Genomic DNA, 56,300 nt, shown 5'->3' with positions numbered 1-56,300 from the left:
AAGCTCAACGAAGTCGAGATCGCGACCAAGCTGAACGTGTCGCGCGGCCCCGTGCGCGAGGCATTCCGCGCGCTCGAGCAGGCCGGCCTGCTGCGCAACGAGAAGAACCGCGGCGTGACGGTGCGCGTCGTGCCGTTGCGCGAAGCCGAGGAGATCTACGAAGTGCGCGCGATGCTCGACGAGTCGGTCGCGCGCGCGCTCGCGAAGCGCATCTCGCCCGACACGCTGAAGGTGCTGAAGGGCATCATCCAGTCGATGAAGGATGCCGCGAAGACGCACGACGTCACGCGCTATACCGAGCTGAACGTGCAGTTCCACGACGCGATGGTCGTCGGCGTGGGCAATACGCATCTCACCGATACCTACCGCCGGCTCGTGCGCCAGCTCGGCCTGCTGCGCCAGGCGGCGATCGAGGCCGAGGAGGATGCGATCGCCGTGTCCGCGGCCGAGCACGACAAGATCGTGCAGGCGCTCGCGAGCGGCGACGAGGAGCAGGCCGTGGCGCTCGTGCGCGAGCACTTGTCGCACGGCCTCGAGCGCATGCGCCGCACGCATGAGCAGGGGCTGCCCTCGACCGGCAAGTCGGCGCGGGAGAAGCCCGTGCGCGCGTAAGTGCGCGGCAACGCCTGCGCGGGTTGCCGCGAAATGGTTGCCGCACGACAGCAAAGGGACGCTTCGCAGCGTCCCTTTTTCATTGCGGCTTCGGGTCATTCAAGCCACGCAAGTCAACGCATCGTCACGCCTTGTCGGCTTTCCCGGCCGCGCTCGCGAATTTCGCGAGCCACGTGTCGACAACTGCCGGCGGCCGGCTCTCGTCTTCCGCGCGCTCCTTGCGGCGGATCGCATTGCGCACGACGTGCGCGCCGACATAGCGGATCGGCTCCGGCGGGAAATGACCCAGCGGGCCGCGCACGATCGGGCTGCGCGTCCATGCGTTGTCGAGGCCGAGCACGAGCGACGACAGGATCTGCCCGCCCATGTAGGTCGGCCCCACGCCGTTGCCCGAATAGCCGAAGCCGTAGAACACGTTCGGCGCGTCGTCGAGGCGGCCGAAGAACGGGAAGCCGGTGACGGAGCGATCCGACGGCCCGTTCCAGCTCGCGGTGACCGGCACGCCGGCAAGCGACGGAAAGAATTCGCGCAGGCTCTGCGTGAGTTGCGCCTCGTACGGCGAGCGCCGGTCGAACACGGGCGCGATGCGGCTGCGCCACGAGAACGTGTTGCCGCCCTTGCCGAGCATCAGCCGCCCGTCGGCGGTGGTGCGGTAGTAGTAGACGAAGATCCGCGAATCGAGCACCGACACGCCGTCCACGAGCCCGGTCTTTTCGAGCAGCTCGGGGCATTTCTCGGTGATGACCATGTCGCTCGACACGACCGCGATCGTCCGTTCGAACTGCGGGAAGCGGCTCGCCATCCACGCGTTGATCGCGAACACGAGCTTGCCCGCACGCACGCTGCCGACCGGCGTGCGCACGACGGCCGGCTGCCCGGGCGTGAAGTCGAGCATCGGCGTGCGCTCGTAGATCCGGATGCCCATCGCGAGCGCGACGCGGCGCAGCCCGCGCACGAGCTTGCCGGGATGCACGGTCGCGGCGATCGGCGAGTAGACGCCGTCGAGATTGCGGGCGGACCCCGAGCGGCGCGCGACTTCGGCGGGCGGCAGCGGTTCGTAGCTGTGGATGCCGCACGCGGCGAGCGCGTCGAGCACCGGCGCGAGCGTGCCGACCTGCGCACGCGACGTCGCGGTGTACAGCGTGCCGTCGAGCCGCAGCTCGGCATCGATGGCGTGCGCGCGGCAGAAATCGGCGATGTGCTGCACGGCCGCTTCGGAGGCCTTCACGAGCCGGATCGCCTCGGCTTCGCCGAACAGCCGCCGCAGCGTCAGGAACTTCGCGGACCACGTGAGCAGGCAGCCGCCGTTGCGGCCGCTCGCGCCGGCGCCGCACAGGTCGGCCTCGACGATCGCGATGTCGAGCGCGGGGTTCTGCTGCTTCGCCTGGATCGCGGTCCAGAGCCCGGTGAAGCCGCCGCCGACGATGCACACGTCGGCCTGCGTCGCACCTTGCAGCGCGGGGGCGAGATCGCCGTCGTTGAACAGCGCTTGTTCGATCCAGAAGGGTCGCATGGGAGGGTTCGTGGAAAAGGGGCCGTGCCGCGCACTGCCAAACAATCGGCCGCCGCATGCGAACGTGCATGCGGCGGGGACCATCACGTCACGTCGTCATGCGTCGCGTCAGGCGGCGGCTTCCGCCGACACGCGGCGCACGCCCATTGCCCGCAGCGTGTCGGCGATCGCGGCGACGGCGCCCGGGATGCCGGCTTCGCCGAAGTGGCCGATGCAGCCGACCCGGAACGTCTCGACCTCGGTCAGCTTGCCCGGATACAGGATGTAGCCGCGCTGCTTGACCTCCTGGTAGAAGCGCTTGAAGTCGTAGTTCGGATCGTCCGGTGCATGGAACGTGACGATGATCGGCGCCTGGATCGCCGGATCGAGGAACGGCCGGAAGCCGAGCGCGAGCATCCCGTCGATCAGCGCGCGATAGTTGCGCTGGTAGCGGCCGCCGCGCGCCGCGAGCCCGCCTTCGTCGACGTATTGCGCGACGGCCGCGTCGAGTGCCGCGACCACGTGCGTCGGCGGCGTGAAGCGCCACTGCGTCGTGCGTTGCATGTAGACCCACTGGTCGTACAGGTCCATCGCGAGCGAGTGGCTGTTGCCTTCGCAGCGTTCGAGCGCGCTGCGCTTCGCGATCACGAAGCCGAGCCCCGGCACGCCTTCGAGGCATTTGCCGGATGCGGCGATCACCGCGTCGAACGGCGTCGTACGCGCATCGATGTCGATCGCGCCGAACGAGCTCATTGCATCGACGATCAGTGCGCGGCCGTGCTTCGCGACGACCTGCGCGATGTCGTGCAGCGGGTTCAGCACGCCGGCGCCCGTTTCGCAGTGCACGAGCGCGACGTGCGTGATGGTCGGATCGGCGGCGAGCGCACGCTCGACGTCGGCCGGATCGACGCGGCGATCCTCGCTGTAGTCGATCGTCGTCAGCTGGCGGCCGAGCACGCGGCAGATCTTCGCGATGCGCTGGCAGTACGCGCCGTTGTTCGGCACGAGCACGTGGCCGTCGCGCGGCACGAGCGTGCCGAGGGCCGCTTCGACCGAGAACGTGCCGCTGCCTTGCAGCGGCACGCATTCGTGCGTGCCTTCGCCGTGCACGATCTGCAGCAGGCGTTCGCGCAAGCGCGCGGTGATCGCGTTGAAGTCGCTGTCCCACGATCCCCAGTCGCGCAGCATTGCGTCGCGCGTGGTGTCGGAGGTCGTCAGGGGGCCGGGGGTGAGCAGGATGGGCTGGGCGGCGAGCGTCATGGTGTCTCCTTGATGAAGTCGGGACGTCACGTGAATACGGTCAAAGAATCAACGGCGATGCGGATTGCGCCACGCCTGCGTACGGCGCAACAGTCGATGCGAGATGCACGCGAACAGCACGCACGCGAACGACGAGGTCGCGAGCACGAGCGTGGCCATCGCGGCGGCCGGGCCCATCTGGCCCGCGTCGTCGAGGTTCAGGATCGCGACCGACGCGGGTTGCGTGTCGGGCGAGTAGAGGAACGCGACGGCCGAGACCGTCGTCATCCCGTTGACGAACAGGTAGCGCGCGATCAGCAGGATCGCCGGCAGGCACACGGGTACGGTCACGCGCACGAAGGTCTTGTAGAACGGCACCTTCAGCGACGCGGACACGGCCTCGAACTCGCTGTCGATCTGCCGGAGCGCGGTGACGGCGGTCAGGTGGCTCGACGCGTAGTAGTGCACCACCGTGACGATCGCGAGCAGCCACAGCGACCCGTACAGCCCGTTCAGAGGATTGCCGGGCGCGTTGAACAGGAAGATGTAGCTGATGCCGAGCACGAGCCCCGGCACGCCCATCGGCAGGATCGCGCACAGCGCGATGAAGCCGCGCAGCCAGCGTGCGCCGCGGGTCTTCTCGATCAGGTAGGCGCCACCGAACACGACGATCGTGCCGCCGAGCGCCACCGTCGCGGCCATCCGCAGGCTGTTCTTGTACGCGTCGAAGATGCCCGCGCCGATCAGCCCCATCTCGTAGTGCTGCAGCCCGAGCGTCATCTGGTACGGCCAGAACTTCACGAACGACGCGAACACCGAGATGCCGACCACCGCGATGAAGAACGCGCACACGATGCCGCAGTACGCGAGCATCGCGGCGTCGAAGCCGCGCGACGGCTTCGGCTGGTACGGCGTCGAACGTGCGCCGAGCTGCGACTGCTGGCGGCGGCGGATGAAGAAGTCGACGCCGAACGCGACGAGGGCCGGACACAGCAGCATCAGGCTCACGACCGCGCTACGGTTGAAATCCTGCAGGCCGATGATCAGCTTGTAGATGTCGGTCGACAGTACGTTGTACGAACCGCCGATCACCACCGGCACGCCGAAGTCGTTGATGCACATCGTGAACGCCACCATCGTCGCGCTGATCAAGCCGTACTTCGCGCCCGGCAGCGTGATCGTGAAGAACTTGCGGATGCGGCTCGTGCCCATCGCGTCGGCGGCCTCGTAGAGCCGGCCGTCGGCCAGCGACAGCGCGGTGACGAGGATCATCAGCACGTGCGGGAACGACGCATACACCATGCTCAGCACGATGCCCGGCAGCCCGTAGATCGAATGGCCGTGCAGCAGCGGCTTGAGCAGCCCCGCGTTGCCGAACCAGTAGATGAACGACACCGCGGACAGCAGCGTCGGCGCGAGCAGCGGCAGCAGCGCGATCGTGCGCGCCGCGTTCTTCAGCGGCATGCACGAGCGGGTCAGCGCGTAAGCGAACGTGAACGCCATCGGCACGACGATCGACGTGACGAGCGCGCCGACCGTCAGCGAATGCAGCATCGAGCGCAGTACGCCGCTGTCCTCGAGATACTCGACGAAGTTGTGTGCGCCGACGAAGCGCCCGTCCGCATCGACGAAGCATTTCTGCACGACGAGCGCGAGCGGCAGCAGCAGGAACATCGACATCAGCGCGGCCATCGCGACGAGCGCGAGCTGCGCGATGCGGTCGTGCCAGTGCGTGATCTGCCGCACGTCGGCGGGGGCGGAGGCGCCGCGGCGGCGCTCGGTCAGGACGGTGCTCATTGCAGTCGCTCCTTCGCGCTCGGGAACACGCGGACATGCTCGCGATCGAGCGCGAGGTCGATGCGCGCGCCGGCCTGCACGCCGGTGCGGTCGACGTCGTGATACGACAGGTCGGCGACGATCTCCTGGCCGTCGAGCCCGTCGATCCGGAAGCTCACGCGGCAGAACGCGCCGAGGAATTCGAGCTTCTCGACGCGGCCGGCCAGCACGTTGTCGGCCGTCTCGCCCGGCACGCGGATGCGCAGGTCCTCGGGCCGCACGTAGACCGACACCGCCGCGCCTTGCGCCGGGCGGGCCGCACCGTGGCGGCAGTCGAGGCCGACCGTACCCGCGCGCAGCGAGCCGTCCTGCGTGACTTCGGCGGGAATCGTGTTGACGCGGCCGATGAAGTCCGCGACGAACGGCGACGCGGGCTGCCGGTAGATTTCGAGCGGCGTGCCGATCTGCTCGATCACGCCGTGGTTCATCACGACGATGCGGTCGGCCATCGACAGCGCTTCTTCCTGGTCGTGCGTGACCATGATCGTCGTCACGCCGAGCCGCTGCTGCAGCGCGCGGATCTCCTGGCGCAGCCGCACGCGCACCCGCGCGTCGAGCGCCGACAGCGGTTCGTCGAGCAGCAGCAGGCCGGGGGAGGTGGCGAGCGCGCGTGCCAGCGCGATGCGCTGCTGCTGGCCGCCGGACAGCTGGCCCGGATGCTTGCGATGGCTGTCGGGCAGGCCGACCAGCGCGAGCAGCGTGTGCACGCGCTCGTGGATCGCGTCGCGCTTCATCTTGCGGTTCACGAGCCCGTACGCGACGTTGTCGTACACGGTGAGGTTGGGGAACAGCGCGTACGACTGGAACACGATCCCGTAGTCGCGCAGTTGCGGCGGCAGCCGCGAGATGTCGCGGCCGTCCTGCATGATGTGGCCGGCGTTCTGCGTCTCGAGCCCCGCGATGATCCGCAGCAGCGTGGTCTTCCCACAGCCGGACGGCCCCAGGAAGCAGATCATTTCGCCCTTCATCACGCTCAGGTTGATGTCGGTGAGGACCTGCGTGTCGTTGTACCGCTTCTCGATGCGTTCTACGCTCAGATAAGGTGCCATGCGCGCCTCCATGCTGGGGCGGCCCGGGGGCCGGATTCGACGATGGAAAGGGTGGCGCGGGGCGGCGCGCGGCGCGGCCCCGCGGCGGGTCGCGACGTTACTGCTGCGCTTTCGCGCCGTAGCGCTTCTGCCACGTATCGAGAATCGACTGGCGGTTCTTCGCCGACCATACGAAGTCGTTCTTCACGAGCAGGTCCGAGTAGTTGTCGGGGATGCCGGCGAGCTTGCGCGCGACCCCCGGGTACGCGACGATCGCCCACCAGCGCGCGGTGATCTGGTTCGCCTCCTTGCTCGCCATGAAGTCGGCGAGCTTCTTCGCGGCGTCGGGCTGCTTCGTCGTCTTCATGATCGCGGTGCCTTCCATGTCCCAGCCGAGCCCTTCCTTCGGGAACACGAGATCGATCGGCGCGCCCTGCGACTGCAGTTCGTGGCCGCGGAACTCGAACGAGATGCCGATCGGGAATTCGCCGGTGCCGGCGAGCGTGCACGGCTTCGAGCCCGAGTGCACGTATTGCGCGACGTTCTTGTCGAGCGCGTCCATGAACTTCCAGCCTTTGTCGTCGCCGAAGGTCTGCAGCCACGCGGTCACGTCGAGGTAGCCGGTGCCGGACGAAACCGGGCTCGGCATCACGATCGCGCCTTTATAGACGGGCTTCGTCAGGTCTTCCCACGACGTCGGCTTCGGGATGCCCTTCGCCTGCGCGGCGACGCGGTTGTAGCAGATCGTCGCGCCCCACACGTCCATGCCGACCCAGTGCGGCGGCGTGTTCGCGTCGCTGTACTTGCGCGTGAGCTGGTCGAAGTCCTTCGGTGTGTAGGGCATCAGCATGCCCTGCAGGTCGAGCAGCGTGAGGCTCGACGCGGCGAGGCCGAGCACGACGTCCGCGCGCGGGTTGTTCTTCTCCGCGAGCAGCTTCGCGGTGACCGAGCCGGTCGAGTCGCGCACCCAGCGGATCTCGATATCGGGGTTCGCTTTCTCGAACGCATCCTTGTAGGGCTTCATCGCCTCGTCTTCCAGCGCGGTATAGACGAGCAGCGACGTCTTCGCGTGCGCCGCCTGCACCGCGCCGAGCGCGACCGCCGCGGCCAGTGCGAAGCGGGCCGCGCCCGCCGCCCATGCGTTCAAACGCTTGTTTACCGGCACTTCGTTCATCTTCAGACCCCTTGACTGTGGCGCCGCGGCACGCGGCGGATGAGTGGAGACCAGCCCTCTTGCTGCACCGTTGTTTTGCTTTCTGTTCTCTGCATGTTGTTGACAATCTACAAATCATCAATTTTAATGTCAAGCATGGAAAACACCTCCCTTCGGCGCGGCGCGGGCGCCGACGGCTCACCCCTTCGACCTGAAAGGAATGAACGTCATGAATGAAACGCCTGTATCCGTGGAAGTGAACGGCCGCCGCTACAACTGGATGAGCCGGCCCGTGGTGGTCGTGTGCGTCGATGGCTGCGCGTACGAATATCTGGAAGAAGCGGCCGAGGCCGGCGTCGCGCCGTTCCTGCGCACGCTGCTGAAGCCGGGCACGGCGCTCAAGGGCGAGTGCGTGGTGCCGAGCTTCACGAACCCGAACAATCTGTCGATCGTGACAGGCGTGCCGCCGGCGGTGCATGGGATAAGCGGCAACTACTTCTACGATCGCGACACCGGCGCCGAAGTGCTGATGAACGATCCGAAGTACCTGGTCGCACCGACCGTGCTCGCGACCTTCGCGGAGCAAGGGGCGAAAGTCGCGGTCGTCACCGCGAAGGACAAGCTGCGCCGCCTGCTCGGCAAGGGGCTGAAGGGCATCTGCTTCTCGTCGGAAAAGGCCGACGAGGCGAGCGTCGAGGAAAACGGCATCGCCAACGTGCTCGAGCTGGTCGGCAAGCCGGTGCCGAGCGTGTATAGCGCGGACCTGTCGGAATTCGTGTTCGCGGCCGGCGTGCGCCTGCTCGAGACGCGCCCGATCGACCTGATGTACCTGTCGACCACCGACTACGTGCAGCACAAGTGCGCGCCCGGCACGGAAGGCGCGAACGCGTTCTACGCGATGATGGACACCTACCTGCAGCGCCTCGACGCGCTCGGTGCGATCGTCGCGATCACGGCCGATCATGGAATGAACGCGAAGCACGACGATGAAACCGGCGAGCCGAACGTGATCTACCTGCAGGAGCTGTTCGACGAGTGGCTCGGCGAGGACGCGGCGCGCGTGATCCTGCCGATCACCGATCCGTACGTCGTGCACCACGGCGCGCTCGGCTCGTTCGCGACCGTCTACGTGCCGGCGTCGGCCGATACCGAAGCGCTGCGCGCACGGCTCGCCGCGGTCGACGGCATCGAGGTCGTGCTGACGGGCGCCGAGGGTTGCGCGCGCTTCGAGCTGCCGCCGGCGCGGATGGGCGACCTGATCGTGATCTCGAAGCAGGACGTCGTGCTCGGCACGCGCCGCATCAAGCATGACCTGTCGGGCCTCGACGTGCCGCTGCGCTCGCACGGCGGGATCTCCGAGCAGATCGTGCCGCTGATCTTCAGCAAGCCGGTCGCCGGCGACGTCTCGGGCCGCGCGCGCCTGCGCAACTTCGACATCATCGACATCGCGCTCAACCATCTGCAGTGATGCGCACGCATCCGTAAGGGGACACACTCATGAACGCCATTGCAGCATCGACGGACGTCCGCGAGCTTCGTCGCGAAGCACTGCGAATCGATGGGGAACGGATTCATCGGGACGCGGTAATCGAAGTGCGCAACCCGTACGACGGCGCGCTGGTCGGCACCGTGCCGAAGGCGACGCTGGACGACGTGCGGCGCGCGTTTGCCGCCGCACGTGCCTACCGGCCGACGCTCACGCGCCACGATCGCGCGGCGATCCTGCGCCGCGCGGCCGACATCGTGCGCTCGCGCACGGCCGAAATTGCAGCGCTGATCACGGCCGAGGCCGGCCTGTGCATCAAGGATTCGACGTACGAAGCGGGCCGCGTGGCCGACGTGCTGACGTTCGGTGCCGGTGAAGTGCTGAAGGACGACGGTCAGATCTTCTCGTGCGACCTGACCCCGCACGGCAAGAAGCGCCGCGTGTACACGCAGCGCGATCCGCTGCTCGGCGTGATCTCGGCGATCACGCCGTTCAATCACCCGATGAACCAGGTCGCGCACAAGATCGTGCCGTCGGTGGCCACCAACAACCGGATCGTCGTGAAGCCGTCGGAGAAGGTGCCGCTGTCGTGCTACCTGTTCGCGGACATCCTGTACGAAGCCGGCCTGCCGCCTCAGATGCTGCAGGTGCTCACCGGCGACCCGAAGGAGATTGCCGACGAGCTGATCACGAACCCGGCGATCGACCTGATCACGTTCACCGGCGGCGTATCGATCGGCAAGTCGATCGCGTCGCGCATGGGCTACCGCCGCGCGGTGCTCGAGCTCGGCGGCAACGATCCGATCATCGTGATGGAAGACGCCGACCTCGACGAAGCGAGCACGCTCGCGGTGTCGGGTTCGTACAAGAACTCGGGGCAGCGCTGCACCGCGATCAAGCGGATGCTCGTGCACGAGGCGGTGGCTGATCGCTTTACGGAGCTGGTGGTCGAGAAAACGCGTGCGTGGTCGTACGGCAATCCGTCCGATCCGTCGGTCGACATGGGCACGGTGATCGACGAGGCCGCCGCGAAATTCTGCGAGCAGCAGGTGAACGACGCGATCGCGCGCGGCGCGCGGCTGCTGGTCGGCAACGTCCGCGACGGCGCGCTGTATTCGCCGACGGTGATCGATCGCGTGACGCCCGACATGCCGCTGGTGAAGTACGAAACCTTCGGCCCCGTGTCGCCGATCATGCGCTTTCGCGACATCGACGAAGCGATCCGGATGTCGAACAGCACCGACTATGCACTGTCGTCGTCGGTCTGCACGAACCGCTTCGATCACATCACGCGCTTCATCACCGAGCTGGAAGTCGGCAGCGTGAACGTGCGCGAAGTGCCGGGCTACCGGCTCGAACTGACGCCGTTCGGCGGCGTGAAGGATTCGGGGCTCGGTTACAAGGAAGGCGTGCAGGAAGCGATGAAGAGCTTCACGAATACGAAGACGTATTCGCTGCCGTGGTAAGTGATGTGTAAGCCGCGCGCACCGGTTTCGCGGCCGGTGCGCGCGTTATTCGATCGGCTCATATCGATAGCCGATTTGCGTTTTTGCCGGGCCTCGACGCGTCGGTAGAATTCGCGGACCTCTCGAACGGCATGCGTGTGCCGCGGGAATATTTCGTCCAATCATTCGGGGTCCGCACCATGAAATTCCTTCGCTCCATCCTGGTCGTCGCCATGCTGCAGGCCGTTTCGGTCACGAGCGCACTGGCTGCCGACGACCTGTCGCAGATCAAGTCGTCCGGTGTGTTCCGGGTCGGCACCGAAGGCACCTACGCGCCGTTCACGTACCACGACGAAACCGGCAAGCTGACGGGCTTCGACGTCGATATCGCGACCGCGATCGCGCAGCGCCTCGGCGTGAAGCCGCAGTTCGTCGAAGGCAAGTGGGACGGGCTGATCGCGGGCCTCGACGTGAACCGCTACGACGCGGTCGTCAACGAAGTGTCGATCACCGACGCGCGCAAGGCGAAATACGATTTCTCGACGCCGTACATCACGTCCCGCGCGGTGCTGATCGTGCGCGCGGACAACACGACGATCCACTCGTTCGACGACCTCAAGGGCAAGAAATCCGCGAACACGCTGACCAGCAATTTCGGCAAGCTCGCGGCCGCGCACGGGGCGGACGTCGTGCCCGTGCAGGGCTTCAACGAATCGATCGATCTGCTGAGCTCGGGGCGCGTCGACGCGACGATCAACGATTCGCTGTCGTACCTCGATTTCCGCAAGCACAAGCCGGACGCGAAGCTGAAGATCGCGGCGACCGACACGGGCGGCGCGAGCGACGCATCGGGCGTGCTGCTGCGCAAGGGCAGCCCCGCGCTGGTGGCCGCGATCGACAAGGCGCTCGCGGACATCAAGGCCGACGGCACCTACGCGAAGATCTCGCAGAAGTATTTCGGCCGCGACGTGTCGCAACCGTGACGCGAGGCTGAACGATGCCGGCCTGGCTTCACCTGATGGCGGAATCGCTGCGGCCCCTGCTCGTCGCGGGGCTCGTGTTCACGGTACCGCTCACGCTCGCGTCGTTCGCGATCGGCCTGCTGCTCGCCTTCGGCGCGGCGCTCACGCGGCTGTTCGGGCCGCGCTGGGCGCAAGCCGCCGTCCGTTTCTACATCTGGCTGTTTCGCGGTTCGCCGCTGCTCGTGCAGCTGTTCGTGATCTTCTACGGTTTGCCGAGCGTCGGCATCGTGCTCGATCCGCTGACGGCCGCGGTGATCGGCTTCTCGCTGAACGTCGGTGCGTACAACGCCGAGGTGATCCGCGGCGTGATCGAATCGATTCCGAAAGGGCAGTGGGAAGCCGCGTACTCGATGGCGATGACGCGCCCGCAGGCGCTGCGTCGCGCGATCCTGCCGCAGGCCGCGCGCGTTGCGCTGCCCGCACTGTCGAATTCGTTCATTTCGCTCGTGAAGGACACGTCGCTCGCGGCCGTGCTGACCGTGCCGGAAATCTTCCAGGCCGCGCAGCGGATCGCGGCCGTGACCTACGAGCCGATGATTCTCTATACGGAAGCCGCGCTGGTCTATCTGCTGCTCAGCTCGGTGCTGTCCACGCTGCAGCGTCGCCTCGAAATCCGCTTCGGCCGTCATGCGCTGTTCCAGGCGGAACTGCGATGATCAGGCTCGAACGCATAGACAAGTCGTTCGGCACGCATCGCGTGCTGCAAGGGATCGACCTCGCGTTGCAACCCGGCAGCGTGACGGCGCTGATCGGGCCGTCCGGCAGCGGCAAGAGCACGCTGCTGCGTTGCGTGAACCTGCTCGAAGTGCCCGAGGCGGGTGCGCTGACGGTCGGCGACGCACGCATCGACTTCTCGCCGGCGCAGCGGCCGGCGCGCGACGCCGTGTTCGCGGTGCGCCGCCAGACCGGCATGGTGTTCCAGAACTTCCAGCTGTTTCCGCACCTGAGCGTCGTGCAGAACGTGATGGAAGGGCTCGTCACCGTGCAGCGCTGGCCGCGCGAGCGAGCCCGCGAACGCGCGCTCGCGCTGCTCGAGAAGGTCGGCATCGCGGACAAGGCCGACGCGTGGCCCGGCACGCTGTCGGGCGGCCAGCAGCAACGCGTCGCGATCGCGCGTGCGCTCGCGCCGTCGCCGCAGGTGCTGTTGTGCGACGAGCCGACGTCGGCGCTCGATCCGGAACTGTCCGTCGAAGTGGTCGAGGTGCTGCGCCAGCTCGCACGGGAAGGCACGACGATGCTGATGGCGACGCACGACCTGCGTCTGGCCGCGTCGATTGCACACGACGCGGTGTTTCTCGCGGAAGGCCGTATCGTCGAGGCCGGTGCGTCGCGCGACCTGTTCGGCGACCCGCGCGATCCGCGCACCGCAAAATTCATCTCGACGCTCGCGCAGGGCGTGCCGGTGTTCTGACGCGGCACGCGAAGAGCGACATGCGCGACAGCGGGCGTCAACCTTGCCCTGATGCGTCGAGCACTGCCGCGACGATCGCCTCCGGCGCATCTTCCTGCACCAGGTGGCCCGCACGCGGCACCCTGATCAGCCGGCCGTTCGCGATGCGATCGGCCAGCGCCTGCCCCTGTTCGAGCGGAATCCACGCGTCGTCCTCGCCCCACACGATGCGCACCGGAAAGTCCGGCGGCGCGTAACGCGCCTCGGCTTCCTCGATGTAGCGCTGGCGCATCTGCGCGATCTGGCGATAGAACCCGGCCTGCCCGTCGGGCGTGAGCCATGGCGCGCGGTAGATCGACAACGCGTCGTCGCTCAGCGGCCGCGCGACGGCATTGCCGAGATAGGCCGACACGAGCGCGTGATGCGCATACGCAGGCAATCCGGTGAATGCGGCTTCGTGCTGCGCGACATGACGCACGAACGGCGAACCCTGCGGCGCGATGGCGACCGGATTCACGAGCGTGAGATCCGCATAGGCGACGCCGTCGAGGAAGTGCGCGCGCAGCACGGTTGCGCCGCCATAGTCGTGAGCGAGTACGCGGGGGCGTGAGATGTTCCACTCGTCGAGCAGCGCGCCGAACAGCCTGTTCTGGCGGCCGAGCGACACGTCCGCGTCCGGCATGTCGGACTGACCGTAACCGAGCAGGTCGTAGAAGAACACGCGATGACGCCGCGCGAGCCACGGCGCGATCCGGCGCCACACCTGCGACGAAAACGGCGTGCCGTGCACGAGCACGAGCGGCGGCCCGTCGCCGAACGTTCCCCAGGCAATCCGGTGGCCTTCGAAAATGAAGCGGTTGGCGAGTTCGAGCATCGGCATCTCCATGCTAACCTGTTTTGGTTGTTAACAGGTTACGCCGGATTGTCCGGATGTGAAACCGATAGGCGAAAATAAATGGTTACTCGATACGAACCCGCGCAACCTGCGCACGCATGGGGCGCAGCCGATTTCGTCGGCGGCCATCCGGCGCTCGACTTCCTCAACACGGTGGCCGATACGGGCAAGACGCGCGCCGCCGACAAGCTCGTCGACTGGCCGGCCGTGCATGCGTGGGCGGAACGATCGGGGCTGCTGGCGCCGGCCGATCTGGCGCGGCTGCTGCGTCATGCGCGGCAGGACGACGCGGATGCGCTGGCGGCGCTGCTTCGCTTTCGCGAGGATGCCTACACGGCGATCTCGCACCTGACGGCCGGAGGCGGCGGCACGGCCGGCGCGCGTGCGGCGGACCGGCTCGCCGTCGCGATTCGCGACGCGATCGGGCGCAGCGCGTTCGAGGCGGTCGACGGCCGGTTCGCGTGGCGGCCCGACGCGCGCGCCGCGTCGCGCTGGGTCGACGCGGCCGCACTCGGCTTCGAGCAACTGCTGCGCAGCGACGATTTCGCGCGGGTGAGGCAGTGCGGCCGGTGCACGTGGTTCTTCGTCGATCGCGGCCGCGGCGTCGGACGCCGCTGGTGCGACATGCGTACGTGCGGGAACCGCGCGAAGGTGGAGGCGTTCAGGGAGCGATGACGCGCGCGCCGTACCGGTCGTCGCGCCGGGCGGTGCGCGACCGGCGCGCGAGCGTCATGGGGCGATTTCGTGCGGCCGATGCTCCGGCCACAGCGTCGCGGCGACGAACAGCCCGGCCGCGAGGAACGGCGCACCGATTGCGAGCAGGATGGCCGTGAGGCCCCAACGATCCCAGAAGCGGTCGACGACCGCGCGCTCGGGGGTGACGGGGTCGTACAGCACGTTGACCGCTTCGCCTTCCTGCAGGCCCGGATGCGACGCCGCCGCGCCCTGGGCGAACGTGATCTGGCGTCCGCTGTCGGTCGTGAACGCGACGATCGCCGAATACAGCGACGTGCGCGAGCGGGCTGACCGCGCACTTTTGGCGATCTCGACGACGTGGCCGGTTGAGCGCGCGTAGTGGTGGGCGATTTGCCACTGACGCAGGCCGGCCGCACCGGCGCCGGCAATGAAGCCCGTGCCGATCGTGATCGGAATCAGCACGATCGCGATATCCCAGCGGCGTCGCGCCTGCTTGCGCTCGGCGCGGGTGGGCGGCGCATCGGATTGCATGCGGTGGCGCTTGCCGGCGATCAGCAGAGCGCCGATCGCGAACGACGCGACGGCGAGTAGCGCCGCCACCGCCGCTGGAAACCAGCGTTGCGCGAAATCGTCGATCAGCGCGGGGCGCTCGGGATGGACGGGATCGAGCAGGACGTCGACGTTCTCGCCGATGTCGTAGGCGGGGATGGTCGACGCGGTATTGCCGGCGATCTCGCGGCGCTGGCCGTCGTTCGCGAGATACGCGACGATCGGCCGGTATGCGCGCATCGCGTCGCTGTCCTGCACGATACGGACGACCGTGCCCGGCGTGCGCACGAGGTGGCCGGACGCGTGGCCGGTCGTGACGGCGAGCACGCCTGCCAGTACGAGCAGCACGGCGCCGAGCGCCAGCGCGACGAGTGCGTCCTTACCCGGCATGACCGGATCCGGTTCGTGCGTCGCACTGCGGATGCCGGTGTGATCGTTGGAGTGGCGTGTCCCGACGGACCCGCCGATATCGGCGCAACCAGGCTCTCTGAATGGTCGCGTCTCGGTTACATGCTTCCATGACTGACGTCCCATGTTCTCTCAGTGCCGGCGGGCAAACGGCAGTGCCTGCGCCGGTCGTGTGATATTTGTCGGACGATTCTAGCGGAAACGATGCGGAGCGGGCGTGTGGTGGCGTACTGCGACAGGGCGCGCGCCGCGCGTGCGACGGCGGAAAAGGAAAAAGCCCGGTCAGCTTTCGCTAACCGGGCTTCGGAATTCCTGGTGGGGCGTGAGTGACTCGAACACTCGACCTACGGATTAAGAGTCCCTTGTGAAGGCGACAGTGGCCGACAGTGGTCGATACTTCCGTCGCTTTATGGCAACAGAGCGACAGTGGTCGACTGTATTCGACTGTGGCGTTGACACTTAGTTGACGCTGGCGCCACAGTCACGCGAATCACTCGATCTCGCCGTCGGTGTCGGTCAGTCAAGGCATTCAAACTTTGAAGGGCTTGATTCAAAAGGTGATTTTTGGAAATGAGCCGGAGAAGGCCGATATTTCACGCCGTACGATGTTCGAGACCCCATAATCGTTTGGCAAGGGGGAGCGGGCAGAAAGCGCTGCAGCTGTCGGACACGGTATCGAATATACCCGCTACTCGGTCCGGCGGGCCGCGCTGAGCCGCGCGATCACCCGTCGGACGCTGCAGAGACGCAGTCGCACTAGGCCGCGTCGATTACGTGCCGGACACTCCTCACGCTAGCCGCCCGAATCGTGCGCGGCCCTCAAGATCCAAGCGGCGGGCTTTCCCGACTCGGGAATCCAACAAAATCAACGGCTTGCTGAAAGAGTACAGGCATGGAACAACGAGTCCCTAATGGGGACTCGTTAAAAATCAATCACTTACAGATTTGGTAACACGTAGATTGGTAGAGTACTTGCGGAATGGTCATGCGCTGCACGTATTCCGTACGCAAACTCGATGTAAGGTATCCTCGCATTCAATCTGCCTCCCGGAGCGTTCAGCAATGCCGGTGCACGTTTATGTCGACACCGAATTCACGGATTTCCTCGACTGCGAGCTCATCAGCATTGGCCTCGTCGCTGATGACGGCCGTGAGTTTTATGGGGAGCGCTCGGATTTTGAGCAATCTTGACCTGCCCCCGGTTTTAGTCCGGACTGCAGTTAGAGTCCGAGGTTAAAAACTGTTGCTTTGCATCGTGCGCCCGGGCGAACTGCACGGGTGTCAGATAACCGAGCGAACTATGAGGCCGCTCGGTGTTGTACTCGATACGCCATTCCTCAATCAGCCGCTTGGCGTGGCGCATTGACACGAACCAGTGCTCGTTCAGGCATTCATCTCGGAACCGCCCGTTGAAGCTCTCGATATAGGCATTTTCCACCGGCTTGCCAGGCCGAATGAACGACAGCGTGACACCGGCTTCGTAGGCCCATGCATCCAGCACCTTACCAGCGAACTCCGGCCCGTTGTCGACCGTGATGGATGCGGGTAAGCCTCGCATCTCCTTGAGCCGCTCGAGCACTTGCTGCACTCGTAAGCCCGGCAGCGAAGTATCGACCTCGATGGCCAAGCACTCGCGCGTGTAGTCGTCGACCACGTTCAGGCATCGAAACCGCCGACCATAGGCCAGCCCGTCAGAAACGAAGTCCATCGACCAGCTCTGATTCGGGCCTGTTGGTAACGGCAGCGGCGTGCGCTCGACAGCCGCAATACGCTTGCGTCGCCGCTTGCGCACGCTCAGTCCCGCCTTGCTGTACAGGCGCCAGATGCGCTTGTGGTTGGCGAAGCAACCATCCCGCTGCAACAGCACGTGAATCCGGCGATAACCGTAGCGGCGCTTCTGCGCGGCGATGGCCATCATCCGGCCAGTCAGCGCTTCGTCGTCAACTCGGCGGCGTGATTCGTAGTGGAACAGCGAGCGCGAAATCCCTACCAGCCCGCAGGCCCGGGTAACCCCCATGGCGCGTTCGGTCATCAATATCCGGACCGCTTCGCGCTTGGCCTGCGGGCTTGCTACTTTCGAGCCAGCAGGTCCTTCAGCGCGGCGTTGTCGAGCATTGATTCGGCCAACAGGCGCTTGAGCTTGTTGTTCTCCTGCTCCAGTTCCTTCAGGCGCTGCGCATCGGAGACCGTCATCCCGCCGAACTTCGCTTTCCAGTTGTAGTAGGTCGCTTCCGAGATGCCGTACTTGCGGCACAACTCCGCCGGCTTCAAGCCAGCTTCGGCTTCCTTCAAGATGCCGATGATTTGTTCTTCAGTGAATCGCTTTTTCATTGCCGTTCCTCTCTGGAACGGACTCTACACCGTCACCGTACTAAACGCGGGGGGCAGGTCAATCTAGCTGCAGCGAGTTCGTCCACGCAGCGGTTCTTCCCCAGCTCGGACAATACCCGGACCGGGTGTTCACGCGCGATTCTTTACACACTGAGCTGAGCCACTGGCTCGATCAATACGTCAACGAGCGCGAGCGCCTGCTGTGTTTTGACTACGGTGGTGATTGGGAACTGCTATGTGACCTGATGGACGGTCCGCCTGCTGGTTGGCAAGCCTGCCGCATTGGGCTTGATCAGCAGCGCATGGAGGACTACTTTCGCCGGCACGCAGGACGGCACCACGCACTGATTGACGCTCGCGCAATGAAGTATGCGTCCGCGATTGAAGACTAAGCGCGCAACTGACGTCTAGTGGCATGTAGGACGGGGCGCCATATACTCGGAGGTCACGTCCCGCCAGTTCAACCATTCTCGATCGCTTAGCCACGTCTCCCAGACGACCGGCACCGAGACGCAGAAGGCGCACGTCCCCATCAACTCGTACACGGTTCCAGACTCGTCAGTTCCTCTGCGCGTCTCAGGATCGAAGCGCACGATCCGCATGCTCATGCTGTATCGCGAACGGTTCATTTGAGGTTTTCCCGCAAAGTAGCGGGCTCCGTCCGCATCAAACACGAACCATTCAAAAAATGCGATTACGGGATCCGAGGTGGCAATGTCAGGTTGCATAGGTGGGTTCTAAATATCGGTGAGGAAGGGGCAACCTTTCAGAAGCGCCTCGGCGACTGCGTCGACGAACATGTCCAATCGTTCGCCACGATTGCGAACACGCTGCGCCCATGTCTTCGCGACCTTTCGGTAGTAAATGCGTTGTTCTGTTTTCCACCCACCGTTCGGGTACACAAGGTCATGCATCCCTGTCAGATAGACGCGCTCGATATCGAGATCTGCGAACTTTTGATGGTGGTGAATCTGATTGCGTTCGCGAATTTCCTGATCGAACTCCTTGCCGAATTGCTTGATGAAAGGGCCGAACTGAATGCCATGTTTGGGCACCAAGCGATCGACAGCATCAACCAGTTGCTTGAGACGCTCTTTGAACTGGTAGATGCGGCTGAAGTACAACTCGCAAGCGTTACTTAGGTGCTCATGCCGAGTCACGGGTAAGCCGTTGAATGGGAAACGACGGAAGTAATACTCGCACGACCTTACAGAGAGCGCGACGTCGTATAGCTCGAGGTAACGGGTGACGACCGCATGCTGCAGCTCCACGTCAGGGGGGAGCTGAAACGGCCTAGCCTCATCAGTCGACTCCGACAACATTCCATCGAGATCCATTGTCGCTACCAAGCTCGAAACCCGCGCCTCGTGCCAGCCCGGAATGGTGTCAAGTTTCTTGATGAAGCGTGCTGTTGCGTCCATCATCTGCGCGCGTGCCGATTCTTTCGATGCAGTTGTCTCGTTTTCCATTGCAGCCATATCCAAGGATAGTCAGCATGCGGGATTGTCGGCGATGCACGCGTCGATGTCGAACGATCGTGGAGGGCCGAACGTCGATGGCTCGCCCAGCGCTCATGTGCAGGGGAGGCGCGGTAGGCAAGGCTCCACGTCCTCACCCACGTTGCGGGCGATGGAGCCTTGCCTACGTCGTACTTAGATCTTCGTTACTTGCAGAACAAGGACAATTTCTGTCTGATCATGCAGAGAGCCATGACCTTTCGCCCATTTCGGGAGAAACGAGAGGCCCGAAGACGACAACGAATCATGTGACTGCAACAAGCCGCCGATTACCGCGACTTCACCATCGCTCAGCGTTGTGACGGTTTGAAGCTTCCGCGTATTTTTCGTGGGCGACGTATTCACGCCCGTTGACGTGCGCACGAAGTCGGAAATTTCCTCTTCTACAGCCAGCTCTATCGTGTCTCGCATCACAGTTGGCTGAACGTCGAAAATAACGCCGGCGTCCTGATAAACAACTGACTGAACCGGAGTTCCACTCGGCCCTTGGTAACTCACCTGTCCCTGCGTCGGCACCTGTTGACCGACGTTGAGACGAGCGCGATCGCCGGATAGCACCGTGAGGTTGGGACGCGTGAGGACCTTGAATCGGCTGTCAGCATCAAGCGCTTGAATGCCGAGCGTAACTGCATTGCCAGCGCGAAGTTGCACCGTCGACGCCGAAGGATCGGATAGCCCATTATTCACGTTCAATCCGACCGCAGCACCGAAGAGACTAACCGCAAGCGCAAATCCCGACTGATCCTGCGTCGTGTTATTGACTTCGTAGACCCACGCACGCAGATTCACCTTGCCGCGGGCTACATCGACCATCGGCAACACTTTCTGTAGAGCTTCGATCTCATCCGGCGTCCCCATGAAAACCAGCTGATCAGTGCTCTGGTCAATCATTGCCGCTGCCGATTCCGGCGGCACGCTCCGCGCAATTTCGCCCTTACCCTGCAAAGCGGCTGCGCCAGTCAGTGAAACACCACGCTGTGTCGTGAACCTCCCGCCTACCAGCGGCTGCACCAAGCGCATCAGGTAATCCGCTTTGCGGTAGCGCGGCACGTAGACGAAAAGCTCGCGCATTCCTTTCGGTTGATCCGCGTCAGGTTTCTTCCCGATGAAATCCACGCCATCGCGCACGGTCACAACATACCCAAGCGAATCAAGGAACGCCGATAGAAAGCGACGCAAATCGCCGTTTTCGGCCTTATAGCGAAACGATACCTGTCGCTGATCTGCAAGGACATCCGGGCCGATCACATGCGGCGTTTTCACGGCGTTCTCGTACACAAAGTCGACGACGTACGAAACGGTAGCGAACCGCAGGTCGAAGGAGTTGCCCTTCGAGTGCTGGACCATTGGCTGTGTCGGCGTGGCCGATGCTGACACGGGAAGCGGTGTTTCCGACGGATGCTCGAGCGATGCCAATGTCGGTAACGGTGGAACCACCGGTATCGATGCCGGGTTGTCAGCCAACGCAATTGCAGGCCACATCACTACAAGCGTGAGCAGACGCTTGAGGTTCATTTCCCGATCCCTCCTGGAATAGGCACTGACAAAGCCGCTGGCTTTGCACCCGACCACATGGACACACGTTCACCGTCAACGTGTCCCACGATTGCCGACCCCAAGCCATTAAAAGCCGCTGGCGAATCGACCCGCATGCGCCCGCTGGAATCACCGAGTACGACATACTGCACAGAATCCGACTCAAAGCGACCCAGAACGCGCCATGTGTTCGACACGTCAGATGCCCGAGGTGCGAGCGTGGAACCGGGTGTTGGCACCCCGGCCATACTTCCCGGCACCGCTGGTACCGAGGCGCCGTCAATAGACGCGGTAGCAGCGTGACCTTCCGTCGACTTCTCCTTGTGTGAGAAATACCGCGTCACGCCCCACAACCCGGCACACAACAAGAGGACCATCCCACCGCCGACTACCCAAGTCTTACCGTGTAGCAAAATGTTCTGTCGACGATCGATAGGCTGCTCTTTCGCCTGGGCATGGCTGTAGCTCTTGTACAGCGCATAGATCTCCTTCTTGAACGCAAAGGGGCCGCTAGACGACATCGGTTTGGCTGAGAACTTGACGCCGCGATACAAATTGACCGAGTACCGGTTCAGGCCGAGTGCCTTGGGCTTGTGTGTGACCGACGACATCTCGATCTTTCCTTTCAGCGCGCGCGCTAACATCGTCAGATCCGGATCGATGACCACTAAGTCGCAGCTATGGCCCATGACGTTCGTGAAGTGACGATGCTCCCGGAAAAAGTAGGCGTGAGACCGCTTGATCTTTTCGCCCTGCGACCAGTACCGTGTGGCCTCATCGATCACCACCAAGTCTCCGCCCCACACGCGACCAAACTCAGGGTCAGGAATCGGCATCGGCTTATCAAGCGCATCTTCCCCCGGAAAGAAGTTGTCCTCCTCCGGCGCGCTGCGATCACAACCCCGGATATGCCCGATGCAAATAATCGTACCCTTCGGCGCGTTCTCAGCCACGTACTGATAGATAGCGTCCGGATCGAGACCATCAATGTTCGTGACGATGAAGCGCCCCTTCGACACTGCAGGCAGAATCACGTGCTCCATCACACCGTACGTCTTTCCGCTACCCGGACCACCGCCAAACGCATTTATCGGCATAGTGTCACCCGATCAGCGGAATACGACGAATAAGAAATCGCGCTGCGTACGCCGCGATAACCAACGGCATCCCATAACTGACCGAGCACAGATCGAGGAAATACCAGACACCCGAGCCAACCACACCGAACGCCTGCGTCAAAGAGGCCACGGTCGGTAGAACCCCCTGACCTTGCAGAAACGTCACCGATTCCGTCACGAAGAAATACAACCCGAAATACAGCACAAACTTCACCAGTACCGAGCGGAACAACCACGACAGCGCCGACCAAACCGCCGACATCAAAATCGCATACATGCATCACCTCACGCCGAGAGAACGATGAACACGGAAGCTAGGACGAACACGAGCGCGAACATTGCATTGATCGCCGTCCGGTTTTGCTCGAACAACGTGCAGTGCTGATCCATCGTGTAGCTACGCCCGAACATCGCAAACGTCGCAGTCGGACACACTCCCGTGTGCGCCGGCACTTGAAACGAATTGAAGCCCGGAAGCATGTTGAAGATCGGCCCGAGGATCATCTGGATCGTCGGCGTGTTCTCCAGAGATGGCTGCGGAGTGTTCGGATTCGCACCGAAATCGACCTCGCACGGCGGCTGTCCCGGTGCTCCACACTGCGACCCCGACGAACCCGTCCCGGTGCCCGTACCAGTGCCGCTGCCTGTGCCGGGATTAGCTCCGGGCGTCGGGTCAGAAGACCCGGGTGTATTGTGAATTGGCAGCGAACCAAGCGAGCCTCCTACACCCGACTGCCCCTGCGTCCCCGAGCCCGAACCGACGCCCAGAGCATCCCCTACTGTCGGTGTATAGCTCGGATTCGCGTCCTGCCAGTCCGTCGCGTCCTGCGTCGTCACCGGGTTGCTCGGGTCATACGGCACACCCTGATAGCCTGACAGCTGCGATGCCTGCTGCCAAAGCGCATTCACCGTATTGGCAGCGAGCTCCGGATTGACCGGCTGTGCCTTCTCCGAGTCCGGAACGTTCTTGGTAGCCGTCGCTATATCAGTTGTCACCGGTGACCCATCGCCCCCGCCTGACACCTGAAGATTCACGGGAACACCGTACTGATAGTTGTAGCTAAACGTGGAATTGAGCGTGCTGCCATCGACCCAGCTCGTCGCGTGGGCCGTGCAGTTGCCGCGCCCGTCGCAGCTATCGAGCTGCCAATTCATGGTCTTAGACGGATCGGTGCCGTAGCAACTAACCGGGGTTTGCTTAGATGCCGCTGAGTCCGCGTTGAACGCCTCGACATCGGTCATGTAGTCTTTTTCGATCCGCTGTCCGCACGTGTCCGGCCATTCCCGCTCAAGCGCAAAATAGTAGAAGGACCCAATAGGCGGAGCACTTGCAGAAGTAGTAGCGGTGACGCTGTCGCCGGACCCGAAGCGCCATTTCACAAGCTTGTCGAGTCCCAGCCCAATCGCCCAATTCACGACAGCTCCAATCACGGCACCCACGACGATGCCAATCCAACCACCACCTATCCCTGAGCGAGCACCGTTCGCGGCTCCCGTCGCGACCGTTTCAACCGCCTGAATCGTCTTTGTGACCCTCACGTCGGTTACTTCTAGACCCATCGAGCCCAACTTCTTGTAAAGGAGGCCGGATGTCTCGGTTTGCATTTTCCCGTAGCTGTAAGCCGTAGTCTGATCGACATAGGTCGAAACGATCTTGCCCGCCTTATCGAACACCAGCACCGTGCCCGCTTCGGCTTGCCCGCACACGGCAAGCGCAAGCAGCCAACAAACAATCTTTCGCTTGTCCATGCCGTTACCCCTTCAGGCCAGCCACGCATGCCCATCCGCACACGATGCCCCAAGCGAACACCACCAAATACCAGCAGTCCGTCGACACCATCGCACCGTCCCCGTAAACAAAAAAGGGGAGCCCGGCAGCTCCCCAAACCAATTGTGATCGTTAGATCACAGGCCCTTGACCGCACGCAGCGCGAGCTTCGCACCACGCCATGCGACGTACACCACGACCATCGTTGAAGCTACCGACATGATTGCGGTGATGACCGAGCTGAAGTCCACCGCCGATGTGATCTGCGTGAAATCCGGTGGCGTCGTCGCTGCGTGTGCAGCCACTGCCGAACCCGTCGCCGCAGCACCTGCCAATGACTTCAGTACTACTTGAAATTTTTCTTTCATTGCTAACCCCTCTACAAACAAATCCCGGGAAGCGCCCGGTACGCATCATCCCCGCTTGATCAACGCGAGAATGCTTCCAGCGCTCGCGCTCACCATCCAGATACCAACTATCATCGTGAACGCCAACGCGAAGAACCCCGCTGCAGCGCTGTAATCGAACGGCAGTGCGAGCCCATCAAGGAAGCCCGCGCTGGCCGGATCGACCACGTAAGCCTGCTGCGCCTGAACATGAAAATACTGAGTGCCTGAAGGCGGACACACCTGCTGATCGAGCGCTGACGACTGATCCGAGCTGACAGGCACACACAGCAACACGTTCTGAACAGCGCCGACCGACACAATTAATTCCCCTTCGGAATGAAGATCAACGGCACGACGTCAAATGACCCGTCGCAATGGTCAACTCCGGCTTCATATGCCGCACCGATATCCTCGAAGCCGACCGCATCACGCAGGCGCTCGGTCTGGCCCACGTCCCCGGAATCGGGCCGCAAAAAGTAGCCGGAAACAAGGTCCTGCACCACGTACACGACCCTGACGTCCATGATCAACCCGCCTTCGCCGCGCGAGCAGTCGGTGTCAAGGAATGCATCACGGTTTTTTGTGTCTTCCCGTTCGTCACGATCTCCAGATCGGCCGAGGCCTCGAAGGGGAAGGGCAGATGCTTGTACTTATCAAACTCAGCCGACGTACCGAGCGTGAACTCTGCGACCGCAAAGCCCTTGGCCGTACCCTTTGAATCGTCGAGTGCAGTTTCGGTGTAGACCTTTGTGCTGTCGAAGGACGTACCGTTTTCCATCTGACCTTTACTCGACTTCATCCCCAACACCTTCACATCGCTCTTGAATCGCATGGTTCATTTCCTGTCGCAGCGGCTGGTGCAAAGACCGGATCCTCTGTCCAGCCATCGCCAGAGGGGTCTAAATCGTTGTATGGATTCGTGATGCCGTAGACGTGGACAGGAACTGCACACGTCTCGTAATCGGGCACCTTCAAACGTTCGGGCCAATTGCCCGAGCTATTCGTGATCGCATCGAGAAATTCGGCGTCGCCCAGCAGATTGCGCAGAACGAACGCGTACTTCCCATAGCTCGTACGGATGTTCGTAAGGCTCGCGTCAACGTTGATCTCTGCCGCCTTGCGTTTAATCTCAATCTTTTCTGGCGTACGCGAGGCATCGAGGAAACGAAGGCACGGATACGCACCGACGAAGTAACTAGACGGATCGAGCAGTACGTTGAGCGGGATAACTCGCTTCTTGTTATGGAACTCGACCTCAATTCGCACCCATTCCGAATGTGCGTCGCCTTGCTCTCGTCCCTTCTCATAGGCTCGACAAAGCTTTCCATTGCCACGCACGCCGATGTACACGCTGCGTCCCTTGCCGATCGGGTTCTTCCAATCACCCTTGTATTCATGGCGCGGCGCATTCACCGAGCATGTAAACAGGCCATCGTCGTACCAACCATCAATCTGATCGACGGTGTATTCGCCCTGCATGCAGTCATGCGCGAGGTCAATGCGCGTGATCGTCGGTCGAGCAGCCGTATCGACAAGAAAATCGTGCAAGCGGGATTCCCACCCGGCCTTAGCTGCAATGCAACCTTGGCCGTTCAGGTTGATAAGCATGGTTTGGCGCTGGCCAGCTCCACCCAGAGCGACGTGCCCATAGTTGTCGCCGAGTTCCCACGCGTTCGTATAGAAGTCACGCATTTTTTTCAGGTCACGCGTGATGCCAAAGCCGAAGATCTCCGTTAGATGCTTGCTCGCTTCTAAGATGAACGCCTCGTCTGCGACAAGCTGAACGCCCGCCGTCCGACTCCACGTTTCCTCGCCCACCGTGAAGCGAAGCGTGTCGATCATCGCAACCTGTTCGTTGACCGGCCGGCGAACCAGAACGGTTTTCAATTTGCCCGTGTCCGTCACAACCATCTGCAACTCCTGCACCGTCGCGATGGCCGGTCTTTCCGTTCCCCCCCTGTTAGTCAAGGGGGGGCAGTCTGATTCCGTCGCCGCAAACGACCCCGGCTTCATCGGTGTTTTCGCATCGCTGCTAGAACGGCGTGCCGAGTACTTGAGCACACCGTCGTCGTCGAGCAATTTTTTCATGCGACCCATATGTAGTCCTAAAAGGCACCGTTAAGGAAAATGGATGCAGATTGACTTACTTCACGCCGCTGATTCGGACCGAGCTCAGCAACGATCGACAGTCCCCACGCCAGCTTTTGAAGGTGCAGACGCGCCGCGGTTGTGAGCACGTGCTCCTTCGATTGGCGAAACAACAAGTCAGCGACAACTGAGACCGAGGGATTTGCGAGTTGTTGGAGGCGGGTTTCGGCGAGTTGAGCGAGACAGCGCTGGTCCGTGGTAGGAAGGATCGAGGCTGTCGCCGCCCAAAGCTCGAAATATGCCGAGACATAGCGAACCAAGATTGTGGGAGCGGCCACTTCACGCTTCCTCGAGCAAGCATCGACGGTGAATGGCCGCGACATTGACGAGGTTGCGTCGACCGACTTTGACCATAGGCAACTCGCGACGGGCGATCCATCCTTCAACGGTTTCTGCCGTTACCCCAACCGCTTGTGCGAAGTGCCTACGATCCATCAACGGTGAGTACGCTCCGAACGGAGCAATCTGGCCAACCACGTCCTCATCACTCATAATCGTCCCAAATCGCCCTTCGGCGAGTTCCATTTGGTCTAGATGTAGTGCTGAAATAGCACTATGATCGGATTTATACGACACTGTTCGACAGTGTGTCAAGGGGAGTGGCATGGAAAACATTGACGAACGTATCCGTCACCTGATCTCGGCGAAGACGGACGACAGCCGTCGGTACAAGCAGCTTGAGGAGGCCACCGGCATATCAGCGGCGATTTGGAAGAATTTTTGGTTCGGAAGAAAGCGGCCGGACGCCGATATGGTCGAGCGTCTGAGTGTGGCGTGGCCTGCACACGCGTTCTGGCTGGCGACGGGGTTATCGGATCTCGCCTATGGGCACCGTGTTCCAAAGGCTCTCGAGCTACCCGCGCTCAGCAACGAGACGACAGCTGTTGCTGAGCAGAAGTGGAAGCTCATGATTGCCCTGCGGGAAAAGTATGGGGATGACGGCGGAGCGGAGTTGACAAGCGCCGAGCGAGCGAAAGTCGACGATCTCGAAACGATTCGATGGCGCGAAATCGCTCGTATTAAAGCGGGAAAAGACAAATTCGATGAGCATCAAGAAAACTGACGCGGGCTGGCTGGTCGACGTTCAGCCGGGTGGGCGGGGAGCAAAGCGTGTGAGGAAGACCTTGGCCACCTTGGCCGAAGCTAAGGCTTACGATGCGTGGCTTAGGACGCAGGTTAATCAGGACAATGCATGGATGCCCGCCCGCAGAGACCTTCGGCGCCTAACCAACTTGATCGACACTTGGTACCAGCACCACGGACGCTCGCTGAGATCGGGTGACGATATGAAGCGGCGCTTGATTGCGATGGCGGAGGCAATGAGAGATCCGGTTGCGGACAAATTCTCGGTGCAGACGTTCGCGGTTTATCGAGATGAGCGGCTTAAGGCCGGTATCAGCCCTGCCAATATGAATCGCGAGCACGCGTATCTTAGATCCGTATTTTCTGAGCTCAAGCGCCTTGGACAGTGGAAGGGAGATAACCCGCTCTCCTCGCTAAGGCAATTCAAGGTGGTCGAACGTGAACTGACCTACCTCGATCGTTCTCAAATAATCCGCCTGTTGCACGAGTTGGGTCGAGGTCGAAACAGGCATGCGAAGCTGATCGCAAAAATCTGCCTGGCAACGGGTGCAAGATGGAGCGAGGCAGAAGGCTTGACGATCCATCAGGTACGAGATGGCTTGATTCAGTATGCTCGGACCAAGAGTGGAAAGACACGGGCGGTGCCTATTGACCGCGATCTACACAACGAGATCCGAGCCCACCATCAGCAGTACGGCCGAGAAGATCGGATTTTCGACGCGGCTGCTTCTGCTTTTCGAGAGGCTATCGAGAGGGCGAAAATCGAACTGCCGGATGGCCAGCTTACTCACGTGCTGCGCCACACATTCGCAAGCCACTTCATGATGAACGGCGGTAACATCCTATCGCTGCAGAGAATATTGGGGCACGCCAGCCTTACGATGACAATGCGGTACGCGCACCTAAGCCCAGATCACCTTGAAGAGGCCAAACGATATAACGCACTGGCCAGTCTCGTGAGCTCAGGAGCGATAGTAGGAGCGGAAAGATGATCGAGGCGGCCAGCGATGCATCAGTTAATGCGATGCGCTCGCGAGCCGCCAATGTCGATCTAGACTGGAGCGATAAGACGAACAAGAGTAAAGACTTGGCGGGGAGCACGATTTCGCTCGCGAATCTCCCGCGTCCGAATCTCAACTCGCCACGGTCTTCGAGGTATTTCCCTCGGATCGATAGCAACCTGTCCTAGCTCAGCTTGGCCTTCAAGCTGTCGCACAACGTTAGTGCCGAACGTCCCCTTCATAACTGCTCGGCCATCCGTCGGGTTGAATTCAAATCGATGTGAGTTCGGAAGCAAAAAGAGCGTGCCGACCAACTCTTCCCCTCGCTCCTCAATTTCCATTGCCTGAGTACGCTGTCGCGCAATCGAGACTGCGTTGCGATCCAGCAAGAAGTCACGTGAACCGTCCACGACCCTCATGGTCGCACCACTATCGTCCAGCCTCTGGAAGAACTGCTTCAGGGTGACCAAAGTGCGCTCGTCCAACTCGGCCGCAGCCTCATCGAACACCGCCTCATCAGCTGCGCCGACCCGCGACAAGATGTCGGTGATCTCATCAACAGTTTCTTTCAGGGGCGTATTCACAATCTCGCCATCAACACCTGACTCTTCCAGCACGAACCCAAACGAACCTCGGGCCACACCGGTGACTAGGAGCTGGGAGGTATCTGCGCGTGGAACAGGGCCGCGCGCGCCCAACGGGCCTACCTCCTTCGAGGAGAATTTCTTCGAAACTAGCGTTTGAAGGTCATCCAGCGCTTTCCCCGCAAAATCTGCGTTGATGCCGCGAGAGCCTTGCACAGGACCGCCACCAAAGAAAATTCCAAGTTCGGCATGAGTCTCGGGGCGCTCGCCCGCGCGGGCAATGGCCTCCTCCAGCTGCGTCTTGCGAGCGCTGAACTGGTAGTACCCACTTGGATCTTCCTCTTCTGTCCGTGATGCCAGCATCGCCTCGACTGAGGCCAAGTCTGCCATCAACACATCTATCTCAAGTTTCTTCAACATGGGCTGGCCTCACGGATTCGCTATCACTTGGGTCGCATGAGCTAATGCTGCGGCGTCATCCGACTGAAGTGGCACTTGAACCATCCCCTTCCAAAGAGCGCTATCCCGCTGGTGTGAGAATAGGCCGAACCAGTATCTTGTGTCGTCGACCAACAGGTCCGGGCGCTTTCGCAAATCGACGTAGAAGGCATCACAGTCATACGCCGCCTTCGTTTGATTGCGGTCGAACAAAGCAATGTTTGCCACGTACCATTGTTTGTAAGCGTTGAGGTCCGCAACCTGCGGTGAATAGGCGAAGGTCACGACGTCGATATCCTGCGGTGGTCTTCCCCGAATTTGCTCGACGTCCTCAACGAAGCTGCCGTCCAGCCACTGAAATCCACCAATGAGCCCTGTATTTCGCAGGGCCTCCCGGTAATTGAGCAAACCCTGCAAAATTCCTGCGCGGCGCGAGGAGGTCGCGAAGCGGACAGCAAACTCATGCATTGTTGCCACGTAAGGCGACATCGCCGCCTTCACGCCAGGGTCGTCTCCCGTGTATGGCGGCAACACCATAGACGCGTTGAACGTTGGTATCACTTCGACCTAGCCCCCGTTTTTTGTTGGGTTTTGTTCTCAGTATCTCAGAGGTGCCGCACCGATACACCGGCATAACTGCCAGCACGTCAAACAAATTATAAATTATTGTTTGTAAACAGGAAGTTGTATCGATCTATTGAGGCTGGTTGCCACATGTGGCGGTGGCTCGCCCGAACGGTGCCCGTGACACCAGTTGCTGGCTAATCGGTCCGCGTCGACGGCCGACGTGTATCTCTTTGCTATGGGGTGTTGGCTAGTCTAGCCGTGACAACGGCAGAATGATCGGGGAGGCGGGCGTCGCAATGCGACCTGACTTAGATGCGGTCGTGCCGGGCCTTGCCGGAATGGAGGATGCCGGGAGAACGCGGTTGACACTTCGTTGACAGCCGGGAAATGAAAAAGGGCTTAGCCGAAGCTAAGCCCTTGAAATTCCTGGTGGGGCGTGAGTGACTCGAACACTCGACCTACGGATTAAGAGTCCGCTGCTCTACCAACTGAGCTAACGCCCCCAACAGAAGAAAGATTATGCACGGGTATTTCGGGTCTTGCAAGCCCTTTCTGCAAATTTCCTGAAAATATTTCGTCACCACGACGGCAGCTGTCGGCCCGATAACGAGCGATCGTAGTTTCCGCGCTCCCGGTATGATGACGCCACACGTGTTGCGCGACGGTCGCGCAACGCTTTCTGGGCTTTCGAAGATGGACGAAAACGCAGTCCGCGAATTGCTGGATCGCCTGCTGGCCCCCTGGGTCCGCTCGCTCGGTCTGGTCCCCGTGTCGATCGGCGACGACAGCGTCACGCTGCGCCTGCCGTTTTCCGGCGAATTCCGCCATTCGGGCGGCATCATCTGCGGCCAGGTGTTCACGGCGGCCGCCGACACGGCGATGGTGGTCGCGATCTCGGCCGCGCTCGGCGAGTTCCGGCCGATGACCACCGTATCGCTGAACACGAACTTCATGCGGCCCGTGCGCAAGGGCGACGTGCTCGTCACCGCGCGCGTGCTGCGGATGGGTCGCAATCTCGTATTCGGCGAAGTCGAGCTGTTCGACGAGGACGGCAAGATGGCCGTTCACGCGACGTCGACCTACGCGCTCGTCAGCTGAGCGGCGCGATGTTCGACCAGATCGTCTTTGCGGGCGGCGGCAACCGCTGCTGGTGGCAGGCTGGCTTCTGGGACGTCGCGCAGCCGGCGCTCGGCCTGCGCCCGCGCGTGATCACCGGCATCTCGGCCGGCGCGGCGACCGCGTGCATGCTGTATACCCGCGACGCCGCCTGGGTGATGCGCTATTACGAAGAGGCGCTGCGCCACAACCGGAAGAACGCGTACTGGGGCAACCTGTTCGGGCGCGAGCCCGTGTTTCCGCATTACAGGATTTACCGCCAGGCGCTGCTCGACATCTACGGCGAGCCGTTCGCGAAGCTGGCCGCGGCGCCGGAGATCCGCATCGGCGTGTCGCACGTGCCGCGCTGGCTCGGTGCGCGCAGCGCGGTGGCCGCCGGCCTCGTCGCCTACAACATCGAGAAGTACGTGCGCAAGACGCTGCATCCGACGCTCGGGCGCTCGCTCGGTTTTCGGCCGGAATTCGTGCGCGCGCAGGCCTGTACGCGCGTCGACGATCTCGCCGACCTGATCCTGCAGTCGTCCTGCACGCCGCCGTTCACGCCGGTGCTGCGCCGCGGCGGCCGGCCCGTGCTCGACGGCGGGATGGTCGACAACGTGCCGGTCGACGCGCTCGATCCGACGCCGGGCGACGTGCTGGTGCTCGTCACGCGGCTGTACCCGCGTCCGCAGATGTTCACGGTCGCGCATGGCGAGCAGCGGCGGCTGTACGTGCAGCCGTCGAGCAAGGTGCCGATTTCGAGTTGGGATTACACGAGCCCGTCGCAGATGCGGCATGCGTACGATCTCGGGCGGCGCGACGGCGAGCATTTCCTCACGCGCGTCGGCGCGATGACGGGCGGCCGCGTGGCCGCCTGAAGACGGGAAGCAGGAAGCGGGGTCGCGCGGCGGGCGCGGCCCGCGGCGCTCAGCGCACGCGGCGCGGCGTCAGGGCTTCCGGGTTGACGACGCTCGACATGTCGCCCTGGTCGAACGCCAGGATGTTCCGGAATGCCGCACTGAAGTAGAGCTCGTAGCTTTCGCGCTCGACGTAGCCGATGTGCGGCGTGCAGATCACGTTTTCCATCCGCAGCAGGCTGTAGCCCTGCAGGATCGGCTCGCTCTCGAACACGTCGATCGCGACCATGCCCGGACGGTTGTGCGACAGCGCGTTGACCAGTGCGTTTTCCTCGAGCAGTTCGGCGCGGCTCGTGTTGACGAGCAGCGACGTCGGCTTCATCCGCATCAGGTCTTCCTGCTTCACGATCCCGCGCGTGTCGTCGTGCAGGCGCAGGTGCAGCGACAGCACGTCGCTCTGCTCGAACAGCGCTTCGCGGCTTTCGGCGGCCGTATAGCCGTCGGCGCGCGCGGCCTCGAGCGAATGCTCGCGGCCCCAGATCAGCACGTTCATCCCGAACGCCTTGCCGTAGCCGGCGACGAGCCGGCCGATCTTGCCGTAGCCCCAGATGCCGAGCGTCTGGCCGCGCAGCACCTGGCCGAGGCCGAAGTTCGGTGGCATCGCCGACGTCTTCAGGCCCGACTGTTGCCACGCGCCTTGCTTGAGGTTCGCGACGTATTGCGGAATGCGGCGCTGGGCGGCCATCACGAGCGCCCAGGTCAGTTCGGCGGGGGCAATCGGCGAGCCCGTGCCTTCGAGCACGGCGATGCCGCGGTCGGTACACGCTTCGAGATCGATGTGGCTCGAAATGCGGCCGGTCTGGCTGATCATGCGCAGGTTCGGCAGCTTGGCGAGCAGTTGCGACGAAATCGGGGTCCGTTCGCGAATCAGCACGAGCGCCTCGACTTCCGCCAGACGGCTGGCGAGTTGTCCCAATCCGCGCACCGTATTGTTGAAGACCTTCACGTCGTGGTCGGCAAGCATCTCGAAGCAGTTCAGCTTGCGGACGGCGTCCTGGTAGTCGTCGAGGATGGCAATTTTCATGGTGAGCGGATGTCGCACGTTGAAAGCGGCGGTGGCGGCGGCGCACGTTGCGCACCCGTCCCGCCCGGCCGGGGCCGACATGATGCTACGTCGGCCGCCTTCATGGTGTCTTTTTAACAGGTTGTTACGCTCCGCCGCAATTGGCGGCAGCCTGACCCGGCGCCGCTCGCGCGGCGGGCGTAAGGGTGCGCTGTTGTGTCGCATCAAATACGTCCTTCCTGATTCGGCCACGTACTCGACGAGGTTCACCCAATTGTTGCTCCAATCAGAATAATTGGATCAACTATCCGCATAAGCCGAGGATTTTTGACTATTTTTATCGTCAACAGGGGCCTTGTTGAGCAACTCTGCATCATTTCCGCTGTCGTAGGAGAATTACGCATTTGCTTCATCTTTTTGAAGTTGTAACAGCGGCAGGAGTCGTTTATGGATCATTTGCAGTCGATGCGCGTGTTCGTCAAGGTTGCAGATCTCGGCAGTTTTGCGCGGGCCGCGAGTGCAATGGATATCTCCAACGCGGTCGCGACGCGTCACGTCGCCGATCTGGAAGGCCGGCTCGGCACGCGTTTGCTGAACCGCACTACGCGCAGTCTTTCCCTGACGGAGTCAGGCCAGGTCTATCTGGAGCGGGCTCGCCAGATCCTTGATGAGCTCGAGGACGTCGAGCAGATGGTCGTTGCGCGCAATCACGAGCCGGTCGGAACGTTACGCATCGTTGCGCCGGTCGTGTTCGGCCTGCACAACCTCGCGCCCGTGTTGCAGTCGTACACGGAGAATTTCCCGAAAGTGGTGCCGGATCTCACGCTGGTCGACCGGCAGGTCGATCTCGTCGAGGAAGGTTTCGACGTCGGCATCGTCGTCACGCGCCAGATGCGCAGCGCGAGCATCGTCACGCGGCGCCTGACCACCGGCTGCATGACCGTGTGCGCGACGCCGAGCTATCTGGAGAAGCACGGCGTGCCGACCCATCCGGAGCATCTCGCCGAGCACCCGAGCCTGAGCCTGCCGACCGAATACTGGGGGGACGAGCGTGTGTTCACGGGGCCGGACGGCGAAGTGCGCGTGCGCCCGACCAACGTGATCGTCGCGAACAACACCGCGATGCTGCGCCAGTTCGCGCTGCTCGGGATGGGGGTCGCGATCCTGCCGAGCTACCTGATCGGCGGCGACATCGCGCGCGGCGCGCTCGTGCGGCTGCTGCCGGATTTCCGGCTGCCGCAGGTCGAGATCAACATCGCTTACCCGAGCCGGCGCCATCTGCCCGCGAAGGTGCGCACGTTCATCGACCACCTCGTCGAGCATTTCAGCCACTCGACCGACGCGACGATGGGCGAGCAGTGGGCCACGCAGAGTTCGGCGCTCGCGCCGATCGGTGTCGAGACGCGTGCCGAGCAGCCGGAAGCGGCCGACCCGAACCTGTCGCCGCGCCTGCCGCGTTCGCCGCGCACGCGCGTCGCGGCGCCGTCTCCGCTGTAACGGCGCGATGGCCGGGCGGCGATTGCCGCCGGCACAAAGAAAAACGCGGATCGAGCAATCGATCCGCGTTTTTTTATGGATGCCTGCCGGCGTTCGGCACGGCCGGGAGAGCCCCGGCCCGTCAGGCCGTCACGAGCCGGTCTTGCGCGCCGTCGTCTTGCGGGCGGCTGTTTTGCGAGCCGGTGCCGGTTTCTCTTCAGCGCCTTCCGTCACGGTTTCGGCGTCCTTCGTCGCCGATTTTGCCGTCTTCTTCGCGGCAGCGGCCTTCGGCTCCTTCTTCTCGAACTCGAAGCCGATCTTGCCGTCCGGCTGCTTCACGAGGAAGGCCTTGAAGTTGCGGCCCGTGCGCGACGACTTGAAGTTCGGCAGCAGATCCGTGCGGCCGTCGGCAAGCAGCTTGCCCATCTGCTCGCGCGTGATCTCCTGCTGCAGGATCACCTTGCCCGAGCGGAAGTCGCAGGTCTTCGGGTTGGCCACCGAGTGCTCGCACACGTAGCTCATCCCGTGCTCGAACACACGGCCCTTGCACTTCGGGCACGCACCGACCGGCTCCTGCGCGGAGAAGTCGGGCGCTTCGCCTTCCTCGCCACCCGAATCCTGGCCGAAGTCGAACTCCAGCTTGTAGTTCTTCGTCTCGTCGTCGAAGGACAGCTTGAGGATCGCCGAGAACGGGCGACCCATCTTGCTGCGGAAGCCGGACAGCGGGCCGATCGTCTTCTCGCGCAGCAGCTCCTCGACTTCCGCGATCTCGAACTGCCGGCTGCCCGGGATCTTCGAGATCGAGAACTCGCACTTCGTGCATGCGAAGCGGCGGTAGTTTTCCTTCACCTGGCCGCCGCAGTTCGGGCACGGCGTCTCGAGCGTCGCGTAATCGCCGGGGATCGTGTCCGAATCGTATTCCTTTGCGCGCTTCACGATCTGCTGCGTCATGCGGGCGATTTCCTGCATGAACGCTTCGCGCCCGAGGTTGCCGCGCTCCATCTGCGACAGCTTGTATTCCCATTCGCCGGTGAGCTCGGGCGCGGTGAGTTCCTTCACGCCGAGCCCGCGCAGCAGTGTCATCAGCTGGAATGCCTTCGCGGTCGGGATCAGTTCGCGGCCTTCGCGCACGAGGTATTTCTCGCCGAGCAGGCCTTCGATGATCGCCGCGCGCGTGGCCGGCGTGCCGAGGCCCTTCGCGGCCATCGCCTCGCGCAGTTCGTCGTCCTCGACGAGCTTGCCCGCGCCTTCCATCGCGGACAGCAGCGTCGCTTCCGAGTAGCGTGCGGGCGGCTTCGTGACGAGCGCGACGGCGGCGATTTCGTCCGTCTTCACCTTCTCGTCCTTCTGCACCGGCACGAGGTTCGCATCCGCGCCTTCGGCGTCGCGGCCGTACACCTGCAGCCAGCCCGGCTCGACGAGCACCTTGCCTTCGGTCTTGAAGTGATGGCCGGCGACTTCGGTGATCCGCGTCGTGACGCGGAATTCGGCGGCCGGGAAGAACACGGCGAGGAAGCGCTTCACGACCATGTCGTACAGCTTCTGCTCCGGCTCGGACAGCGACTTCGGCGCCTGCAGCGTCGGGATGATTGCAAAGTGGTCGCTGATCTTCGAGTTGTCGAAGATCCGCTTGTTCGGCTTCACCCAGCCCTTGTCGAGCACCTGCTTCGCATGCGGCAGGTAGTTGTTGCTCTCCTTGAGCATCTCGAGCGTGGACTCGACCGTCGACAGGTAGTCTTCCGGCAGCGCGCGCGCGTCGGTACGCGGGTAGGTCAGTACCTTGTGCTTTTCATACAGCGCCTGCGCGAGGCCGAGCGTGTTCTTCGCGGAGAAGCCGAAGCGGCTGTTCGCTTCACGCTGCAGGCTCGTCAGGTCGAACAGCAGCGGCGACAGCTGCGTCGACGGCTTCGATTCCTCGGAGACCGTGCCGACCTGGTCGCGACACGCGGCGACGATCGTCTCGGCAGCCGGCAGGCTCCACAGGCGGGAGTCGCGCTTCTCTGGATCGAATTCGTCGCGCTTGAATTTCGGGTCGTACCACTTGCCTTCGTAGAAGCCGCCCGCGCACGCGAATTCGGCCTTCACTTCCCAGTAGTCGCGCGGGACGAAGCGGCGGATTTTCTCTTCGCGTTCGACGACGATCGACAACGTTGGCGTCTGAACGCGGCCAACTGTCGTCAGGAAGAAGCCGCCGCCCTTGCTGTTGAACGCGGTCATCGCGCGGGTGCCGTTGATCCCGACGAGCCAGTCGGCTTCCGAGCGGCAGCGTGCGGCGTCGGCGAGCGGCAGCATGTCCGCGTCGCTGCGCAGGTTCGCGAAGCCGTCGCGGATCGCCTGCGGGGTCATCGATTGCAGCCACAGGCGCTGGACCGGCTGTTTCGCCTTCGCGTGCTGCGCGATCAGGCGGAAAATCAGCTCGCCCTCGCGCCCCGCGTCACATGCGTTGATCAGGCGGTCGACATCCTTGCGCTTCAACAGCTTGGTGAGCACCTTGAGGCGCGACTCGCTTTTTGCGATCGGGTTCAGGTCGAAATGCGGGGGGATGACGGGCAGATGCGCGAAGCTCCATTTCCCGCGCTTGACCTCGTACTCTTCCGGGGCGGCGATTTCCAGCAGGTGGCCGACAGCGGACGAAAGGACGAAATCGTCGCTTTCGTAATACTCGTCATGCTTGGTAAAGCCGCCCAAAGCGCGTGCGATGTCGTTCGCGACAGAAGGCTTTTCCGCAATGATCAGTGCTTTGGACATGACAGGTGTGTGTTGGTAGACCGGGTTCGCCGGTTGTGGGTCCCTTTTACGACCGCTTTATAGCACACGCCGCAGCGATGGCGGCTCGGCGTGCAAAAAGCGGCCCATCATAGAGGGGGGCCGCAACGGCGGCAAGCGCCCGGCGCGGCGGGGCGCGCAAATGTGCGCGAAATCACCGCGCCGGCTCGCGAATTCAGGCTTCGACGGCCAGGATGTTGCGCAATTTCGGTGCGTGCGGCGCACCGGGTACCGCGCTCAGGTCGGACAGCATCCGCTCGACGATCGCCGCATGCGGCAGCACCGTGCCGAAGAAGCGGGCGGTGTGGGTATCTTCGATCAGGATCGTCGGGAAGTTCTCGACGTCGAGATCGTCGAGCTGGTCGGCATGCGTTTCGATGTCGATCCAGGCGAAGCAGGCGTCCGGATGCGCGTCGGCGAGCTGGTCGAAGGCCGTCCGGTAGTCGCGGCACGTGCCGCACCACTCGGCGCACAGGCAGGCGACGAGCAACGTGCCGGGATCGGCGAGGCGCTCGGCGATCCGATCCGCATCGGTGTCGAGATTCAGCGCGGGCATGGGTTTCCTTGAGTATCGTCGGCGGCCTGGCCGCCCCTATGCGGGGGAATGTAGCACGCCGTCCACGGGCGGGGTGCGCGCCACGTCAAGCCGTGCGAAGCGTCCGCCGGGGAGGCTGGCGACGCGGCCGGCCAGTTCCAGCGCAAGCAGCGCGCGGTGCAGCACGTCGTCAGGCAGGCCGCTGTGCTCGGCGAGCCATTCGTAGGTGACGGGGCCGTATCCCAATGCGGCCAGCACGGCCTTCTCTGCCGGGGTGGCGGGCAGCGGTGGCGCCGGCGAAGGTGCTTCGTCTCGGGCGGACGCGGTGGCCGGAATGGCATCGCCATGTTGGATAACACCGGCCGCGGCACGCTGAGTGGCGGTTTCGGTTTCGCGAAGGTCGCCGGTGCCCGCGCGCGGATGCCCGGAACACGCCGCACCGCTCGCCGTGCCGGCTTTCGATTCACCCAGCCCGTATTCCTCGAGTACATCGAGCGGCGCCGCCGTGAGCTTCGCGCCGTCGCGGATCAACGCGTGGCAGCCCTGCGCGAGCGGCGCGTGGATCGAGCCCGGCATCGCGAACACATCGCGCCCCAGTTCGTTCGCGAGCCGCGCGGTGATCAGCGAGCCGGAGCGCGGCGCGGCCTCGACGACGAGTGCGCCGACCGCGAGCGCGGCGATCAGCCGGTTGCGCTGCGGGAAGTGGGCGGCGCGGGCCGGCGTGCCGAGCGGCCATTCCGACACGATCGCGCCGTGCGCGGCGATCTCGTGGGCGAGTGCGCGGTGCCGCGCCGGGTAGACGAGATCGGCGCCGGTCGCGATCACCGCGACCGTGCCCGACCGGCCGTCGAGCCCGCCACGATGTGCGGCGGCGTCGATCCCGAGCGCGAGGCCCGACACGATCGGCAGCCCGGCGTCGGACAGTTCGCGTGCGAAGTGCGTTGCGTCGGCGAGCCCTTGCGGCGTGGCGTGACGGCTGCCGACCACGGCGAGACTGCGCGCGTGCAGCAGGTCGAGCCGGCCCTTTACATATAGCAGCAGCGGCGGATCGTGCAGGTCGCGCAGCCGCGGCGGGTAGGCAGGATCGTTGAGCGTGACGAGCGCATTGCCCGGCGCGTCGAGCCACGCGAGCGCGGCGTCGGTGCGCGCGTCGAGATCGCCGCACTCGCTTGCGCGTACGGCCAGGGCGGCGGCGGTGCTGGTGACGGCGGCGATGGCGTGGTCGGGTGCACGCAGCAGCGCGTCCGGCGAGCCGAACGCATCGAGGAGTGCCTGCAGCACGGCGGGCGCGAGGCCGGGCGCATGCGCAAGCTGCAGCCACGCGCGCACGGCGGAGGTGGTCAGCGCTTGCGGCGACATGAGGCGCCCCTCGAATGCGGTGGCCAGCGGACCGCGTGGCGCCATGATAAAATTTTCATCATCCGAAATACTCGACAGGGCCGCGCGCGCAGGCGCCCGGCCAATTGCAGGAGGCGTGATCCGCGGCATTGATTCGCCGCGCGTCCGCCTCATCTTCATTGCATCCCGGCAGCAGCGCCAGCCGGCCGGATGGCCGATGCGGCACGCCGCTCCACCGAATACCGAACGCCATGGCTTTACTCAATATTCTTCATTACCCCGACAAGCGGCTGCACAAGGTCGCGAAGCCCGTCGACAAGGTCGACGACCGGATCCGCAAGCTCGTCGCCGACATGGCCGAGACCATGTATGCGGCGCCGGGGATCGGCCTAGCGGCCACGCAGATCGACGTGCATGAGCGCGTAATCGTGATCGACGTCTCCGAGGAGAAGAACGAGCTGCGCGCGTTCATCAACCCGGAGATCGTGTGGTCGAGCGATGCCAAGCAGATCTATGAAGAGGGCTGCCTGTCGGTGCCCGGCATCTACGACGAAGTCGAGCGTCCCGATCATGTGCGCGTACGCGCGCTCAACGAGCAGGGCGAGACCTTCGAGCTCGACTGCGAGGGCCTGCTGGCCGTGTGCGTCCAGCACGAGATGGATCACCTGATGGGGCGCGTGTTCGTCGAATACCTGTCGCCGCTCAAGCAGACGCGCATCAAGACGAAGATGAAGAAACTCGAACGCGCGATGTAACGCGCGTTCGCCCAGCCCGACCCCGAACGCTGTCATGACCCATACGTTGCGCGTAGTTTTTGCCGGCACGCCGGAATTCGCCGCGGCTGCCCTCGCCGCGATCCACGAGGCCGGTTTTCCGGTGCCGCTCGTGCTCACCCAGCCCGATCGCCCTGCCGGGCGCGGGATGAAACTGCAGGCGAGCGCGGTGAAGCGCTACGCCGTCGAGCACGGGATGCCCGTCGCGCAACCGCCGTCGCTGCGCCGGGCGGGCAAGTACCCGGCCGAGGCGGCCGACGCGATCGAGCTGCTACGCTCGACGCCGCATGACGTGATGGTGGTTGCCGCATACGGCCTGCTGCTGCCGCAGGAAGTGCTCGACATTCCGCGCAACGGCTGCATCAACATTCACGCGTCGCTGCTGCCGCGCTGGCGCGGCGCCGCGCCGATCCACCGTGCGATCGAGGCCGGCGACGCCGAGACGGGCGTCACGCTGATGCAGATGGACATCGGCCTCGACACCGGCGCGATGATCGAGGAAGCGCGCATCGCGATCGCGCCCGACGAGACGACCGCGACGCTGCACGACCGGCTCGCCGCCGAAGGCGCGCGACTGATCGTCGACGCGCTCGTGCAGCTCGAGCGCGACGGCGTGCTGCCGGCGACGCCGCAACCGGCCGACGGCGTGACCTATGCGGAAAAGATCGGCAAGCACGAAGCGGCGCTCGACTGGCGCAAGCCGGCCGACGTGCTTGCGCGCCAGGTGCGTGCGTTCGATCCGTTCCCGGGCGGCATCGCGACGCTCGACGGTGCGGCGATCAAGCTGTGGGCAGCCGAGCCGGTGGCGGCGCGCGGTGACGCGGCGCCCGGCACGATCGTCGAAGCCGCGCCGGAAGGTGTGGTCGTCGCATGCGGCAGCGGTGCGCTGCGCGTCACGCAGTTGCAGAAGCCGGGCGGCAAGCGGCTGCCCGCGCGCGAATTCCTGGCCGGCTCACCGCTCGCCGCGGGCCAGCGTTTCGCGCTGACCGACGTTGCCTGACGCGGCCTGACCGCCATTCGACACGGCCTGCCGGGCGTGCGCAATCGGCCGGATGGCCGAGTCGCGCGGCGCGGCAGGCGCGCGTAGAATTTCCCTGCGCTCCCCGGTTTCGAGGTTTTCATGTTCGGCATCACCCACTTCGGCTTCTTCGTGCTGGCAGTCTTCCTGCTGAACGTCACGCCCGGCCCCGATACGGCCTATATCGTCGGCCGCAGCGTCGCGCAGGGCCGCGGCGCGGGGCTGATGTCGGCGCTGGGCATTTCGGCCGGCTGCTGCGTTCACGCGCTCGCCTGCGCATTCGGCCTGACCGCGCTGCTCGCGGCGTCGGCTGCCGCATTCACGGTGATCAAGCTGGTCGGCGCCGCCTACCTGATCTACCTGGGCGTGCGGATGATCATCGCGAAGCAGGCGGCCGAACCGTCGGGCACGGCGGCCGCGCAAGCCGCGAAGCCGCTGCGCCAGCTGTTCATGCAGGGCTTCTGGACCAACGTGCTGAACCCGAAGGTCGTGCTGTTCTTCGTGTCGTTCTTCCCGCAGTTCGTGTCGGCCGACAGTCCGCACAAGGCATGGGCGTTCCTGACCCTCGGCGGCGTGTTCGTCGCGATGAGCACGGTGTGGACCAGTTTCGTCGCATGGGTCGCGGGCAGTGTCACGGCCCGCTTCTCCGGCAAGCCGGGCGTCAAGAAGTGGCTCGACCGCACGGTCGGCAGCGCTTTCGTCGGCCTCGGTCTTCGTCTTGCAACATCGCAACGATGAGATTGAATTTTTCCGCCAAGACCTTATCTAACAAAACGCTTACAATTCTCCGTCGCGCCCTTTTTGATGCGCGGCGGGTCCCCTGACGGATAAGGAGTGGGTATGTTCAATTGGGTCAAAACGGCGATGCTGATGGCCGCGATCACGGCCCTGTTCATCGTGATCGGCGGGATGATCGGCGGCTCGCGGGGCATGACGATCGCGCTGCTGTTCGCGCTCGGCATGAATTTCTTCTCTTACTGGTTCTCGGACAAGATGGTGCTGCGCATGTACAACGCGCAGGAAGTCGACGAGAACACGGCGCCGCAGTTCTACCGGATGGTGCGCGAGCTGGCCACGCGCGCGAACCTGCCGATGCCGCGCGTCTACCTGATCAACGAGGACGCGCCGAACGCGTTCGCAACGGGCCGCAACCCGGAGCACGCGGCAGTCGCCGCGACGACGGGCATCCTGCGCGTGCTGTCGGAGCGCGAGATGCGCGGCGTGATGGCGCACGAGCTCGCGCACGTGAAGCACCGCGACATCCTGATCTCGACGATCACCGCGACGATGGCGGGCGCGATCTCGGCCATCGCGAACTTCGCGATGTTCTTCGGCGGGCGCGACGAGAATGGCCGGCCGGCCAACCCGATCGCGGGTATCGCGGTCGCGCTGCTCGCACCGATCGCAGGCGCGTTGATCCAGATGGCGATTTCGCGGGCACGCGAGTTCGAGGCCGACCGCGGCGGCGCGCAGATTTCCGGCGATCCGCAATCGCTCGCGACCGCGCTCGACAAGATCCATCGCTATGCGGCGGGCATCCCGTTCCAGGCGGCCGAGCAGCATCCGGCCACCGCGCAGATGATGATCATGAACCCGCTGCACGGCGGCGGCCTGCAGAATCTGTTCTCGACGCACCCGGCCACCGAGGAGCGCATCGCGCGCCTGATGGAGATGGCGCGTACCGGCCGCTTCGACTAAGCCACGGCACACCGTGCGGCAGTTGCCGCGCGGGAGCCGTCACACCACCCCGCACGCTCCGCGCTGCGGGGTGTTTCATTTGCGCGTGCCGTAAAGGGGCCAAAGGGCCTTCAGCATCGCACGCTACAATGCCCGGTTTGGGATGGCAGCGCCCACGGGCGCCGCGATCCCGCCGTTTGCCGCAGTTGCTTGCTGTGCCCGCTGGCCGCGCTTGTTTGCCGAATTTGCTCCGATGACACGAACCCGTTCTACCGCTCCGTCTTCTTCCGGCCGCCCGGCGCGCCTGTCCGCGCTGCATCTCGCGCCCGATTCGCTCGGCTTCGCACTCGATGCGGCCGCGCAGGCGGTCGATGCGGTGCGGCGCGGCACCGCGCTGCCGGCGGCGTTGTCGGCGGTATTCGCGCAGATGCCGTCCGGTGCGCAGGCGCTCGCGCGCGGGGCGACGCAGGACGTCGCTTACCGGACGATGCGCCGCCTCGGCAGCGCGGACTGGTTGATCGGCCGGCTCATCAGCAAGGCGCCGCCCGCCTACGTGCATGCGGTGCTCGCCGGTGCGTTCGCGCTGCTGCTCGACCCGGCGGAAGAGGCCGCGTATCCGGCGTTCACGGTGGTCGATCAGGCCGTGACCGTGATCGGCGCCCGCCGCGAATGCGCGTTCGCGAAGGGGATGGTCAACGCGGTGCTGCGCCGTTTCCTGCGCGAGCGCGACGCGCTCGTCGCGGCGCTGCAGGACGATGTCGTCGCGCGCTGGAACTACCGCGCGTGGTGGGTCGCTTCGGTGAAGCGCGCGTGGCCCGACGCATGGCAGGCGATCCTCGCGGCCGGCGAGCGGCAAGGGCCGCTGACGCTGCGCGTGAACGCGCGCCGCGCGAGCGTCGACGCGTATCTCGATACGCTGCGCGAGAACGGGATCGAGGCGACCGCCATCGGCCGGCATGCAGTGCGGCTTGCATCGGCGCTGCCGGTCGATCGCATTCCGGGGTTTGCCGACGGCGTCGTGTCGGTGCAGGACGCCGGCGCGCAGCTCGCAGCCGAATGGCTCGGCGCGCGCGACGGCATGCGCGTGCTCGACGCATGCGCGGCGCCCGGCGGCAAGACCGGCCACATTCTCGAGCTGGCCGATGCGGAAGTCGTCGCGCTGGAAAGCGATGCCGCGCGCGCGGCACGGATCGGCGAGAACCTCGTGCGGCTGTCGCTCGAAGCGGACGTGCGTGTCGGCGATGCGGGCGCCCCCGACGCCTGGTACGACGGGCGCCCGTTCGACCGCATCCTTGCCGACGTGCCGTGCTCGGCGTCCGGCATCGTGCGTCGGCATCCCGACATTCGCTGGCTGCGCCGCGAGGCCGACATCCCGGCGCTCGTCGCGGAACAGCGCCGCATCCTGGCGGCGTTGTGGCCGCTCGTGAAGCCGGGCGGCGAACTGCTTTACGTGACCTGTTCGGTCTTCCCCGAGGAAGGCGAATGGCAGGCCCGCTGGTTTGAAGCGGCCTGTGAAGATGCGGTACGATTGGACGCCCCCGGCCAGCTGCTGCCGGGCGGAGTGCAGGGAGGGGCGGCCGCCGGCGCACTCGACCAGAACACCGATCACGACGGATTTTTCTACGCGCGGTTTCAGAAACGGTGACGATCAAACACCTTTTTCCACTTCGGCTCGCGGCCGTCCTGATGGTCGCGTTGACGCTGTGCCTGGCTGTCGTCCGGCCGGCGCATGCCGAGTCGATCGCCGTGCAGCGCGCGTCGCTCCAGTCCGACGGAAGCGGCTGGGCGCTCGACGCACGTTTCGATTTCGAGCTGAACCCGAACCTCGAGGATGCCGTCAACAAGGGCATTCCGCTTTATTTCACGACCGACTTCGAGTTGAGCCGGGCGCGCTGGTACTGGTTCGACGAGCAGCCGGTGGCGGTGACGCAGACGATCCGCCTGTCGTTCCAGCCGCTCACGCGCGAATATCGCGTGTCGACGGGCGGCCTGCAGCTCGGTTTCCCTTCGCTGAAGGACGCGCTCGCGGTGGTCCGTCACATCACGTCGTGGCACGTGATCGACCGCAACCAGGTGCGCGCCGGTGAAACCTACACGGCATCGGTGCGGATGCAACTCGATACGGCGCTGATGCCGAAGCCGTTCCAGGTCGATGCCGTGAACAACCGCGACTGGACGCTCGGGTCGGACTGGAAGCGCTTCAACTTCACGGTGACCGAACGTGCTAAATAAAGTGCGCCGCGCGGCCAGCGGGAAGAGCCTCCTCATTCGCGTGATCGTCTCGACCGTCGCGCTCACCGCGCTGCTGCTGCTCGTGCTGCTCGCGGCCGCGAGCGCGAATACCGAATTCTTCGACCGCTACTACTCGTGGCTGTACGCGACGAACATCGTCGTCGCGCTCGTGTTCCTGCTCGTGGTGCTCGGGCTGATCGGGATGATCGTCGTGCGCTTGAGGAAGGGCAAGTTCGGCACGCGGCTGCTCGCGAAGCTCGCGGTGTTCTTCGCGCTCGTCGGCGTGGTGCCGGGCGGGATCATCTACATCGTGTCGTACCAGTTCGTGTCGCGCAGTATCGAGTCGTGGTTCGACGTGAACGTCGAGACGGCGCTGACGGCCGGCCTGAACCTCGGCCGCGGGATGCTCGATGCGTCGCTGTCCGATCTGCAGACGAAGGCGCGGCTGATGTCCGACCAGCTCGCGAGCGTCGATGCGAACACGAACGGCACGACGCTCACGCTGCTGCGCCTGCGCGACCAGTTCGGCGTGCAGGACGCGACGATCGTCGAGCCGAGCCGCGGCGGCTCGGGTGCGTCCCCCGACCTGCACATCGTCGCGCAGGCGTCGGGCAATTTCGCGGCGCTGATTCCGGACGACCTGCCGACGCCGCTGATGCTGAACCAGGCGCGCGAACACGGCGCGTACGCGGCGATCGAGGGTGAAGTCGACGGCGACCCGCGCGCACACGGCGCGAAGGGTGCGTTGCGGTTGCGCGTCGTGCGTCCGATTCCCGATGCATCGACGTCGTTGCTGCAGCCGGCGGAACGCTTCCTGCAGCTCACGCAGCCGGTGCCGCCGACGCTGGCCCACAACGCGGACGCCGTGCAGCGCGCGTATCGGGAGTACCAGGAAAAGTCGCTCGGCCGCACGGGGCTGCGCAAGATGTACATCGGGACGCTGACGCTGGCGCTGTTCCTCGCGACCTTCATCGCGATGATGCTCGCGCTCGCGCTCGGCCAACAGCTCGCGCGGCCGCTGTTCCTGCTCGCGCAGGGCACGAAGGAGGTCACCGAAGGCGACTACACGCCGAAGCGCGAGATCAAGACGCGCGACGAGCTGGGCTTCCTCACGCAGTCGTTCAACGCGATGACGCGTCAGTTGTCGGAAGCGCGGCTCGCGGTCGAGAAGAACCGCGTCGCGCTCGAGCATTCGAAGACGTATCTCGAGAGCATCCTCGCGAACCTGACGGCCGGCGTGTTCGTGCTCGACCGGCAGTTCCGGCTGACGACGGCCAATCGCGGCGCCGAGCGGATCTTCCGGCAGCCGTTCAACGCGCTGATCGGCACGACGCTCGACCGGATCGGCGTGGCCGCCGGGTTCGGCGCGATGGTGCGCAAGGCGTTCGCCGATCGCGAAGCGGCGTCCGACGGCGGCAGCGGCGATCGCGGCCACTGGCAGCAGCAGTTCGCGATCGAGGTACCGGGCGAAGCCGATCCGTTGACGTTGCTCGTGCGCGGCACGCGCCTCGTGTCGACGGTCGAGGGGCAGGCCGACGATCCGCAGACGTCCGGTTACGTCGTCGTGTTCGACGACATCTCCGACGTGATTTCCGCGCAGCGTTCGGTCGCATGGGGCGAGGTCGCGCGCCGGCTCGCGCACGAGATCAAGAATCCGCTGACGCCGATTCAGCTGTCGGCCGAGCGGCTGCAGATGAAGCTCTCCGACAAGCTCGCCCCGCCCGATGCCGACGTGCTCAAGCGCGGCGCGACGATGATCGTCAATCAGGTCGCCGCAATGAAGCGGATGGTCGACGATTTCCGCGAATACGCGCGCACGCCGCCGGCGGTGCTCTCGAACCTGCAGTTGAACGAACTGGCGAGCGAGGTGCTCGGGCTGTACGGGGTGGGCGAAGGCAAGAGCGCGATCGTCGCCGAGCTCGCGCCGTCGCTGCCGGTGATACGCGGTGATGCGACGCAATTGCGCCAGGTGATTCACAACCTGCTGCAGAATGCGCAGGATTCGGTCGCGGAGTCGGCGCATCCGCGTGTGTTGATCGAAACCAAGACAGTAGAATATGGCGATCCCGACGCCGAGGGCAAAACGCGCGTCGCGGTACGTCTTACCGTGTCCGACAACGGGCCCGGTTTTCCGGCGCGCATCCTGACTCGCGCGTTCGAGCCTTATGTGACGACGAAGGCGAAGGGCACGGGTCTGGGGTTGGCCACGGTCAAGAAGATCGTCGATGAGCACGGTGCGCGGATCGATCTGCGCAATCGCATGCACGGCGAGACCGTCGAGGGTGCGCAGGTGTCGATCCTGTTCCTGCAGATGGCGAGCGATGCGCCAGGCGCCGAATCGGGCGTGCAGGACGGGGCGGCCCCCGCCAAGACAAAAGCAAGTGAGCAGACAAAGGCAGCGTAAATGGCAACCATCCTGGTGGTAGATGATGAAATGGGCATCCGGGAATTGCTCTCGGAGATCCTCAGCGATGAAGGACACGTCGTCGAGGCGGCGGAGAACGCGCAGGCCGCGCGGGAATACCGGTTGAATCAGGCGCCCGATCTCGTGCTGCTCGATATCTGGATGCCCGATACCGACGGCGTGACGTTGCTCAAGGAGTGGGCAGCGCAGGGGCTGCTGACGATGCCCGTGATCATGATGTCCGGGCACGCGACGATCGATACGGCCGTCGAGGCGACGAAGATCGGCGCGCTCGATTTCCTCGAGAAACCCATCGCGCTGCAGAAGCTGCTGAAGTCCGTCGAGCACGGTCTCGCACGCGGTGCGGCGCCGGTGTCCGCGAACGCGGCGGCGAAGGCCGGTGCGGGGCAGGCGGCGGGGCCCGCGGCGGTGGCGTCCGCGGCTGCGCTGCCGACGCTCGGCGACGACATGGCTTCGGCACTCGGCCTCGCGGGCCAGACGGCCGCGATCCCGTTCGACATCCCGTTGCGCGAAGCGCGCGATGCGTTCGAGCGCGCGTACTTCGAATATCACCTCGCGCGCGAAAACGGCAGCATGACGCGCGTCGCGGAGAAGACGGGCCTCGAGCGCACGCACCTGTATCGCAAGCTCAAGCAGCTCGGTGTCGAGCTCGGCAAGAAGCCGTCCGAAGGCGCCGTATAAAATATTTCGTGAAAGTACTTGATCAAGTAACGAAGGGTGGATATACTTTCTCTTCTTCGTTGGCCCGGTAGCTCAGTTGGTAGAGCAGCGGATTGAAAATCCGCGTGTCGTTGGTTCGATTCCGACCCAGGCCACCAGAATTAAAACCCCAAGAATCGGAAGGTTCTTGGGGTTTTTCGTTTGTGGTGAGGTTTGCGTGGCGTGGGATGGCGTGCCCGGCAGTGTTCATGAGGGCATGATAAAATCCGTGTCCGCTCAATAACTTAGCGCATCGCTTCATGCGCACGGCAGGCTGCCAGCGTGGCGCCGTCGTGGCGCGCGGCAACGATGCCGCGCGATGGGCGGTATAAGCGCTCCGCCGCGTTCGCGGCCGATTGCGCTGCCTATACTGGTCGAGCCGGCCCAGGCCGGCACGCGTCGGGCCGCCCGGCGGCAGCCGGCCCCGGGGCGCAGCGCGACGCGAGCCTACACATTCACGGAGTATCACGGTGATTCGGACAGACGCTAAAGACGGCGCGCTCGTGTTGTTTTCCGGCGGGCAGGACTCGGCCACGTGCGTGGCATGGGCCCTCGAACGCTACCAGACGGTCGAGACGCTCGGCTTCGATTACGGCCAGCGCCACCGCGTCGAGCTCGAATGTCGCGAAGGCGTGCGCGAAGCGCTGAAGCGTGACTTTCCCGCCTGGTCGGATCGGCTCGGCGACGATCACATGATCGACCTGTCGGTGCTCGGCGCGATCAGCGATACCGCGATGACGCGCACGATCGAGATCGAGACGGCGGCGAACGGCCTGCCGAACACGTTCGTGCCGGGCCGCAACCTGATGTTCATGACGATCGCCGCGGCGATCGCCTATCGCCGCGGGCTGCGCGTGCTGGTCGGCGGGATGTGCGAGACGGATTTCTCGGGCTATCCCGACTGCCGCGACGACACGATGAAGGCGCTGCAGGTCGCGCTGAACCTCGGAATGGATACGCGCATCGTGCTCGAGACGCCGCTGATGTGGCTCGACAAGGCGCAGACGTGGCAGCTCGCCGAACAGCTCGGCGGCGAAGCGCTCGTCGAACTGATCCGCGTCGAGACGCACACGTGCTACGTGGGCGAGCGCGCGGAGCTGCACGAGTGGGGCTTCGGCTGCGGCGAATGCCCGGCCTGCAAGCTGCGCAAGCGCGGTTACGAGGCCTACCTGAAGGGCGAGCGAGTGACCGAAGCGCCGCTGTGATGCAGCAGCAACGGCAGCGCCTGGTGATTAACGGATTCTGATCGACACAACGAGCGGCGCGAGCCGGACGAAGGACGATGACTTACGCGGTCAAGGAAATTTTCTACACGTTGCAGGGCGAGGGCGCGAACGCGGGCCGGCCGGCCGTGTTCTGCCGGTTCGCCGGCTGCAACCTGTGGTCGGGCCGCGAAGAGGATCGTGCGGAGGCCGTGTGCCGCTTCTGCGATACCGACTTCGTCGGCACCGATGGCGAGAACGGCGGCAAGTTCAAGGACGCCGAAGCGCTCGTCGCGACGATCGCCGGCCTGTGGCCCGAGGGCGAGGCGCACCGCTTCGTCGTCTGCACGGGCGGCGAGCCGATGCTGCAGCTCGACCAGCCGCTCGTCGACGCGCTGCACGCGGCCGGCTTCGAGATCGCGATCGAGACCAACGGCTCGCTGCCGGTGCTCGAATCGATCGACTGGATCTGCGTGAGCCCGAAGGCCGACGCGCCGCTCGTCGTCACGAAGGGCAACGAGCTGAAGGTCGTGATCCCGCAGGACAACCAGCGGCTGGCCGACTACGCGAAGCTCGACTTCGAGTATTACCTCGTCCAGCCGATGGACGGCCCGTCGCGCGACCTCAATACGAAGCTCGCGATCGACTGGTGCAAGCGTCATCCGCAGTGGCGGCTGTCGATGCAGACCCACAAATATCTGAACATTCCCTGAGCCCCGGCTTTTGACATCGTGCTGATTACCCGAAAACTCGAATTCGACGCGGGCCACCGCATTCCCGACCACCGCAGCCAGTGCCGGAACCTGCATGGCCATCGCTATGTGCTCGAAGTCACGCTGCGCGGCGATCTCGTCGATACCGAGGGGGCGCCCGACCGCGGCATGGTGATGGATTTCGCCGACGTGAAGGCGCTCGCGATGGAGCACCTGGTCGGCAAGTGGGACCACGCGTTCCTGGTCTATGCGCGCGACGACGTCGTGCGCTCGTTCCTCGAGCAGATGGCCGACCACAAGACGGTCGTGATCGACCGGATTCCGACCGTCGAGAACCTCGCGGCGATCGCGTTCGACATCCTCGCGAACGTGTACGACGCGCACTACGGCGTGAACCTGCGGCTCGAACGCGTGCGTCTGTACGAAACGCCGAACTGCTGGGCCGACGTCGAGCGCCAGCCCGGCCGCTGATCCCGCCTTCCCGGCAGCCCCGCCAGCCGGTGCGGGCTGCCTGACGCCGCCCCCCGCGGCCCCGTCCCGCCTCGCTCCCCGTCCGTTTCCACATTCCGCGTAACGCCGCGCTATGATCGTTGCGTGGCGCCGAAAAACGCTGTCACGCGTCATTGCGCGACCGGCGCTGTCAGATCGGCCGCCCACGGCCGACCAACGTTCCAGGGCCCGGTCCTGGCGCCGCCGTGCAATGCTTGCCCGGCGTGTCGCGCGCCGCTTTGCCCGTTGCTTGTCCCGTTCGATTGCCGTTCCGTCCAGGAGGCCGTATCGATGAGCACGCTCACCAATTCCCTCAAACAACGCCTGCGCGACGGCGACGAGCCGCTGTACGGCCTGTGGCTGTCGCTCGGCAGCGACTCGGCCGCGGAAGCGCTCGCGCATGCCGGCTACGACTGGCTCTGCATCGACATGGAACACGCGCCGAACGACAGCCGCGATGTTGCATCGCAGTTGCGCGCGATCGCAGCCGCCCATCTGCCGAGCGAGCCCGTCGTGCGCGTGCCGGCGCGTGAGCCGTGGCTCGTGAAGCGCGCGCTCGATGCGGGCGCGCGCACGCTGATGTTTCCCTGCATCGAGACGCTCGACGACGCCGCGCACGCGGTGCGGCTCACGCGCTATCCGTCGCCCGATTCGCCGGACGGGCTGCGCGGCGTCGCCGGCATGGTGCGTGCGGCGGCGTTCGGCATGCGTCGCGACTACGTGCAGACGGCGAATGCGCAGGTCGCGGTGATCGTGCAGATCGAATCGGCGCGCGGCGTCGACGAAGTCGAGCGGATTGCGGCGCTGCCCGGCATCGATTGCCTGTTCGTCGGCCCGGCCGATCTCGCGGCGAGCCTCGGGCACCTCGGCGACATCCGTCACCCGGACGTCGAAACCGCGATGGCGCGCGTGCTCGCGGCCGGCCGGCAGGCCGGCGTCGCGGTCGGGATCTTCGCGGGCGATACGGCTGCCGCCCGCCAGTATCGCGAGGCCGGCTACCGGATGATCACGGTGTCGGCTGACGTCAGCTGGTTGTTGCGCGCCACGCGGCAGGCGCTGCAGGAGGTGCGGTCATGAACGGTGGCGATGGCGCGAGCCGTGGGCGCGCGCAGGGTGGGTTCGGGAGGCGCCGGCAGGTCGGCGCGGTGGTCTGCCTGTGGGCCGTGTGGATCGCGGCCGCCGCGCAGGGCGCGCCGCAAGCGAAGCCCGATCCGTCGCACGAGACGCAGTCGGCGGTCGCCGACTACAACGCCGGCGACTTTCGTGCGGCGCTGGTGCAGTTCCACGACGCGGCCGAGCGCGGCGACCGTCTCGCGCAATTCAACTACGCGATGATGCTGCTGACGGGCGAAGGCGTGACCGCGAACGTCGACGAAGGGCTGCGCTGGCTGAAGCGCGCGGCCGACGCGAACATGTCGCATGCGCAGTACGTATACGGCCGGATGTTCGACGACGGCGAGTTCGTCGCGCGCGATCCGGCCGAAGCGCACCGCTGGTTCCTGCGGGCGGCGAAGCAGGGGCACGTGCAGGCCGAGCTGTCGCTCGCGAACCAGTTCCTCGACGGACGCGGCACGCCGCGCGACAACCGGCAGGCGTTCACGTGGTACAAGCAGGCCGCCGACGCGGGCGAGCCGACTGCGCAGTACGTGACCGCGTCGTTCTACGAGCGCGGTGGCGACGGCGTCGCGCAGAACCTCAACATCGCGCGCGCGTATTACGCGGCGGCGGCCGCGCAGGGCGACGAGACGGCCGGGCTGAAATTCAAGGAGCTGAGTGCGCGGCTGAAGGCGCAGGGGCCGGCATCGGGCGCCGGCACGGAGCCGGGCGGGGCGCACGCGCCGCCGCCATGAGCGGGGGCGGGCGCCGCGCGGCACTGCGTGGCCGCGTTGTCATCCGCGGTCGAAAAAAACGGCGCCGAAGCGCCGTTTTTCTTTATGCGGTGCGTGCCGCGCGGTCAGCTCTTCATCAACCGCCGCTGCCGCCCGACGCTCATGATCATCCCGATCGCGATGCCGAGCGTCGTGAGCGCGGTGCCGCCATAACTCATGAATGGCAGCGGCACGCCGACGACCGGCAGCACGCCGCTCACCATCCCGATGTTGACGAACGCATAGACGAAGAACGCGAGCGTGAGCGAGCCCGCGAGCAGGCGGCCGAACAGCGTCGCGCCCTGCGCGGCGATATAGAGGCCGCGCGCGATCAGCGCCATGTACAGCGTCAGCAGCACGAGCCCGCCGACGAGCCCCCATTCCTCGGAGAACACCGCGAAGATGAAGTCGGTGTGCTTCTCCGGAATGAATTCGAGGTGCGCCTGCGTGCCTTTCAGGTAGCCCTTGCCGAGCACGCCGCCCGAGCCGATCGCGATCACGGCCTGGATCGTGTGGAAGCCCTTGCCGAGCGGGTCGGAAGTCGGGTCGAGCAGCGTACACACGCGGTGCTTCTGGTAATCGTGCATCAGCGGCCACTGCACTTCGGGCTGGCAGATGCGCTCTTCGAACACGGCGATCGAGCCGACCGCGATCACGCCCGCGACGAGCACCGGCACGATCAGCTTGAACGACAGGCCGGCGAGGTAGATCACGAAGAAGCCGGCCGCGAACACGAGCAGGCCCGTGCCGAGGTCGGGCTGCTTCGCGATCAGCCCGACCGGCACCAGCAGGATCCCGAACGCGGCGATGAAGTCGTACCAGCGCAGCCCGCCTTCGCGGCGCTGGTAGTACCACGCGAGCATCAGCGGTGTCGCGATCTTGAGGATTTCCGACGGCTGGATCACGACGCCGACGTTCAGCCAGCGCTTCGCGCCCTTCTTGGTCATCCCGAACAGCGCGACCGCGACCAATAGCGCGACCCCGAACGTGTAGAGCGGGACCGCGAAGCGCATCAGCGTCGTGGGCGGGATGTTGGCGATCACCCACATCAGCACGAACGTCAGCAGGATGTTGCGCAACTGGTCCTCGACGCGGCCCGGCATGTCGATCGCCGCGCTGTACAGCGTGACGATGCCGACGCACAGCAGCAGGAACACGATGAGGGCGAGCGGGCGGTCGAAGCCCGCGAACATCTGCTTGATCTTGTCGAGCCAGGCGCGCTTGTCGAATTGCATGCCTTTCTCCGTTAATGAGCGGTGCCGGCGTCCGCCGCTTTCGCGGGGGCCGTTGCACGGTGATTGTCGTCGCGCGGCGTGGCGACGAGCGGCTGCGCATCGCTGGCGGGCCGGCGTGGCCGGTGCGGGCGCCGGATCGGCGGCAGGCTCGCGGCCCGCGGCGCAGCGGCACTGGCGTTGGCCGGCGGGGCAGCGCTGGCGCTGGCGGCAGCCGCAGCTTCGGACGCGGCCGCGGCCGATGCCGCTTCCGCCGCGCTGGCCGCGGTCGGCACGACCGGCTGCGGCAGCGCGGTGAAGCCGGCCGCGACGGCAGCCGGCTTGTTCGCGTCGCCGATCACCGGCGCGTTGATGGGTTCGGTCGCCGACGCCGCGGCAGCCACGGCCGCGGCCTCGTTCTGCGGGTTCTGGCGGTCGACGAGGTAGAAGTCGAGCACGCGGCGCGCGATCGGGCCGGCGGCCTGCGCACCCCAGCCGCCGTTCTCGACGACCAGCGCAACGGCGATCTGCGGATGGTCGACCGGCGCGTACGCGATGAACAGCGCGTGGTCGCGCAGGTGCTCGGCGAGCAGGTGGCCCTTGTAGTTGGAGCCTTGCAGCGAAAACACCTGCGCGGTACCGGTCTTGCCGGCGGCGAGGTACGGCGCGCCGCGGAACACCTTGTACGCGGTGCCGGACGGGTTCTCGATCACGTTCTCCATCCCGCGCTTCACGACGTCGATGTCGGCCTGCTTGAGCGGGATCGTTTCGCTTTCCTTCGGCACGGTCAGGCGGCGCCCGCGCGTGATCGGATCCTCGACTTCCTTCACGAGGTGAGGCTTCATCACGACGCCGTTGTTCGCGAGCGTCGCGGTCGCGTGCGCGAGCTGCAGGATCGTGAACGAGTTGTAGCCCTGGCCGATCCCGAGGCTGATCGTCTCGCCGTCGAACCACTTCTGCTGCGCGGCCTTCTTGAACGCTTTCTTCTTCCAGTCGGTCGATGGCAGGATCCCGCGCGCCTCGCCCTGGATGTCGATCCCGGTGATCTGGCCGAAGCCGAACGGCTTCATGAAGTTCGCGATCGAGTTCACGCCGAGGTCGCGCGCGAGCATGTAGAAGTAGGTGTCGTTCGACACCATGATCGCCTTGTTCATGTCGACCCAGCCCTGGCCCGAGCGCACGTCGTTGCGGAACGTGTGGCCGCCGAACGTGAAGTAGCCGGGATCCTGGAAGCCCCAGCCCGGCGTGCGCTTGCCGAGCGTCAGGCCGGCGAGCGCCATGAACGGCTTGTACGTCGAGCCGGGCGGGTAGGTGCCGTGCAGCGGGCGGTTCAGGAGCGGCTTGTCGGTCGAGTTGTTCAGCTCGTCCCAGGTCTGCTGGTCGATGCCGTCGACGAACGAGTTCGGGTCGAAGCTCGGCGACGACACGAACGCGAGCACGTCGCCCGTCTTCGGCTCGATCGCGACCAGCGCGCCGCGCTTGCCGGCGAACGCCTGCTCGGCCACCTGCTGCAGCCCGATGTCGAGCGACAGCACGAGGTTGTTGCCGGGCGTCGCCTGCGTGCGCGACAGCGTGCGCACCGGCCGGCCGCCGGCCGTCACCTCGACTTCCTCGAAGCCCGTCAGCCCGTGCAGCTCGGTCTCGTAGCTCTGCTCGACGCCGATCTTGCCGATGTAGTCGGTGCCCTTGTAGTTGTTCGCGTCGCGGCGCGGATCGTAGTTTTCCTGATCGCTGTCGTTGTCGTCGCTCATCGCGTCGATGCGATCCTGGTCGCGCTTCGAGATCCGGCCGATGTAGCCGATCACGTGCGCGGCCGTCGTGCCGAGCGGATATTGCCTGAACAGCCGTGCGCGCACGTCGACGCCGGGGAAGCGGAAGCGCTGCGCGGTGAAGCGCGCGACTTCGGCGTCGGTGAGGCGGGTGCGGATCGGCAGGCTCTCGAAGTTCTTCGAGTCTTCCTGCAGCTTCTTGAAGCGGCGGCGGTCGCGCGCGTCGATCGGGATGATCTCGGACAGCTTGTCGATCGTGTTGTCGAGCGTGTCGTCGAGCTTCGACGGCGTGATCTCGAGCGTATAGGCCGAATAGTTCTTCGCGAGGATCACGCCGTTGCGGTCGGTGATGATCCCGCGGTTCGGCACGATCGGCGCAACGGAGATGCGGTTTTCCTCGGCCTGCAGCGCGTATTTGCCGTGCTGCATCAACTGCAGGTAGAAGAAGCGGCTCGCGAGCAGCCCGAAGCAGACGAACACGAACACGCCCGCCGCCGCGACGCGCAGGCGGAACTTCGAGAGCTGCTGTTGGGTGTCGTTGAATTCGGTCATGCGGTTACGATCGGTCTGGCCCGCGCGCGCCGTGCGGGCGCGGGCGAGGTGCCGCCCCGGAGCGAGGCGCGCAGCGGGCGTGGAGGCGGCGGGTATTCAAGGCGGGCCCCGGGCTCAGATGGGGCGCGTATCGTCCGGATCGACCGGGCGGCGTTGCGGCATCAGCAGCAGGTGGCTCGCGATCGGCCACAGCGCGGCCTCGACGAAGCCGTCGACCAGGTAGCGCCAGCCGGGGAACGCGGCGCCCATCACGAGGCGGATCACGAACGGCACGAGCTGCGCGACGACCAGGAGCGGCGTGACGTACAGCACCTGCACGCCGATCGGCATCCACAGCACGCGGCGGTGGATCGTGATCGCGCCGTACGACAGCAGCGTATAGGCGAGCGCATGCTCGCCGAGCAGCCCCGCGTCATGCACGTCCATCAGGATGCCGAGCGCGAATGCGACGCCCATCCCGACCTTGCGCGGCTGGTGGATGTTCCAGAACAGCAGCACGAGGGCGACGAAGTCGGGCACGCCGGGCAGGCGGCCCCACGGCATCAGGTTCAGCAGGAACGCGGCGGCGAGGCTGAAGACGATGAAGTACGGATTGACCGGCTGCAGGATGTATTGCGGGCGATTCATCGCTGGGCTCCTGATTGCCCGGCCGCGGGCTTCGCGGGCGTGGCGGCGGGCTTGGCCGGCGCGGCCGGTGCCGCAGGCTTCGCGCCGGGCTGGGCCGCGGCGGCCGGCTTCGCGTTCGCGTCAGCCTTGTCGGCCTTCTCGCTCTTTTCGCCCTTCGCGGCGGCTTTCGCGCCTTTCTTGCCCT

Annotated in this window: 55 protein-coding genes and 2 tRNA genes (2 of these 57 running past the window's edge); 27 read left to right on the top strand and 30 right to left on the bottom strand. The window is 64.7% G+C overall.

Features of this window, described 5'->3' with window-relative positions:
• Positions 1-612: the 3' portion of a phosphonate utilization associated transcriptional regulator gene (locus CFB41_RS16855; RefSeq protein WP_089457145.1), read on the top strand. Its footprint begins 117 nt before the window's first position; the window shows 612 of its 729 coding nt (coding positions 118-729); its start codon lies beyond the left edge, outside the window; it ends in the stop codon at positions 610-612.
• Between the two features lie 124 nt (positions 613-736).
• Here CFB41_RS16855 and CFB41_RS16850 read toward each other — a convergent pair whose 3' ends face one another.
• The 5 genes from CFB41_RS16850 to CFB41_RS16830 form a co-directional block, all read right to left on the bottom strand.
• Positions 737-2,125 carry an FAD-dependent oxidoreductase gene (locus CFB41_RS16850; protein ID WP_089457144.1) on the bottom strand — a complete coding sequence of 463 codons (1,389 nt, stop codon included), beginning with the start codon at positions 2,123-2,125 and terminating at the stop codon, positions 737-739.
• A 108-nt stretch (positions 2,126-2,233) separates the two neighbouring features.
• A complete protein-coding gene (locus CFB41_RS16845; RefSeq protein ID WP_089426610.1) occupies positions 2,234-3,364 on the bottom strand; it encodes a 2-aminoethylphosphonate--pyruvate transaminase in 1,131 nt (376 codons plus the stop codon).
• A gap of 48 nt (positions 3,365-3,412) precedes the next feature.
• The gene (locus CFB41_RS16840) at positions 3,413-5,140 is read right to left on the bottom strand and encodes a putative 2-aminoethylphosphonate ABC transporter permease subunit (protein ID WP_089457143.1); all 1,728 of its coding nucleotides are present in this window, start codon (positions 5,138-5,140) and stop codon (positions 3,413-3,415) included.
• Complete coding sequence (locus CFB41_RS16835; RefSeq protein ID WP_089457225.1) at positions 5,137-6,228, bottom strand: putative 2-aminoethylphosphonate ABC transporter ATP-binding protein; 1,092 nt, start codon at positions 6,226-6,228, stop codon at positions 5,137-5,139. The genes CFB41_RS16840 and CFB41_RS16835 overlap by 4 nt, the downstream gene beginning before the upstream one ends.
• Positions 6,229-6,325: 97 nt before the next feature.
• Positions 6,326-7,381, bottom strand: a complete 1,056-nt coding sequence (locus CFB41_RS16830; RefSeq protein WP_089441287.1) for a putative 2-aminoethylphosphonate ABC transporter substrate-binding protein — start codon at positions 7,379-7,381, stop codon at positions 6,326-6,328.
• Positions 7,382-7,589: 208 nt separating this feature from the next.
• On the opposite strand from CFB41_RS16830, the gene phnA reads away from it, so the two are divergent.
• From phnA to CFB41_RS16805, 5 genes are all read left to right on the top strand, one after another.
• A complete protein-coding gene (phnA, locus tag CFB41_RS16825) occupies positions 7,590-8,828 on the top strand; it encodes a phosphonoacetate hydrolase (RefSeq protein ID WP_089457224.1) in 1,239 nt (412 codons plus the stop codon).
• Between the two features lie 29 nt (positions 8,829-8,857).
• Positions 8,858-10,312 (top strand): phosphonoacetaldehyde dehydrogenase, encoded by a 1,455-nt coding sequence (gene phnY, locus CFB41_RS16820; protein WP_089457142.1) that lies wholly within the window; start codon positions 8,858-8,860, stop codon positions 10,310-10,312.
• A gap of 179 nt (positions 10,313-10,491) precedes the next feature.
• Positions 10,492-11,274: an amino acid ABC transporter substrate-binding protein gene (locus tag CFB41_RS16815; protein WP_089441346.1), complete on the top strand. Its 783-nt coding sequence runs from the start codon at positions 10,492-10,494 to the stop codon at positions 11,272-11,274.
• 14 nt (positions 11,275-11,288) lie between these two features.
• On the top strand, positions 11,289-11,969 hold the full coding sequence (locus CFB41_RS16810; protein WP_089426605.1) for an amino acid ABC transporter permease: 681 nt from the start codon (positions 11,289-11,291) through the stop codon (positions 11,967-11,969).
• Positions 11,966-12,724, top strand: a complete 759-nt coding sequence (locus CFB41_RS16805) for an amino acid ABC transporter ATP-binding protein (protein ID WP_089457141.1) — start codon at positions 11,966-11,968, stop codon at positions 12,722-12,724. The genes CFB41_RS16810 and CFB41_RS16805 overlap by 4 nt, the downstream gene beginning before the upstream one ends.
• A 37-nt stretch (positions 12,725-12,761) precedes the next feature.
• On the opposite strand, the gene CFB41_RS16800 is transcribed toward CFB41_RS16805, so the two are convergent.
• Complete coding sequence (locus CFB41_RS16800; protein ID WP_089457223.1) at positions 12,762-13,577, bottom strand: alpha/beta fold hydrolase; 816 nt, start codon at positions 13,575-13,577, stop codon at positions 12,762-12,764.
• A gap of 81 nt (positions 13,578-13,658) precedes the next feature.
• Between CFB41_RS16800 and CFB41_RS16795 the strand changes: the two genes are divergently transcribed.
• On the top strand, positions 13,659-14,273 hold the full coding sequence (locus tag CFB41_RS16795; RefSeq protein WP_089457140.1) for a CGNR zinc finger domain-containing protein: 615 nt from the start codon (positions 13,659-13,661) through the stop codon (positions 14,271-14,273).
• A 54-nt stretch (positions 14,274-14,327) separates the two neighbouring features.
• Here the strand turns inward: CFB41_RS16795 and CFB41_RS16790 are convergent, their stop codons facing one another.
• Positions 14,328-15,377, bottom strand: a complete 1,050-nt coding sequence (locus tag CFB41_RS16790) for a DUF3592 domain-containing protein (protein ID WP_089457139.1) — start codon at positions 15,375-15,377, stop codon at positions 14,328-14,330.
• Between the two features lie 936 nt (positions 15,378-16,313).
• Here CFB41_RS16790 and CFB41_RS37510 point away from each other — a divergent pair.
• On the top strand, positions 16,314-16,442 hold the full coding sequence (locus CFB41_RS37510) for a 3'-5' exoribonuclease (protein ID WP_306427071.1): 129 nt from the start codon (positions 16,314-16,316) through the stop codon (positions 16,440-16,442).
• Between the two features lie 13 nt (positions 16,443-16,455).
• On the opposite strand, the gene CFB41_RS16785 is transcribed toward CFB41_RS37510, so the two are convergent.
• The 12 genes from CFB41_RS16785 to CFB41_RS38470 all read right to left on the bottom strand — a co-directional run bounded on the left by CFB41_RS16785 (position 16,456) and on the right by CFB41_RS38470 (position 26,583).
• Positions 16,456-17,582 (bottom strand): IS3 family transposase gene (locus CFB41_RS16785; RefSeq protein ID WP_089456894.1). Its coding sequence is split into 2 segments (ribosomal slippage): positions 16,456-17,342 and positions 17,342-17,582, totalling 1,128 coding nucleotides; the frame shifts between segments, so codons are not numbered across the junction.
• Positions 17,583-18,319: 737 nt separating this feature from the next.
• Positions 18,320-19,051, bottom strand: a complete 732-nt coding sequence (locus CFB41_RS16770) for a hypothetical protein (RefSeq protein WP_256941061.1) — start codon at positions 19,049-19,051, stop codon at positions 18,320-18,322.
• Between the two features lie 183 nt (positions 19,052-19,234).
• A complete protein-coding gene (locus CFB41_RS16765; protein WP_089457136.1) occupies positions 19,235-20,614 on the bottom strand; it encodes a type II secretion system protein GspD in 1,380 nt (459 codons plus the stop codon).
• Positions 20,611-21,732, bottom strand: coding sequence for a zonular occludens toxin domain-containing protein (locus CFB41_RS16760; protein WP_089457135.1), 1,122 nt, complete (start codon positions 21,730-21,732; stop codon positions 20,611-20,613). Before CFB41_RS16760 ends, CFB41_RS16765 begins: the two co-directional genes overlap by 4 nt.
• A gap of 4 nt (positions 21,733-21,736) precedes the next feature.
• Positions 21,737-22,030, bottom strand: coding sequence for a DUF2523 family protein (locus CFB41_RS16755; RefSeq protein ID WP_089457134.1), 294 nt, complete (start codon positions 22,028-22,030; stop codon positions 21,737-21,739).
• Between the two features lie 8 nt (positions 22,031-22,038).
• A complete protein-coding gene (locus CFB41_RS16750; protein ID WP_089457133.1) occupies positions 22,039-23,502 on the bottom strand; it encodes a hypothetical protein in 1,464 nt (487 codons plus the stop codon).
• 156 nt (positions 23,503-23,658) lie between these two features.
• On the bottom strand, positions 23,659-23,889 hold the full coding sequence (locus tag CFB41_RS37505) for a hypothetical protein (RefSeq protein ID WP_144029938.1): 231 nt from the start codon (positions 23,887-23,889) through the stop codon (positions 23,659-23,661).
• Between the two features lie 45 nt (positions 23,890-23,934).
• Complete coding sequence (locus tag CFB41_RS16745; protein ID WP_089457132.1) at positions 23,935-24,228, bottom strand: hypothetical protein; 294 nt, start codon at positions 24,226-24,228, stop codon at positions 23,935-23,937.
• 2 nt (positions 24,229-24,230) lie between these two features.
• Positions 24,231-24,434: a hypothetical protein gene (locus CFB41_RS16740; RefSeq protein ID WP_059548486.1), complete on the bottom strand. Its 204-nt coding sequence runs from the start codon at positions 24,432-24,434 to the stop codon at positions 24,231-24,233.
• Positions 24,435-24,436: 2 nt separating this feature from the next.
• Positions 24,437-24,742 carry a hypothetical protein gene (locus CFB41_RS16735; RefSeq protein ID WP_089457131.1) on the bottom strand — a complete coding sequence of 102 codons (306 nt, stop codon included), beginning with the start codon at positions 24,740-24,742 and terminating at the stop codon, positions 24,437-24,439.
• Positions 24,721-25,998, bottom strand: coding sequence for a replication initiation factor domain-containing protein (locus tag CFB41_RS16730; protein WP_256941060.1), 1,278 nt, complete (start codon positions 25,996-25,998; stop codon positions 24,721-24,723). Before CFB41_RS16730 ends, CFB41_RS16735 begins: the two co-directional genes overlap by 22 nt.
• 339 nt (positions 25,999-26,337) lie before the next feature.
• A complete protein-coding gene (locus tag CFB41_RS38470; RefSeq protein WP_089457130.1) occupies positions 26,338-26,583 on the bottom strand; it encodes a hypothetical protein in 246 nt (81 codons plus the stop codon).
• A gap of 79 nt (positions 26,584-26,662) precedes the next feature.
• Here CFB41_RS38470 and CFB41_RS16720 point away from each other — a divergent pair, with 79 nt between their 5' ends.
• Both CFB41_RS16720 and CFB41_RS16715 read left to right on the top strand, forming a co-directional pair.
• Positions 26,663-27,121 carry a hypothetical protein gene (locus tag CFB41_RS16720; RefSeq protein ID WP_089457129.1) on the top strand — a complete coding sequence of 153 codons (459 nt, stop codon included), beginning with the start codon at positions 26,663-26,665 and terminating at the stop codon, positions 27,119-27,121.
• Positions 27,102-28,133, top strand: coding sequence for a tyrosine-type recombinase/integrase (locus CFB41_RS16715; protein WP_089457128.1), 1,032 nt, complete (start codon positions 27,102-27,104; stop codon positions 28,131-28,133). Before CFB41_RS16720 ends, CFB41_RS16715 begins: the two co-directional genes overlap by 20 nt.
• A gap of 59 nt (positions 28,134-28,192) precedes the next feature.
• On the opposite strand, the gene CFB41_RS16710 is transcribed toward CFB41_RS16715, so the two are convergent.
• From CFB41_RS16710 to CFB41_RS16700, 3 genes are all read right to left on the bottom strand, one after another.
• Positions 28,193-29,146, bottom strand: coding sequence for a hypothetical protein (locus CFB41_RS16710; RefSeq protein WP_089457127.1), 954 nt, complete (start codon positions 29,144-29,146; stop codon positions 28,193-28,195).
• A gap of 9 nt (positions 29,147-29,155) precedes the next feature.
• Positions 29,156-29,725 (bottom strand): hypothetical protein, encoded by a 570-nt coding sequence (locus tag CFB41_RS16705; protein WP_373558621.1) that lies wholly within the window; start codon positions 29,723-29,725, stop codon positions 29,156-29,158.
• Positions 29,726-30,158: 433 nt separating this feature from the next.
• Positions 30,159-30,234, bottom strand: a tRNA-Lys gene (locus tag CFB41_RS16700).
• A gap of 190 nt (positions 30,235-30,424) precedes the next feature.
• On the opposite strand from CFB41_RS16700, the gene CFB41_RS16695 reads away from it, so the two are divergent.
• Together CFB41_RS16695 and CFB41_RS16690 are read left to right on the top strand one after the other, a co-directional pair.
• Entirely contained in the window at positions 30,425-30,829 is a 405-nt protein-coding gene (locus tag CFB41_RS16695) for a PaaI family thioesterase (RefSeq protein WP_006477449.1), read from the top strand.
• Positions 30,830-30,837: 8 nt separating this feature from the next.
• A complete protein-coding gene (locus CFB41_RS16690) occupies positions 30,838-31,704 on the top strand; it encodes a patatin-like phospholipase family protein (RefSeq protein WP_089441282.1) in 867 nt (288 codons plus the stop codon).
• Between the two features lie 49 nt (positions 31,705-31,753).
• Here CFB41_RS16690 and CFB41_RS16685 read toward each other — a convergent pair whose 3' ends face one another.
• Positions 31,754-32,767, bottom strand: a complete 1,014-nt coding sequence (locus CFB41_RS16685; RefSeq protein WP_089426599.1) for a D-2-hydroxyacid dehydrogenase family protein — start codon at positions 32,765-32,767, stop codon at positions 31,754-31,756.
• Positions 32,768-33,193: 426 nt separating this feature from the next.
• Between CFB41_RS16685 and CFB41_RS16680 the strand changes: the two genes are divergently transcribed.
• On the top strand, positions 33,194-34,243 hold the full coding sequence (locus CFB41_RS16680) for a LysR family transcriptional regulator (RefSeq protein WP_089457125.1): 1,050 nt from the start codon (positions 33,194-33,196) through the stop codon (positions 34,241-34,243).
• A gap of 129 nt (positions 34,244-34,372) precedes the next feature.
• Here CFB41_RS16680 and CFB41_RS16675 read toward each other — a convergent pair whose 3' ends face one another.
• From CFB41_RS16675 to dprA, 3 genes are all read right to left on the bottom strand, one after another.
• On the bottom strand, positions 34,373-36,970 hold the full coding sequence (locus CFB41_RS16675; protein ID WP_089457124.1) for a DNA topoisomerase III: 2,598 nt from the start codon (positions 36,968-36,970) through the stop codon (positions 34,373-34,375).
• Positions 36,971-37,163: 193 nt separating this feature from the next.
• Complete coding sequence (locus CFB41_RS16670) at positions 37,164-37,544, bottom strand: thioredoxin family protein (protein WP_039353754.1); 381 nt, start codon at positions 37,542-37,544, stop codon at positions 37,164-37,166.
• Between the two features lie 36 nt (positions 37,545-37,580).
• A complete protein-coding gene (gene dprA / locus CFB41_RS16665) occupies positions 37,581-38,927 on the bottom strand; it encodes a DNA-processing protein DprA (protein WP_089457123.1) in 1,347 nt (448 codons plus the stop codon).
• 185 nt (positions 38,928-39,112) lie between these two features.
• Here dprA and def point away from each other — a divergent pair, with 185 nt between their 5' ends.
• The 14 genes from def (at position 39,113) to CFB41_RS16595 (ending at position 51,939) form a co-directional block, all read left to right on the top strand.
• The gene (gene def, locus CFB41_RS16660) at positions 39,113-39,616 is read left to right on the top strand and encodes a peptide deformylase (protein ID WP_089457122.1); all 504 of its coding nucleotides are present in this window, start codon (positions 39,113-39,115) and stop codon (positions 39,614-39,616) included.
• A 34-nt stretch (positions 39,617-39,650) separates the two neighbouring features.
• Positions 39,651-40,634, top strand: a complete 984-nt coding sequence (gene fmt / locus CFB41_RS16655; protein ID WP_089457121.1) for a methionyl-tRNA formyltransferase — start codon at positions 39,651-39,653, stop codon at positions 40,632-40,634.
• Positions 40,635-40,754: 120 nt separating this feature from the next.
• A complete protein-coding gene (locus tag CFB41_RS16650) occupies positions 40,755-41,390 on the top strand; it encodes a LysE family translocator (protein ID WP_089441278.1) in 636 nt (211 codons plus the stop codon).
• A gap of 102 nt (positions 41,391-41,492) precedes the next feature.
• Positions 41,493-42,350, top strand: a complete 858-nt coding sequence (htpX, locus tag CFB41_RS16645; protein WP_011353570.1) for a zinc metalloprotease HtpX — start codon at positions 41,493-41,495, stop codon at positions 42,348-42,350.
• 232 nt (positions 42,351-42,582) lie between these two features.
• A complete protein-coding gene (gene rsmB / locus CFB41_RS16640; protein WP_089457120.1) occupies positions 42,583-43,974 on the top strand; it encodes a 16S rRNA (cytosine(967)-C(5))-methyltransferase RsmB in 1,392 nt (463 codons plus the stop codon).
• The gene (locus tag CFB41_RS16635; protein ID WP_039353770.1) at positions 43,971-44,561 is read left to right on the top strand and encodes a DUF4390 domain-containing protein; all 591 of its coding nucleotides are present in this window, start codon (positions 43,971-43,973) and stop codon (positions 44,559-44,561) included. The genes rsmB and CFB41_RS16635 overlap by 4 nt, the downstream gene beginning before the upstream one ends.
• Complete coding sequence (gene esaS, locus CFB41_RS16630; protein WP_089441276.1) at positions 44,551-46,965, top strand: sensor histidine kinase EsaS; 2,415 nt, start codon at positions 44,551-44,553, stop codon at positions 46,963-46,965. Before CFB41_RS16635 ends, esaS begins: the two co-directional genes overlap by 11 nt.
• Positions 46,966-47,667 carry a response regulator transcription factor EsaR gene (esaR, locus tag CFB41_RS16625; protein WP_021163978.1) on the top strand — a complete coding sequence of 234 codons (702 nt, stop codon included), beginning with the start codon at positions 46,966-46,968 and terminating at the stop codon, positions 47,665-47,667. It begins immediately after the preceding gene.
• 61 nt (positions 47,668-47,728) lie between these two features.
• Positions 47,729-47,804: transfer RNA gene (locus CFB41_RS16620), tRNA-Phe, on the top strand.
• A gap of 351 nt (positions 47,805-48,155) precedes the next feature.
• Positions 48,156-48,890, top strand: a complete 735-nt coding sequence (queC, locus tag CFB41_RS16615) for a 7-cyano-7-deazaguanine synthase QueC (protein ID WP_021163977.1) — start codon at positions 48,156-48,158, stop codon at positions 48,888-48,890.
• A 77-nt stretch (positions 48,891-48,967) separates the two neighbouring features.
• Positions 48,968-49,600, top strand: coding sequence for a 7-carboxy-7-deazaguanine synthase (gene queE, locus CFB41_RS16610; RefSeq protein ID WP_011353564.1), 633 nt, complete (start codon positions 48,968-48,970; stop codon positions 49,598-49,600).
• Between the two features lie 18 nt (positions 49,601-49,618).
• Positions 49,619-50,071 (top strand): 6-carboxytetrahydropterin synthase QueD, encoded by a 453-nt coding sequence (gene queD / locus CFB41_RS16605; protein WP_011353563.1) that lies wholly within the window; start codon positions 49,619-49,621, stop codon positions 50,069-50,071.
• Positions 50,072-50,380: 309 nt separating this feature from the next.
• Entirely contained in the window at positions 50,381-51,166 is a 786-nt protein-coding gene (locus CFB41_RS16600; protein WP_089457119.1) for an HpcH/HpaI aldolase/citrate lyase family protein, read from the top strand.
• The gene (locus tag CFB41_RS16595; RefSeq protein WP_089457118.1) at positions 51,163-51,939 is read left to right on the top strand and encodes a tetratricopeptide repeat protein; all 777 of its coding nucleotides are present in this window, start codon (positions 51,163-51,165) and stop codon (positions 51,937-51,939) included. Before CFB41_RS16600 ends, CFB41_RS16595 begins: the two co-directional genes overlap by 4 nt.
• Positions 51,940-52,043: 104 nt before the next feature.
• Here CFB41_RS16595 and rodA read toward each other — a convergent pair whose 3' ends face one another.
• The 4 genes from rodA to mreC form a co-directional block, all read right to left on the bottom strand.
• Positions 52,044-53,192, bottom strand: a complete 1,149-nt coding sequence (gene rodA, locus CFB41_RS16590) for a rod shape-determining protein RodA (protein WP_039353786.1) — start codon at positions 53,190-53,192, stop codon at positions 52,044-52,046.
• 11 nt (positions 53,193-53,203) lie between these two features.
• Positions 53,204-55,489, bottom strand: a complete 2,286-nt coding sequence (gene mrdA / locus CFB41_RS16585; RefSeq protein ID WP_089457117.1) for a penicillin-binding protein 2 — start codon at positions 55,487-55,489, stop codon at positions 53,204-53,206.
• A 114-nt stretch (positions 55,490-55,603) separates the two neighbouring features.
• Positions 55,604-56,116 carry a rod shape-determining protein MreD gene (gene mreD / locus CFB41_RS16580; RefSeq protein ID WP_009687274.1) on the bottom strand — a complete coding sequence of 171 codons (513 nt, stop codon included), beginning with the start codon at positions 56,114-56,116 and terminating at the stop codon, positions 55,604-55,606.
• Positions 56,113-56,300 carry the 3' end of a rod shape-determining protein MreC gene (mreC, locus tag CFB41_RS16575; RefSeq protein WP_089426586.1) on the bottom strand. Its footprint extends 883 nt past the window's final position, so only the last 188 of its 1,071 coding nucleotides appear in the window; its start codon lies beyond the right edge, outside the window; the stop codon is at positions 56,113-56,115. Before mreC ends, mreD begins: the two co-directional genes overlap by 4 nt.

This window comes from Burkholderia sp. AU33803 (assembly GCF_002223095.1).
In the GTDB taxonomy this organism is placed as follows: domain Bacteria; phylum Pseudomonadota; class Gammaproteobacteria; order Burkholderiales; family Burkholderiaceae; genus Burkholderia.
Note: the sequence above shows the minus strand (reverse complement) of the source record. Positions and strands in the feature narration are given on the sequence as shown.

Bases quoted from the DNA above. Each gene is read 5' to 3' on its own strand.
- mreD (WP_009687274.1), bottom strand. From the start codon at position 56,116: ATGAATCGCCCGCAATACATCCTGCAGCCGGTCAATCCGTACTTCATC.
- CFB41_RS16800 (WP_089457223.1), bottom strand. From the start codon at position 13,577: ATGCTCGAACTCGCCAACCGCTTCATTTTCGAAGGCCACCGGATTGCC.
- CFB41_RS16805 (WP_089457141.1), top strand. From the start codon at position 11,966: ATGATCAGGCTCGAACGCATAGACAAGTCGTTCGGCACGCATCGCGTG.
- CFB41_RS16695 (WP_006477449.1), top strand. From the start codon at position 30,425: ATGGACGAAAACGCAGTCCGCGAATTGCTGGATCGCCTGCTGGCCCCC.
- CFB41_RS16770 (WP_256941061.1), bottom strand. From the start codon at position 19,051: ATGGAAAACGAGACAACTGCATCGAAAGAATCGGCACGCGCGCAGATG.
- CFB41_RS16835 (WP_089457225.1), bottom strand. From the start codon at position 6,228: ATGGCACCTTATCTGAGCGTAGAACGCATCGAGAAGCGGTACAACGAC.
- CFB41_RS16600 (WP_089457119.1), top strand. From the start codon at position 50,381: ATGAGCACGCTCACCAATTCCCTCAAACAACGCCTGCGCGACGGCGAC.
- CFB41_RS16690 (WP_089441282.1), top strand. From the start codon at position 30,838: ATGTTCGACCAGATCGTCTTTGCGGGCGGCGGCAACCGCTGCTGGTGG.
- def (WP_089457122.1), top strand. From the start codon at position 39,113: ATGGCTTTACTCAATATTCTTCATTACCCCGACAAGCGGCTGCACAAG.
- phnY (WP_089457142.1), top strand. From the start codon at position 8,858: ATGAACGCCATTGCAGCATCGACGGACGTCCGCGAGCTTCGTCGCGAA.
- CFB41_RS37510 (WP_306427071.1), top strand. From the start codon at position 16,314: ATGCCGGTGCACGTTTATGTCGACACCGAATTCACGGATTTCCTCGAC.
- CFB41_RS16840 (WP_089457143.1), bottom strand. From the start codon at position 5,140: ATGAGCACCGTCCTGACCGAGCGCCGCCGCGGCGCCTCCGCCCCCGCC.
- mrdA (WP_089457117.1), bottom strand. From the start codon at position 55,489: ATGACCGAATTCAACGACACCCAACAGCAGCTCTCGAAGTTCCGCCTG.
- CFB41_RS16750 (WP_089457133.1), bottom strand. From the start codon at position 23,502: ATGGACAAGCGAAAGATTGTTTGTTGGCTGCTTGCGCTTGCCGTGTGC.
- CFB41_RS16845 (WP_089426610.1), bottom strand. From the start codon at position 3,364: ATGACGCTCGCCGCCCAGCCCATCCTGCTCACCCCCGGCCCCCTGACG.
- CFB41_RS16675 (WP_089457124.1), bottom strand. From the start codon at position 36,970: ATGTCCAAAGCACTGATCATTGCGGAAAAGCCTTCTGTCGCGAACGAC.
- queE (WP_011353564.1), top strand. From the start codon at position 48,968: ATGACTTACGCGGTCAAGGAAATTTTCTACACGTTGCAGGGCGAGGGC.
- CFB41_RS37505 (WP_144029938.1), bottom strand. From the start codon at position 23,889: ATGAAAGAAAAATTTCAAGTAGTACTGAAGTCATTGGCAGGTGCTGCG.
- CFB41_RS16810 (WP_089426605.1), top strand. From the start codon at position 11,289: ATGCCGGCCTGGCTTCACCTGATGGCGGAATCGCTGCGGCCCCTGCTC.
- rsmB (WP_089457120.1), top strand. From the start codon at position 42,583: ATGACACGAACCCGTTCTACCGCTCCGTCTTCTTCCGGCCGCCCGGCG.
- CFB41_RS16730 (WP_256941060.1), bottom strand. From the start codon at position 25,998: ATGAAAAAATTGCTCGACGACGACGGTGTGCTCAAGTACTCGGCACGC.
- esaR (WP_021163978.1), top strand. From the start codon at position 46,966: ATGGCAACCATCCTGGTGGTAGATGATGAAATGGGCATCCGGGAATTG.
- CFB41_RS16595 (WP_089457118.1), top strand. From the start codon at position 51,163: ATGAACGGTGGCGATGGCGCGAGCCGTGGGCGCGCGCAGGGTGGGTTC.
- CFB41_RS16670 (WP_039353754.1), bottom strand. From the start codon at position 37,544: ATGCCCGCGCTGAATCTCGACACCGATGCGGATCGGATCGCCGAGCGC.
- CFB41_RS16830 (WP_089441287.1), bottom strand. From the start codon at position 7,381: ATGAACGAAGTGCCGGTAAACAAGCGTTTGAACGCATGGGCGGCGGGC.
- dprA (WP_089457123.1), bottom strand. From the start codon at position 38,927: ATGGCGCCACGCGGTCCGCTGGCCACCGCATTCGAGGGGCGCCTCATG.
- htpX (WP_011353570.1), top strand. From the start codon at position 41,493: ATGTTCAATTGGGTCAAAACGGCGATGCTGATGGCCGCGATCACGGCC.
- CFB41_RS16815 (WP_089441346.1), top strand. From the start codon at position 10,492: ATGAAATTCCTTCGCTCCATCCTGGTCGTCGCCATGCTGCAGGCCGTT.
- CFB41_RS16755 (WP_089457134.1), bottom strand. From the start codon at position 22,030: ATGTATGCGATTTTGATGTCGGCGGTTTGGTCGGCGCTGTCGTGGTTG.
- rodA (WP_039353786.1), bottom strand. From the start codon at position 53,192: ATGCAATTCGACAAGCGCGCCTGGCTCGACAAGATCAAGCAGATGTTC.
- CFB41_RS16765 (WP_089457136.1), bottom strand. From the start codon at position 20,614: ATGAACCTCAAGCGTCTGCTCACGCTTGTAGTGATGTGGCCTGCAATT.
- CFB41_RS16740 (WP_059548486.1), bottom strand. From the start codon at position 24,434: ATGGACGTCAGGGTCGTGTACGTGGTGCAGGACCTTGTTTCCGGCTAC.
- CFB41_RS16795 (WP_089457140.1), top strand. From the start codon at position 13,659: ATGGTTACTCGATACGAACCCGCGCAACCTGCGCACGCATGGGGCGCA.
- CFB41_RS16650 (WP_089441278.1), top strand. From the start codon at position 40,755: ATGTTCGGCATCACCCACTTCGGCTTCTTCGTGCTGGCAGTCTTCCTG.
- CFB41_RS16685 (WP_089426599.1), bottom strand. From the start codon at position 32,767: ATGAAAATTGCCATCCTCGACGACTACCAGGACGCCGTCCGCAAGCTG.
- CFB41_RS16680 (WP_089457125.1), top strand. From the start codon at position 33,194: ATGGATCATTTGCAGTCGATGCGCGTGTTCGTCAAGGTTGCAGATCTC.
- CFB41_RS16720 (WP_089457129.1), top strand. From the start codon at position 26,663: ATGGAAAACATTGACGAACGTATCCGTCACCTGATCTCGGCGAAGACG.
- CFB41_RS16735 (WP_089457131.1), bottom strand. From the start codon at position 24,742: ATGCGATTCAAGAGCGATGTGAAGGTGTTGGGGATGAAGTCGAGTAAA.
- fmt (WP_089457121.1), top strand. From the start codon at position 39,651: ATGACCCATACGTTGCGCGTAGTTTTTGCCGGCACGCCGGAATTCGCC.
- CFB41_RS16850 (WP_089457144.1), bottom strand. From the start codon at position 2,125: ATGCGACCCTTCTGGATCGAACAAGCGCTGTTCAACGACGGCGATCTC.
- CFB41_RS16715 (WP_089457128.1), top strand. From the start codon at position 27,102: ATGAGCATCAAGAAAACTGACGCGGGCTGGCTGGTCGACGTTCAGCCG.
- CFB41_RS16710 (WP_089457127.1), bottom strand. From the start codon at position 29,146: ATGTTGAAGAAACTTGAGATAGATGTGTTGATGGCAGACTTGGCCTCA.
- CFB41_RS16790 (WP_089457139.1), bottom strand. From the start codon at position 15,377: ATGGGACGTCAGTCATGGAAGCATGTAACCGAGACGCGACCATTCAGA.
- CFB41_RS38470 (WP_089457130.1), bottom strand. From the start codon at position 26,583: ATGGAACTCGCCGAAGGGCGATTTGGGACGATTATGAGTGATGAGGAC.
- CFB41_RS16760 (WP_089457135.1), bottom strand. From the start codon at position 21,732: ATGCCGATAAATGCGTTTGGCGGTGGTCCGGGTAGCGGAAAGACGTAC.
- phnA (WP_089457224.1), top strand. From the start codon at position 7,590: ATGAATGAAACGCCTGTATCCGTGGAAGTGAACGGCCGCCGCTACAAC.